The organism is Sphingomonas sp. IC-11 (assembly GCF_021043365.1).
In the GTDB taxonomy this organism is placed as follows: domain Bacteria; phylum Pseudomonadota; class Alphaproteobacteria; order Sphingomonadales; family Sphingomonadaceae; genus Sphingomonas.
Genome location: NZ_JAJNDU010000001.1, coordinates 115,344 through 171,198, shown reverse-complemented (window position 1 = coordinate 171,198; position 55,855 = coordinate 115,344). Strand labels below are relative to the sequence as shown.

At 64.9% G+C, this 55,855-nt stretch carries 57 protein-coding genes and 2 tRNA genes (2 of these 59 only partly in view); 35 read left to right on the top strand and 24 right to left on the bottom strand.

What is annotated here, in order from left to right:
• A protein-coding gene (gene dapD, locus LQ954_RS00730; RefSeq protein ID WP_227771236.1) for a 2,3,4,5-tetrahydropyridine-2,6-dicarboxylate N-succinyltransferase crosses the window boundary here: on the bottom strand, positions 1–815 show its 5' portion. 4 nt of this gene lie to the left of the window's left edge; the window shows 815 of its 819 coding nt (coding positions 1–815); its start codon is at positions 813–815; its stop codon lies off the left edge, out of view.
• The gene (locus LQ954_RS00725; RefSeq protein WP_227771235.1) at positions 812–1,477 is read right to left on the bottom strand and encodes a pyrimidine 5'-nucleotidase; all 666 of its coding nucleotides are present in this window, start codon (positions 1,475–1,477) and stop codon (positions 812–814) included. Before LQ954_RS00725 ends, dapD begins: the two co-directional genes overlap by 4 nt.
• 169 nt (positions 1,478–1,646) lie before the next feature.
• Here LQ954_RS00725 and LQ954_RS00720 point away from each other — a divergent pair, with 169 nt between their 5' ends.
• Complete coding sequence (locus tag LQ954_RS00720; protein ID WP_231021434.1) at positions 1,647–2,642, top strand: LLM class flavin-dependent oxidoreductase; 996 nt, start codon at positions 1,647–1,649, stop codon at positions 2,640–2,642.
• Positions 2,643–2,764: 122 nt separating this feature from the next.
• On the opposite strand, the gene metF is transcribed toward LQ954_RS00720, so the two are convergent.
• Together metF and LQ954_RS00710 are read right to left on the bottom strand one after the other, a co-directional pair.
• Positions 2,765–3,706 (bottom strand): methylenetetrahydrofolate reductase [NAD(P)H], encoded by a 942-nt coding sequence (gene metF, locus LQ954_RS00715; RefSeq protein ID WP_227771233.1) that lies wholly within the window; start codon positions 3,704–3,706, stop codon positions 2,765–2,767.
• Complete coding sequence (locus tag LQ954_RS00710) at positions 3,703–4,686, bottom strand: ArsR/SmtB family transcription factor (protein ID WP_227771232.1); 984 nt, start codon at positions 4,684–4,686, stop codon at positions 3,703–3,705. Before LQ954_RS00710 ends, metF begins: the two co-directional genes overlap by 4 nt.
• A 158-nt stretch (positions 4,687–4,844) precedes the next feature.
• On the opposite strand from LQ954_RS00710, the gene LQ954_RS00705 reads away from it, so the two are divergent.
• From LQ954_RS00705 to LQ954_RS00690, 4 genes are all read left to right on the top strand, one after another.
• Complete coding sequence (locus LQ954_RS00705) at positions 4,845–5,165, top strand: hypothetical protein (RefSeq protein WP_227771231.1); 321 nt, start codon at positions 4,845–4,847, stop codon at positions 5,163–5,165.
• Complete coding sequence (locus LQ954_RS00700) at positions 5,165–5,350, top strand: hypothetical protein (protein WP_231021433.1); 186 nt, start codon at positions 5,165–5,167, stop codon at positions 5,348–5,350. Before LQ954_RS00705 ends, LQ954_RS00700 begins: the two co-directional genes overlap by 1 nt.
• Positions 5,347–6,291: an aldo/keto reductase gene (locus LQ954_RS00695; RefSeq protein ID WP_231021431.1), complete on the top strand. Its 945-nt coding sequence runs from the start codon at positions 5,347–5,349 to the stop codon at positions 6,289–6,291. Before LQ954_RS00700 ends, LQ954_RS00695 begins: the two co-directional genes overlap by 4 nt.
• Before the next feature lie 131 nt (positions 6,292–6,422).
• A complete protein-coding gene (locus LQ954_RS00690) occupies positions 6,423–7,073 on the top strand; it encodes a L,D-transpeptidase family protein (protein WP_231021429.1) in 651 nt (216 codons plus the stop codon).
• A 21-nt stretch (positions 7,074–7,094) separates the two neighbouring features.
• Here the strand turns inward: LQ954_RS00690 and LQ954_RS00685 are convergent, their stop codons facing one another.
• The gene (locus LQ954_RS00685) at positions 7,095–8,480 is read right to left on the bottom strand and encodes a helix-turn-helix domain-containing protein (protein ID WP_231021427.1); all 1,386 of its coding nucleotides are present in this window, start codon (positions 8,478–8,480) and stop codon (positions 7,095–7,097) included.
• A 172-nt stretch (positions 8,481–8,652) separates the two neighbouring features.
• Between LQ954_RS00685 and LQ954_RS00680 the strand changes: the two genes are divergently transcribed.
• The 3 genes from LQ954_RS00680 (at position 8,653) to LQ954_RS00670 (ending at position 11,282) form a co-directional block, all read left to right on the top strand.
• Complete coding sequence (locus tag LQ954_RS00680) at positions 8,653–8,808, top strand: hypothetical protein (RefSeq protein ID WP_164518819.1); 156 nt, start codon at positions 8,653–8,655, stop codon at positions 8,806–8,808.
• A 55-nt stretch (positions 8,809–8,863) separates the two neighbouring features.
• Positions 8,864–10,459 (top strand): isocitrate lyase, encoded by a 1,596-nt coding sequence (locus LQ954_RS00675; protein WP_231021425.1) that lies wholly within the window; start codon positions 8,864–8,866, stop codon positions 10,457–10,459.
• Positions 10,460–10,655: 196 nt separating this feature from the next.
• Positions 10,656–11,282 (top strand): hypothetical protein, encoded by a 627-nt coding sequence (locus LQ954_RS00670; RefSeq protein WP_231021423.1) that lies wholly within the window; start codon positions 10,656–10,658, stop codon positions 11,280–11,282.
• Between the two features lie 4 nt (positions 11,283–11,286).
• Here LQ954_RS00670 and LQ954_RS00665 read toward each other — a convergent pair whose 3' ends face one another.
• A complete protein-coding gene (locus LQ954_RS00665) occupies positions 11,287–11,952 on the bottom strand; it encodes a DUF4893 domain-containing protein (RefSeq protein ID WP_231021422.1) in 666 nt (221 codons plus the stop codon).
• Between the two features lie 41 nt (positions 11,953–11,993).
• On the bottom strand, positions 11,994–12,779 hold the full coding sequence (locus tag LQ954_RS00660; RefSeq protein ID WP_231021420.1) for a 3-hydroxybutyrate dehydrogenase: 786 nt from the start codon (positions 12,777–12,779) through the stop codon (positions 11,994–11,996).
• A gap of 166 nt (positions 12,780–12,945) precedes the next feature.
• Here LQ954_RS00660 and ypfJ point away from each other — a divergent pair, with 166 nt between their 5' ends.
• On the top strand, positions 12,946–13,860 hold the full coding sequence (gene ypfJ / locus LQ954_RS00655; RefSeq protein WP_231021418.1) for a KPN_02809 family neutral zinc metallopeptidase: 915 nt from the start codon (positions 12,946–12,948) through the stop codon (positions 13,858–13,860).
• Positions 13,861–13,952: 92 nt separating this feature from the next.
• On the opposite strand, the gene LQ954_RS00650 is transcribed toward ypfJ, so the two are convergent.
• Both LQ954_RS00650 and LQ954_RS00645 read right to left on the bottom strand, forming a co-directional pair.
• Positions 13,953–14,939, bottom strand: coding sequence for an NADP-dependent oxidoreductase (locus LQ954_RS00650; RefSeq protein ID WP_231022684.1), 987 nt, complete (start codon positions 14,937–14,939; stop codon positions 13,953–13,955).
• A gap of 135 nt (positions 14,940–15,074) precedes the next feature.
• On the bottom strand, positions 15,075–16,322 hold the full coding sequence (locus tag LQ954_RS00645; protein ID WP_231021416.1) for a DUF2171 domain-containing protein: 1,248 nt from the start codon (positions 16,320–16,322) through the stop codon (positions 15,075–15,077).
• A gap of 67 nt (positions 16,323–16,389) precedes the next feature.
• On the opposite strand from LQ954_RS00645, the gene LQ954_RS00640 reads away from it, so the two are divergent.
• The 4 genes from LQ954_RS00640 to LQ954_RS00625 all read left to right on the top strand — a co-directional run bounded on the left by LQ954_RS00640 (position 16,390) and on the right by LQ954_RS00625 (position 18,235).
• On the top strand, positions 16,390–16,563 hold the full coding sequence (locus LQ954_RS00640) for a hypothetical protein (RefSeq protein ID WP_227771219.1): 174 nt from the start codon (positions 16,390–16,392) through the stop codon (positions 16,561–16,563).
• Positions 16,554–16,629: transfer RNA gene (locus tag LQ954_RS00635), tRNA-Ala, on the top strand. The genes LQ954_RS00640 and LQ954_RS00635 overlap by 10 nt, the downstream gene beginning before the upstream one ends.
• Positions 16,630–16,724: 95 nt before the next feature.
• Positions 16,725–17,483, top strand: a complete 759-nt coding sequence (locus tag LQ954_RS00630; protein WP_231021414.1) for an NUDIX hydrolase — start codon at positions 16,725–16,727, stop codon at positions 17,481–17,483.
• On the top strand, positions 17,483–18,235 hold the full coding sequence (locus LQ954_RS00625; protein ID WP_231021412.1) for an extensin-like domain-containing protein: 753 nt from the start codon (positions 17,483–17,485) through the stop codon (positions 18,233–18,235). Before LQ954_RS00630 ends, LQ954_RS00625 begins: the two co-directional genes overlap by 1 nt.
• 43 nt (positions 18,236–18,278) lie before the next feature.
• Here LQ954_RS00625 and LQ954_RS00620 read toward each other — a convergent pair whose 3' ends face one another.
• The 4 genes from LQ954_RS00620 to LQ954_RS00605 form a co-directional block, all read right to left on the bottom strand.
• The gene (locus LQ954_RS00620) at positions 18,279–18,830 is read right to left on the bottom strand and encodes a hypothetical protein (RefSeq protein ID WP_227771560.1); all 552 of its coding nucleotides are present in this window, start codon (positions 18,828–18,830) and stop codon (positions 18,279–18,281) included.
• A gap of 179 nt (positions 18,831–19,009) precedes the next feature.
• Entirely contained in the window at positions 19,010–19,228 is a 219-nt protein-coding gene (locus LQ954_RS00615) for a hypothetical protein (protein ID WP_321576544.1), read from the bottom strand.
• A 57-nt stretch (positions 19,229–19,285) separates the two neighbouring features.
• Complete coding sequence (locus LQ954_RS00610) at positions 19,286–20,074, bottom strand: transglutaminase-like domain-containing protein (RefSeq protein WP_227771216.1); 789 nt, start codon at positions 20,072–20,074, stop codon at positions 19,286–19,288.
• 185 nt (positions 20,075–20,259) lie between these two features.
• Positions 20,260–21,006 (bottom strand): Bax inhibitor-1/YccA family protein, encoded by a 747-nt coding sequence (locus LQ954_RS00605; protein ID WP_227771215.1) that lies wholly within the window; start codon positions 21,004–21,006, stop codon positions 20,260–20,262.
• A 120-nt stretch (positions 21,007–21,126) separates the two neighbouring features.
• Here LQ954_RS00605 and thpR point away from each other — a divergent pair, with 120 nt between their 5' ends.
• From thpR to LQ954_RS00565, 8 genes are all read left to right on the top strand, one after another.
• Positions 21,127–21,669 (top strand): RNA 2',3'-cyclic phosphodiesterase, encoded by a 543-nt coding sequence (gene thpR / locus LQ954_RS00600; protein WP_231021410.1) that lies wholly within the window; start codon positions 21,127–21,129, stop codon positions 21,667–21,669.
• A gap of 45 nt (positions 21,670–21,714) precedes the next feature.
• Positions 21,715–23,274, top strand: coding sequence for a spinster family MFS transporter (locus LQ954_RS00595; protein ID WP_231021408.1), 1,560 nt, complete (start codon positions 21,715–21,717; stop codon positions 23,272–23,274).
• Entirely contained in the window at positions 23,271–24,005 is a 735-nt protein-coding gene (locus tag LQ954_RS00590) for a lysophospholipid acyltransferase family protein (RefSeq protein WP_231021406.1), read from the top strand. The genes LQ954_RS00595 and LQ954_RS00590 overlap by 4 nt, the downstream gene beginning before the upstream one ends.
• A 10-nt stretch (positions 24,006–24,015) precedes the next feature.
• Complete coding sequence (gene miaB, locus LQ954_RS00585) at positions 24,016–25,419, top strand: tRNA (N6-isopentenyl adenosine(37)-C2)-methylthiotransferase MiaB (RefSeq protein ID WP_231021405.1); 1,404 nt, start codon at positions 24,016–24,018, stop codon at positions 25,417–25,419.
• Between the two features lie 118 nt (positions 25,420–25,537).
• Positions 25,538–27,652: a M10 family metallopeptidase C-terminal domain-containing protein gene (locus LQ954_RS00580; protein WP_231021403.1), complete on the top strand. Its 2,115-nt coding sequence runs from the start codon at positions 25,538–25,540 to the stop codon at positions 27,650–27,652.
• 141 nt (positions 27,653–27,793) lie between these two features.
• Positions 27,794–28,795, top strand: coding sequence for a PhoH family protein (locus tag LQ954_RS00575; protein ID WP_227771209.1), 1,002 nt, complete (start codon positions 27,794–27,796; stop codon positions 28,793–28,795).
• Positions 28,796–28,928: 133 nt separating this feature from the next.
• Complete coding sequence (ybeY, locus tag LQ954_RS00570) at positions 28,929–29,438, top strand: rRNA maturation RNase YbeY (protein WP_227771208.1); 510 nt, start codon at positions 28,929–28,931, stop codon at positions 29,436–29,438.
• Positions 29,439–30,344 (top strand): hemolysin family protein, encoded by a 906-nt coding sequence (locus tag LQ954_RS00565; protein ID WP_227771207.1) that lies wholly within the window; start codon positions 29,439–29,441, stop codon positions 30,342–30,344.
• Positions 30,345–30,460: 116 nt separating this feature from the next.
• On the opposite strand, the gene LQ954_RS00560 is transcribed toward LQ954_RS00565, so the two are convergent.
• Genes LQ954_RS00560 through LQ954_RS00545 form a run of 4 tightly spaced genes read right to left on the bottom strand, consistent with a single transcriptional unit; the run spans position 30,461 to position 34,952 of the window.
• Entirely contained in the window at positions 30,461–30,742 is a 282-nt protein-coding gene (locus LQ954_RS00560; protein ID WP_231021401.1) for an ETC complex I subunit, read from the bottom strand.
• Between the two features lie 10 nt (positions 30,743–30,752).
• Entirely contained in the window at positions 30,753–33,218 is a 2,466-nt protein-coding gene (hrpB, locus tag LQ954_RS00555) for an ATP-dependent helicase HrpB (protein ID WP_231022683.1), read from the bottom strand.
• Positions 33,219–33,275: 57 nt separating this feature from the next.
• Positions 33,276–34,445: an MBL fold metallo-hydrolase gene (locus tag LQ954_RS00550; RefSeq protein WP_231021400.1), complete on the bottom strand. Its 1,170-nt coding sequence runs from the start codon at positions 34,443–34,445 to the stop codon at positions 33,276–33,278.
• A gap of 57 nt (positions 34,446–34,502) precedes the next feature.
• Positions 34,503–34,952, bottom strand: coding sequence for a DUF2721 domain-containing protein (locus tag LQ954_RS00545; protein ID WP_227771203.1), 450 nt, complete (start codon positions 34,950–34,952; stop codon positions 34,503–34,505).
• 78 nt (positions 34,953–35,030) lie between these two features.
• On the opposite strand from LQ954_RS00545, the gene LQ954_RS00540 reads away from it, so the two are divergent.
• A complete protein-coding gene (locus LQ954_RS00540) occupies positions 35,031–36,110 on the top strand; it encodes a GNAT family N-acetyltransferase (protein WP_231021398.1) in 1,080 nt (359 codons plus the stop codon).
• Here the strand turns inward: LQ954_RS00540 and LQ954_RS00535 are convergent.
• A complete protein-coding gene (locus LQ954_RS00535) occupies positions 36,085–36,747 on the bottom strand; it encodes a TetR/AcrR family transcriptional regulator (RefSeq protein ID WP_227771201.1) in 663 nt (220 codons plus the stop codon). The genes LQ954_RS00540 and LQ954_RS00535 overlap by 26 nt on opposite strands.
• 114 nt (positions 36,748–36,861) lie before the next feature.
• On the opposite strand from LQ954_RS00535, the gene LQ954_RS00530 reads away from it, so the two are divergent.
• Complete coding sequence (locus LQ954_RS00530) at positions 36,862–37,929, top strand: phosphotransferase family protein (RefSeq protein WP_231021397.1); 1,068 nt, start codon at positions 36,862–36,864, stop codon at positions 37,927–37,929.
• Positions 37,930–37,965: 36 nt separating this feature from the next.
• On the opposite strand, the gene LQ954_RS00525 is transcribed toward LQ954_RS00530, so the two are convergent.
• Positions 37,966–39,129 (bottom strand): serine hydrolase domain-containing protein, encoded by a 1,164-nt coding sequence (locus LQ954_RS00525; protein WP_231021396.1) that lies wholly within the window; start codon positions 39,127–39,129, stop codon positions 37,966–37,968.
• A gap of 145 nt (positions 39,130–39,274) precedes the next feature.
• Here LQ954_RS00525 and LQ954_RS00520 point away from each other — a divergent pair, with 145 nt between their 5' ends.
• From LQ954_RS00520 to nusG, 6 genes are all read left to right on the top strand, one after another.
• Positions 39,275–40,186 (top strand): glutathione S-transferase family protein, encoded by a 912-nt coding sequence (locus tag LQ954_RS00520; protein ID WP_227771198.1) that lies wholly within the window; start codon positions 39,275–39,277, stop codon positions 40,184–40,186.
• A gap of 123 nt (positions 40,187–40,309) precedes the next feature.
• A complete protein-coding gene (locus LQ954_RS00515) occupies positions 40,310–42,631 on the top strand; it encodes a putative bifunctional diguanylate cyclase/phosphodiesterase (protein WP_231021395.1) in 2,322 nt (773 codons plus the stop codon).
• A gap of 37 nt (positions 42,632–42,668) precedes the next feature.
• A tRNA-Trp gene (locus LQ954_RS00510) sits at positions 42,669–42,745 on the top strand.
• 76 nt (positions 42,746–42,821) lie between these two features.
• Positions 42,822–43,304, top strand: a complete 483-nt coding sequence (locus tag LQ954_RS00505; RefSeq protein ID WP_231021394.1) for a hypothetical protein — start codon at positions 42,822–42,824, stop codon at positions 43,302–43,304.
• Between the two features lie 168 nt (positions 43,305–43,472).
• Positions 43,473–43,670, top strand: a complete 198-nt coding sequence (gene secE / locus LQ954_RS00500; protein ID WP_088333318.1) for a preprotein translocase subunit SecE — start codon at positions 43,473–43,475, stop codon at positions 43,668–43,670.
• 20 nt (positions 43,671–43,690) lie between these two features.
• Positions 43,691–44,227, top strand: a complete 537-nt coding sequence (gene nusG / locus LQ954_RS00495; RefSeq protein WP_227771195.1) for a transcription termination/antitermination protein NusG — start codon at positions 43,691–43,693, stop codon at positions 44,225–44,227.
• Positions 44,228–44,287: 60 nt separating this feature from the next.
• Here the strand turns inward: nusG and LQ954_RS00490 are convergent, their stop codons facing one another.
• Positions 44,288–45,031 carry a CPBP family intramembrane glutamic endopeptidase gene (locus LQ954_RS00490; RefSeq protein ID WP_231021393.1) on the bottom strand — a complete coding sequence of 248 codons (744 nt, stop codon included), beginning with the start codon at positions 45,029–45,031 and terminating at the stop codon, positions 44,288–44,290.
• Between the two features lie 13 nt (positions 45,032–45,044).
• Entirely contained in the window at positions 45,045–46,016 is a 972-nt protein-coding gene (gene glpX, locus LQ954_RS00485; protein WP_227771193.1) for a class II fructose-bisphosphatase, read from the bottom strand.
• 105 nt (positions 46,017–46,121) lie between these two features.
• On the opposite strand from glpX, the gene LQ954_RS00480 reads away from it, so the two are divergent.
• The 3 genes from LQ954_RS00480 (at position 46,122) to LQ954_RS00470 (ending at position 49,584) form a co-directional block, all read left to right on the top strand.
• Complete coding sequence (locus LQ954_RS00480) at positions 46,122–46,643, top strand: hypothetical protein (protein ID WP_231021392.1); 522 nt, start codon at positions 46,122–46,124, stop codon at positions 46,641–46,643.
• A gap of 199 nt (positions 46,644–46,842) precedes the next feature.
• Positions 46,843–48,885, top strand: coding sequence for a TonB-dependent receptor domain-containing protein (locus LQ954_RS00475; RefSeq protein WP_231021391.1), 2,043 nt, complete (start codon positions 46,843–46,845; stop codon positions 48,883–48,885).
• 72 nt (positions 48,886–48,957) lie between these two features.
• A complete protein-coding gene (locus tag LQ954_RS00470) occupies positions 48,958–49,584 on the top strand; it encodes a trimeric intracellular cation channel family protein (protein ID WP_227771190.1) in 627 nt (208 codons plus the stop codon).
• Between the two features lie 63 nt (positions 49,585–49,647).
• On the opposite strand, the gene LQ954_RS00465 is transcribed toward LQ954_RS00470, so the two are convergent.
• The 3 genes from LQ954_RS00465 to sppA all read right to left on the bottom strand — a co-directional run bounded on the left by LQ954_RS00465 (position 49,648) and on the right by sppA (position 52,611).
• Positions 49,648–50,211, bottom strand: coding sequence for a GNAT family N-acetyltransferase (locus LQ954_RS00465; RefSeq protein WP_227771189.1), 564 nt, complete (start codon positions 50,209–50,211; stop codon positions 49,648–49,650).
• A gap of 118 nt (positions 50,212–50,329) precedes the next feature.
• Positions 50,330–50,740: a hypothetical protein gene (locus LQ954_RS00460; protein ID WP_231021390.1), complete on the bottom strand. Its 411-nt coding sequence runs from the start codon at positions 50,738–50,740 to the stop codon at positions 50,330–50,332.
• Positions 50,737–52,611, bottom strand: coding sequence for a signal peptide peptidase SppA (gene sppA, locus LQ954_RS00455; RefSeq protein WP_231022682.1), 1,875 nt, complete (start codon positions 52,609–52,611; stop codon positions 50,737–50,739). Before sppA ends, LQ954_RS00460 begins: the two co-directional genes overlap by 4 nt.
• Before the next feature lie 153 nt (positions 52,612–52,764).
• On the opposite strand from sppA, the gene LQ954_RS00450 reads away from it, so the two are divergent.
• From LQ954_RS00450 to groL, 3 genes are all read left to right on the top strand, one after another.
• Positions 52,765–54,171, top strand: coding sequence for an MATE family efflux transporter (locus LQ954_RS00450; RefSeq protein ID WP_227771186.1), 1,407 nt, complete (start codon positions 52,765–52,767; stop codon positions 54,169–54,171).
• Between the two features lie 129 nt (positions 54,172–54,300).
• Entirely contained in the window at positions 54,301–54,588 is a 288-nt protein-coding gene (gene groES / locus LQ954_RS00445) for a co-chaperone GroES (protein WP_066777169.1), read from the top strand.
• A gap of 57 nt (positions 54,589–54,645) precedes the next feature.
• A protein-coding gene (gene groL, locus LQ954_RS00440; protein WP_231021389.1) for a chaperonin GroEL crosses the window boundary here: on the top strand, positions 54,646–55,855 show its 5' portion. Its footprint extends 428 nt past the window's final position; 1,210 of the gene's 1,638 nt are visible here — the first part of the coding sequence; the start codon lies at positions 54,646–54,648; its stop codon lies beyond the right edge, outside the window.

Below are 55,855 nucleotides of genomic sequence, written 5' to 3'. Positions count from 1 at the left end.
TCGCGAAGCAGCTCGTTGATGCTGGTCTTTGAGCGGGTGCGCTCGTCCACCCGCTTCACGATCACCGCGCAGTACAGGCCAAGATTGCCGCCGCCAGTGGAGCCGGGCACGACCACGGCATAGGGTGGCACCTCGCCCATGAACGTCTCACCGGTGGCGCGGTCGATGATCTTTGTCGATGCGCCCAGATACACGCCCATCGAAAGCACGGCGCCCTCGCCGACCCGCACGCCTTCGGCAACTTCCGAGCGGGCACCGATAAAGGCGCCATCACCGATGATGACAGGATCGGCCTGGAGCGGCTCCAGCACGCCGCCGATGCCGACGCCGCCGGACAGATGCACATTCTTGCCGATCTGCGCGCAGCTTCCGACCGTCGCCCAGGTGTCGACCATCGTCCCCTCACCGACATAGGCGCCGATGTTGACGAAGCTGGGCATCAGGATTGCGCCCTTGCCGATGAACGCTCCGCGGCGTGCGACACTGCCGGGAACGGCACGGAAACCGGCAGCGCGGAACTCCGCCTCGCTCCAACCGGAGAATTTGGACGGCACCTTGTCGAACCAGTGGCCCGCGCCCGGGCCATTGTCGATCAGCGCATTGTCGTTGAGCCGGAACGACAGGAGCACCGCCTTTTTCAGCCACTGATTGACGCGCCAGCCGCCGTTGCCGTCCGGCTCCGCCACCCGTGCCGCGCCGGAATCGAGCAGGGCCAGCGCACGGTCAACGGCGATCCGCACCTCGCCAGCCGTGCCGAGCCCGATCTCCGCACGATCTTCCCAGGCCGTGTCGATGATTGCTTCCAGATCGCTCATGCCGATTCCAATATCCCCTGAAGCCACGTGGTCAGATCGTGCGTCGTATAGTCGATGAAGCTGCGATCGGGATCGCTGGCCTGTTCGGAGCCGTTATCGACCCAGACGGTGGTCATTCCGATCGCCTTCGCCGGCGCGAGATTGCGCGCCATATCGTCGGCGAACAGCGCGGTGGTCGGATCAATGGACAGAGTAGCGCACAGACCCTCATAGGCCGACGGTGCGGGCTTCGGCGCCAGATCCATGGCGTGAATATCGTGGATCGCCTCGAACGATTCGCCCAGGCCAAGTCGTTCAAGCACGCGCGTTGCGTAAGGCGCGTCGCCGTTGGTGAAGACCACCTTTCGCCCCGGCAGCTTGGCAACGGCCGCGGCCAGCGGGACATTCTCCTCCAGCACGTCCATTTCGATATCGTGGACGAAGGCAAGGAAATCGGCGGGATCGACGTGATGCTCCGCCATCAGCCCGGCCAGCGTCGTGCCGTGGCCGAGGAAATAGGCCTTCTGGATGCGGCGCGCCTCCACGCGATCAACGCCGAGCAAGCGAGCAATGTAGTCCGTCATCTTCACGTCGATGCGCGCAAAGAGATCCGCACTCGACGGATAGAGCGTATTATCGAGATCGAAGATCCAGGCGCGGACATGGGCTAGACCTGGCAGCATGGCGCATCCGTTACGAAGGGGAGCGCGGTTCGGCAAGCATATCCTCCTTTGCCCATCCCAAGGCGAAAATGGGCGCTCCGCGGCCCTGCGGTAGCGGGGATAGCCGAGCTTGGGGGCGGCGAAGCGTAGGACGGTTGCGAAGCACAACCCTTCCGCCCACATCCCTTCCATGACCAAATATTCGCTGCTCGATCTCGTCCCCGTCGTCGAAGGCGGCACCGTCGCCGGCGCGCTCGCCAATGCGGCAGACCTCGCCGCCCATGCCGAGGCGCACGGTTTCAACCGTTATTGGGTCGCCGAACATCATGGCATGGAAGGCATCGCCTCTGCCGCCACCGCAGTCGTGATCGCCCATGTCGCCGCCGCAACGCGGACGATCCGGGTGGGCGCCGGCGGGATCATGCTTCCCAACCATGCGCCGATTCAGATCGCCGAACAGTTCGGCACGCTCGACGCGTTGTTCCCAGGCCGTATCGACCTTGGCCTCGGCCGCGCGCCGGGCAGCGACCAGCGAGTGGCGCGCGCGATCCGCCGGACGCTCGACAGCGACCCCAACGCGTTCCCGAACGATGTGGTGGAGCTGCAAAGCTATCTTGCCAACGATGGGCGTACCGGCATTGTCGCCACGCCGGGCGCGGGCGCCAAGCCAGAGATGTGGATCCTCGGCTCTTCGCTTTACGGGGCGCAGCTCGCCGCGATGCTTGGCCTGCCCTATGCCTTCGCCTCGCATTTCGCGCCCGATGCTCTCGATCAGGCGATGGAAATTTACCGCCGCGACTTCCGCCCCTCGGCGCAGCTGGATCGGCCTTATGCCATGGCGGGCTTCAACGTCTTTGCCGCCGACAGCCGTGAGGAAGCGGAGCTGCTTGCAAGCTCCCAGCAGCAGCAGTTTGTTGCCCTTCGCACTGGCAACCCCGGCAAGATGAAGCCGCCGGTCGCCGGCTACCGCGACACCTTGCCGCGCGCCCATGCTGCCATCCTGGACCAGGTGCTGTCCTGCAGCGCGATCGGGGACCGGGATGACGTGGCCGCTGGCATCGCTGCTTTCGTGAAGCGCACGGGCGTGGACGAGGTGATGCTGACCAGCAGCATCTACGACCACGACGCCCGCAAGCGCAGCATCGCGATCGCGGCCGAAGCGATGCGCGTGCCCGAGGCGGCGTAAGCCCTCCCGACACACGAACGGGACCGCGCCCATTGGGGTGCGATCCCGTTTCGTCAGGTAGCACGAGTTCGGCGCATCCCGCGCGGGCGCGGCGTTGCGCCGCCCCCGCCCCTTCCAATGGCTCAGGCGGCGACGCGCACCGCATCCGACTTGGCGCGCACACCGAGCAAGTGACAGATCGCGAAGCTCAGCTCCGCACGGTTCAGCGTGTAGAAGTGGAATTGCTTCACGCCGCCGGCGTAAAGCTTTCGGCACAGCTCAGCCGCGAGGGTTGCCGACACCAGCTGCCGCGCGCCGGGCAGATCATCGAGGCCAGCGAACAGGCGCCCCATCCATGCCGGAACCTCCGTGCCGCACATGGCCGACATGCGCTGCACAGCCGCAAAATTGCTGACCGGCATGATGCCGGGCACGATCTCCGCGTTCACGCCGGCGGCAGCCACGGCATCACGGTAGCGGAAGAACACGTCGGGCGAAAAGAAGAACTGACTGATCGCGCGGGTCGCCCCCGCGTCAATCTTGCGCTTCAGATTGTCCAGATCGATCGTCGCATCGGCGGAGTCGGGATGACATTCCGGATAGCAGGCGACCGAAATCTCGAACGGATGGAGCCGCCGCAATCCCTCGACCAGTGCGGCAGCATTCTCATAGCCACCTGGGTGTGCCGCATAGCGTTCCCCCGCGCGCGGGGGGTCGCCGCGAAGGGCCACGATGTGGCGAACGCCGGCAGCCCAATATTCGCTGGCCACCGCGTCGATCTCTTGGCGCGTCGCCTCCACGCAGGTGAGGTGAGCCGCGGCAGGCACATCGGTCTCCCGCGCGATCCGCGCCACGGTCGCATGCGTGCGCTCCCGGGTGGAGCCACCGGCGCCATACGTAACCGACACGAACCGCGGCCCGAGCGGCGCGAGCGTGCCAATCGAATCCCACAGGGTCGCTTCCATCGCCGCCGACTTGGGCGGGAAGAATTCGAAGCTCACGTCGATGTCGCCCGCCACGTCGGCGAACAGCGGCGCTTCAAGCGCGTGGCGCGCTTCCTCGAGCTGATTGATCGATAGGGTCATGCCGCCTTTACCTCGTGAATTGTGGCACCCTGCTGCTTTATGCCGCCAGGGGCCGGCTTGCGCCCAAGCCAGATCTTCACCGTCAGTTCGCCGCCTTCCAGCGTCTCCGTCTGCTCCACCGCCAGCCCGGCAGTGTCGAACCAGCCGCGGATCTGGGCGTCGGAGAAACCCAGACGGGTGTGCGCATCCTTGGCGCGCAGTTCCTCGCGATCATGCGGCGCGAAATCGGCGATGAGCAACCGTCCGCCGGGTGCCAGTGCGCGCGCAGCCTCGACGATCGCGGCACCCGGCTGCTGCGCATAATGAAGCACATGGTGGACGATGGCGACGTCTGCACCGCCATCCGACACGGGAAGCGAATAAAGGTCCGCCTGGCGCAATTCCGCGTTCGCCAGGCCGCGCTCGCCGATCTTGGCACGCGCAATGCGCAGCATTTCCGAACTGCGGTCGATGCCCAAGGCCGTGCTGGCGCGCGGTGCAAACAGCTCGATCATCCGCCCGGTGCCGGTGCCGATGTCGACGAGGCGGCCAAGCGGTTCATCGCCGAGCAGTCGCCGCATGGCACCTTCGACCTCGCTCTCCGCGATGTGAAGCGAGCGGATCGCATCCCATTCGGTCGCGTGCGCCTCGAACCATTGCGATGCCGACGCGGCCCGATCCGCCCTGACCGCGGCGAGGCGGGCCGCATCGGTCGCCCCTTCCGCATCCGCGGCTTTCCCGTCCAAGGCATCGATCGCAGCCATCACTGGCTCGACCAGACCTGGCGCCCCGAGCGCGACGAAGACCCAGCTGCCCTCCTTGCGGCGCTCCGTCAGCCCGGCATCGCAAAGGATCTTCACATGCCGGCTTACGCGAGGCTGGCTTTGGCCCAGCACGAGTGCGAGCTCACCAACGGACAGCTCCATCGACCGCAACAGGCGAAGAATGCGGAGCCGCGAGGAGTCCGCCAATGCTCGAAAGGTTTCCAACGCCTGGGTCACCCCAGCACATATAAAGATATCTTTATATGTCGTCAAACCAAGACGGATTCCGCTGCGATGATGGGTGGCAAACAATCGTTGCGGAGCCAAAACGCCTGCGCCACGTTTGTCGCGCTGTCACCGCTTGCGGTTTCGGGTAAACAAGAGGGAGAGAGTTGATGAAGTTTTTCGCCATTGCCGCCGGCCTCGCCACTGCTGCCGCGCTCGGCGCATGCAGCCCCAAGGCCCAGAACGAGACCGCTGAAGCAGCCAATGCGGTCGGCTCCGATGTGAGCGCCACGACCGAAAACGCGGTTGATGACGTGGATGCGGCAACGGACGAGGCGCTGGGTTCGGCCGAAGCAACCCTGGACAATGCCGGCGCCAAGGCCGAGCGCGGCGCAGATCGGGCCGGCAACGCCATCTCGAACTCCGCCGATCGCGCAGCCGACGCCACCGGCGAGGCGCTGACCGATGCTGGCAATTCGCTGAAGGATTGATGATCCGCACGATCAGGGGGGCGCAGCTCGCGCTCCCCTTCTTGCTGCTCGCCGCCTGTTCCGGCGACCCCGCGGCGCCCGGCGCGCCAACGGCAGATGAAGAACGGCAGCTCAATGATGCAGCGGCCATGCTGGATGCCAACAGCATCGCCCTCGACAATCTTGGTGACGGAGCCTTGAAGTGAAGCAGCGCCTGGGTTCCTCCGACCTTGAAATCGCGCCACTGGTGCTTGGCGGCAACGTCTTTGGCTGGACCGCCGATCGTGCGGCGAGCTTTGCGGTGCTGGACGCGTTTGTGGCTGGCGGCGGCACGATGATCGACACCGCGGACGTCTACTCCGCCTGGGTGCCGGGCCATCGTGGCGGCGAGTCCGAAGCGATGATCGGCGAGTGGCTGAAGGCATCAGGAAAGCGGGACGACGTACTGATCGCCACCAAGGTCGGCATGCTGCCCGGCGAGGGCGGCGAGAAACTCGCGCCTGCACGCATCGCGGCGGCCTGCGAAGCATCGCTCAAGCGGCTCGGCACCGATCGCATCGATCTTTATTTCGCGCACCAGGACGATGAGGATACGCCGCAGCAGGCCGTGCTGGAGGCTTTCGGCCGCCTGGTTGATGCCGGCAAGATCCGTGTCGTCGGCGCATCGAACTTTCACGCCGCGCGCCTGAAATCCGCCAACGAAGCGGCCCGCGCCGCTGGCCTGCCGCGCTATGACGTGCTCCAGCCAGAATATAATCTTGTCAGCCGGCACAGGTTCGAAGGCGAGCTTCAGGATTATTGCGTTGAGCAGAACGTAGGCGTGGTGCCCTATTACGGCCTCGCCTCAGGCTTCCTCACCGGCAAATACCGGTCGCGCGACGATTTGTCGAAAAGCGTACGTGGAGGCCGGATGGGCGAGTTGCTCGAAGGCAAGGGCGGCGAGGTGCTGAAGGCGCTCGACGCAGTGGCAGCCGAAACCGGCGCAACGCTCGCGCAGATCTCGCTTGCCTGGCTGATCGCGCAGGACGGCGTCACGGCGCCGATCGCCAGCGCGACAAGCGTGTCGCAGGTCGAGGAATTGCTGCCCGCCATGACGCTGTCGCTGTCCACCGAGCAACTCGATCGCCTCACCACGGCGGGTGCCTGATTGATCGGCGGATAGCGACGCAAGCGCGTCGGTTCCGGCTATGAACAATGCTGCTGGCGACGTTCGAGGCTGTGCCGCCATTAACCCTGTCACGTCAGCCCACCGCAACCATCCCGCATTAGGACAGGATCATGCTTCCCCGGGGCCGCCTCCTTCTCTTGCCGCTTGCCATTGCGACCGGGGCCATCGCCTTCGCCGTAACGCGAACCGCTCCACCCGAGCCGGAGCCGGCACCCGTCGCCAAGACCGTGCCGGCGGCAGCTCCATCATCGCCCCTCGTTTCCGAGCCTAGTCCTGCGCCAGAGCCTGATCCGGGCGCCTATACGATCAAGTCGATCCTGCCGATCGAGGGCCCGATGAAAATGGGCGAGCATCATTGGGATGAAAGCGCCGCGCCAGCGACGGGCACGATCGTCATCACGGTTGATCTCGCCGCCCAGGTGCTCAGCGTGTTCCGCGACGGTCATGAGATCGGCGCAGCGGCGATCCTGTTCGGTGCCGATGCGAAGCCGACACCGCTGGGCGTTTACCCGATCACGCAGAAGAGCAAGGACCACGTCTCCAACATCTACAACGCGCCGATGCCCTACATGCTTCGCCTGACCAACGATGGCATCGCGGTGCACGCCAGCGAAGTGGCCGACGGCTATATGACGCACGGTTGCATCGGCGTGCCCCTGGCCTTTGCCAAGAAGCTGTTCGAGACGGTGACGCTGGGTGACAAGGTCATCATCACTCGAGGGGAAACCCTGGCAGTGGGCGAGCCTGTCAAGGCAATCTGACGCGGCGGACGACCCCGGTGCTCAATCCCCCGCGAAGGTCAGGGCGCTGACCCGCCGCTCCCGCTCGTTGATCGTCAGCGCGCGGCCGGCCGGCGCCGCAGCGCGTTGCGGGCAATCCTGACGGAAGCACTGGCGACACCCAAGTCCGATCGGCATCGCGGGGCCGGCAAGATTGAAGCCGCGCGCGACCGTCAACGTGCCGGCATGTTCCACCGCAACGCCGATCCCCACCGCGAACTCGGCCGACACCAGGCCATAGCGCTGCCCCTGCGGCGTCACCGTGCGCGCCATCGTCAGCCACCGCTCTCCATCTTCCAGCTCGACCAGCTGAACCGCGAGATGCCCCGGCCGATCGAAGGCGTGATGGAGGTGCCAGAGCGGACAGCGCCCCTCCGCCTCGACCAGCGCAGCGCCACTCGCCCCGGCATAGCGCTTAGATGACTGCCCGGCGCGATCGACGCGGATCATGAAGAATGGCAGGCCGCGCGCGCCGACGCGTTGCAGCGTCGTCAATCGGTGCGCGACATGCTCGAACCCGGCGCCGAAGCGTCGCTGCAACAGCTCGATGTCATAGCCGGTCGCCTCACACGCGCGCAGGAAGCGGGCGTAGGGCATCATCACCGCGGCGGCGAAATAGCTGGCGAGATGGCGGCGGAACAGGCGATCGGCGGCGATTTGACCGAAGCCCGCGCCCGCCACTAGTGCATCGATCTCGCCGCGCGCTTCGATCAGCGCCAGCTGGAACGCAGCGGCAAAGGTACGGCTGGCGGGATCGAGCAATTCCGATAGCTGAAGCTGGCGGGCGTGAAGGTCCAGCCGGCGCAGCACGTCGGGCATCACGTCGACCGGCAGGATTCGGATCGCGAGGCTGTGCTTGACCCGCAGCCGCTCGGAAATCGCGCCGTACAAATCACCGGTGCCAAGCCGCAGTTCATCGGCCAGGGCCTCCGCCGCCGCGTCGAGATCGGGAAAATGGTTGCGCCAGCGCCCGATCTCCCGCCGCACCAGCGCCACGGGATCATCGCCGGGTGCCGCCGCCGCCGTCCCCTGCCCCATGCGGTCGAAGGCGCGCGCAAAGGCCTCCGCCCCGCCGGGCGCGGCGGCCAGCCATTCCTCCAGTTCGTTGCGGTCGATCTCCAGGTCAGCGAACATCGGGTCCGCCAGCCGTCGCCGCATCGCGTCGCGCCCGCCGCCTGGCTCAGCCGCCATCAGCGAGCGCGGATCGAAATCGAACGTCTCGGCCAGTTTCACCAGCAGGGTCGCCGATACGGGGCGCTGGTTGCGTTCGACGAGGTTGAGGTAACTGGGACTGATCGCCAGCATCTCGGCCATCGCCGCCTGGCTCAGCGCCTGCTGCCGCCGCAGCCGCCGTACCACATGCCCCGCCATCAGCTTGCGCTCTGCCATGCCATGATGCTGGCCGACCGCCGGACACCTGTCAATTCTTTACACCATCACAGACGTCGCGGTCGCCTCGTGCGACCCGATGACACCGAATCACCTCGGCATCGCGTTGTGAATTCCGGCTCCATGCTGTTTCTATGATCGCAGTTGTAAGCATTCACACAGGAGAACGACCATGGACGCTACCCCGCAGCGCAGCCGCGCCGTTTTCTCGACCGAGGACTTCGGCCTCATGAAGGAAGCGATCGGCGAGTATATCAAGAAGATCGCCGACGAGCCCCGCTCGGCCAAATTCTCCAACCTTTATCACCGCCTCGGCCGCCTCGGCTGACCGATCCAGACTGCGGGACCGGTCCCGCGTGCCACCATCCGCGACAGGAACAATCATGACCTACCAGGAACAGACCAGTCAGATCGGCCAGCTCGTTGCCAGCTACAATGGCACGTGGGACGGGATCGACGCTGAATCCGTGGCGCGAATGCGGCTGCAGAACCGGTTCCGCACCGGCCTCGACATTGCGCGCTACACCGCCGGCATCATGCGCCGCGACATGGCCGCTTATGACGCCGATCCGGCCAATTACACCCAGTCGCTGGGGTGCTGGCACGGCTTCATCGGGCAGCAGAAGCTCATCTCGATCAAGAAGCATTTCGGCACCACCAAGGGGCGGTATCTGTACCTTTCCGGCTGGATGGTCGCGGCGCTGCGCAGCGAGTTCGGTCCGCTGCCCGACCAGTCAATGCACGAGAAGACCAGCGTTCCCGCGCTGATCGAGGAACTCTACACCTTCCTCAAGCAGGCCGACGCCCGCGAACTGGGCATGATGTTCCGCGATCTCGACAAGGCGCGCGAGAGCGGCAACGAGATCGAGGCGCAGCGGCTGATGCAGGCAATCGACAATTACGAGACGCACGTCGTGCCGATCATCGCCGATATCGACGCCGGCTTCGGCAATGCCGAGGCGACGTACCTCCTCGCCAAGAAGATGATCGAGGCGGGCGCCTGCGCGCTCCAGATCGAGAACCAGGTGTCGGACGAAAAGCAGTGCGGCCACCAGGACGGCAAGGTCACCGTGCCGCATGAGGACTTCCTCGCGAAGGTCCGCGCCTGCCGCTACGCCTTCCTCGAACTGGGCGTCGACGACGGCATCATCGTGACGCGCACCGACTCGCTCGGCGCTGGCCTCACCAAGCAGATCGCTTTCTCCAAGGAGAAGGGTGACATTGGTGACCAGTACAACAGCTTCCTCGATTGCGAGGAAGTGACCGACCTGTCGACCCTGCGCGGCGATGTCGTGATCGAGCGTGACGGCAAGCTGATGCGGCCGAAGCGGCTGCCGTCGAACCTGTTCCAGTTCCGCGAAGGAACCGGCGCCGATCGCTGCGTGCTCGATTGCATCACCTCGCTGCAGAATGGCGCCGACCTGCTGTGGATCGAGACGGAGAAGCCACATATCGAGCAGATCGCCTCGATGGTCGACCGCATCCGCGAAGTCGTGCCGAATGCGAAGCTGGTGTACAACAACAGCCCGAGCTTCAACTGGACGCTGAACTTCCGCCAGCAGGTGTTCGACGCCTGGGTGGAGGCCGGCAAGGACGTGTCCGCCTATGACCGCGCCAAGCTGATGAGCGTCGATTACGACGACACCGATCTGGCGGCAGAGGCCGACGAGCGGATCCGCACCTTCCAGAAGGATGCGGCGGCGCGGGCCGGCATCTTCCACCACCTCATCACGCTGCCGACCTATCACACCGCGGCACTGTCGACCGACAATCTCGCCAAGGAATATTTCGGCGACGCGGGCATGCTCGGCTACGTGAAGGGCGTGCAGCGCAAGGAAATCCGCGAAGGCATCGCCTGCGTGAAACACCAGAATATGTCGGGCAGCGACATCGGCGACGATCACAAGGAGTATTTTGCTGGGGAGGCCGCGCTGAAGGCGGGCGGCGTCCACAACACGATGAACCAGTTCGCGGCGTGAGGCGGTCGCCGTAGCAATCGCTACGGCACGCCGACCTGACGCCCGGTCAACAGCGCGGCTCTGCGGCGAGGATGACCGAAAGTTTCCTGGGGAGGAAAGGTGCCCGTCGGTGGTTCGCCACTGGCGGGCATTTCCGTGTTTCGCCGCATCGCGCAAGCACTTGAGCGGCAGACCGGACAATGACAGAACCGGCGACATGACGCGATTTGTCGCCACGATCGCCGCGCTTCTGCTGTCCCTGGCTGCGCTGCCCGCCCATGCGGCGGTGGTCATCACCTTTTGGAGCCACGAGTTCGGCAACCACTTCCCGCACGCCTTTTTTACGCTGAGAGGCACGCCGGATGCCGGCGGCGAGGCGGTCGACCTCAACTATGGCTTTACCCCCAAGGCGATTTCGCCGGCCATTCTGTTCGGCCCTGTTGGCGGGCGCATCGACATTGCCAAGCGCAGCTACATGGAAGGGAGCGATGCGCAATTTTCGCTGGTTCTCACCGATGCGCAATATGCCGCGATCCTGCGGCTCGTCGATGAATGGGACGAGAAGAAAGGCGACGGCACCTACCGGATGAACACGCGCAATTGCGTGCATTTCGCACAGGAAGCTGCTCGCCGAGCCGGGCTGACTCAGGTGGAGTTCCCCGGTCTGATGAAGAAGCCGCGTTCATTCCTGAAGGCAGTGGCACAGGCGAATGCAACACAGGTGACGGTGATCGACCGTCACGGCAAAGAATATCTGGCAGCGCTGGATGCCGAAAAGCAGGCGAGCCCCACACCGATGGTCGCGAGCAATGCGCCCGCTGCAGTGAACGAAGTAGCCCGCTGAACGCTCAGGAGGAAGCGGGCACCAGTTCGATCACGTCCAGCAGGGACTCAAATGCCGGCAGCGGCAGAACGAGTCTCCATCGCCGATCCCCCACGCGATCAACGAAGCCGGCCATGTCACGGCTATTGTCCCGGCCGTAGGCGATGGGCCGGGTCTCGTCGGCCAGCATCAACGTACCCAGGAACACGGGGCGCCCAGCGGGATCGGGGAAGATGCGTCCGACCGGCCGCTGTGAACCATTGATCTTTTCGAAGCGGAGCAGCGAACCCTCGCGCTCGATCCGACAGGTGAACGGCGGATAGCCGGTGAAATCGCGCATACCCACGGCCTTGCCACCGAGCTTGAACATGCGGCACCGATAGCTTCCCGGCGGCGGCATCGGATCTGCGAGGCGCACATCGGGCAAAAGCAAAGCGCCTTGCGCGGAGATCGCGGCGCCCGCCCCGCTGACGCGAGCGCGGCTGAGGGCATCAAGCCAGGTCGACCGCCATTTACGCAGCCGATCGCGATCTGCCAGCGTTGCCATCCGTCGCCAATCGGCAGGCGCTGTGGTCGCACCGGTGGTGACCGGCGAAGCAGCTGGTGCCGGAACGCTTGCAGGCGCCGGGCGTCGGCCACCGCAGCCAGCGAGTGTCGCCGCCGCCATCGATGCAATCAGCACCCGCTTCACGCTGCCGGCCCCTCCCCAGTTACAGAAGGGCTAGCCCGCGATCACGCGGCGGTCCAGCCGCCGTCCATGGAAAGGTTGGCCCCAGTGATAGACGCTGCCTCGTCCCGGCACAGGAACAACGCAAAGGCCGCCACCTGATCCGGAGTCACGAACGTCTTCGTGGGTTGAGCGGACAGCAGCACGTCGTTGATCACCTGTTCACGGGTGAGGCCGCGCGCCTTCATGGTGTCGGGGATCTGATTCTCGACCAGCGAGGTCCAGACATAGCCAGGAGAGATGCAGTTGACGGTTATACCATCAGTTGCCGTTTCCAGCGCCACCGTCTTGGTAAGCCCCACCAGACCGTGCTTGGCAGCGACATAGGCCGACTTATTGGGACTGGCGACGAGGCTGTGGGCAGATGCGGTGGAAATGATGCGTCCCCAGCCGGATGCGCGCATGTGCGGAATGGCAGCGCGCATCACATGAAAGGCGCTGGTGAGATTGATTGCGATAATGGCGTCCCACTTTTCCGGCGGAAAGTCGGCAACCGGTGCGACATGCTGAATGCCTGCGTTGTTGACGACGATGTCGGGCCCGCCGAGCTCCGCATGGCAGCGCGCAACCATCGCCTCGATAGCCTCCGGCTTCGTCATGTCCGCTGGATCGTGAACCGCCCGGGCGCCGCTCGCGTCCGCCAATGCGGCGCATTGCCGTTCAATGGCCTGCGCATCGCCAAAGCCATTGATCATGACGGCCGCTCCGGCCTGCGCCAGCGCGCTTGCATAAGCCGATCCGATCCCCGAGGTCGAACCAGTCACCAGCGCTGTCTTGCCCTTCAGAAACATGGTGCGTCTCCCACCGCGCGGCCGGGCATGTTCGGCCTTTGCCCTGGCTCCGTTCAATCGCGATCGGATGATGCGCCGATCGAACCCGGATGATCAACCCGCACCAGTTGCAACCGCCCCTCCTCCTCGCGCATTCATGCCGCACCGGTAACGAAGGAACACCGCAATGCGGCTCGACGATTTCGACAACGACATCAACGTCGAGGATCAACGCGGGCAAAGCTTCGGCGGTGGCGGTGGTGGTGGCCTGCTGCTGGGCCTGCTGCCGCTGATCGGGAGTCGCTTCGGTTGCGGGGGCATCGTGGTGGTGCTTCTGATCTTCGCCGTGTTCGGTGGTCTCGGGAACATCGGCGGCCTGCTTACTGGTGGCGGCAGCGCGCCGCCGACGCAGGTCAGCCGCAGCGGCGCGGGAAGCGCGGGCGGATCCGGCGCAGCGGCCGCCTGCTCCGTGGACGCAGCCACCCGATCGACCTGCAACGCCTTTTCTTCGGCGGAAAACACCTGGGAGCGGCTGTTCGCCCAGTCAGGACAGCGTTTCCAGGCGCCCAAACTTGTCTTTTACGGTGGCCAGGGCATGTCAGGCTGCGGCGCGGCATCCTCGGCAATGGGGCCGTTCTACTGCCCATCGGACCAGGGCGTCTACATCGACACCAGTTTCTTCCAGGAACTGGAGCAACGCTTCCGCGCAGCTGGCGACTTCGCCCAATATTATGTCGTGGCACATGAATTTGGCCACCACATCCAGACTTTGACCGGCGCGTCGGAACAGGTCCGGCGTGCGCAGGCAAGCGCCAGCAGGGCGGAAGGCAACGCATTGTCGGTCAGGCTGGAGCTTCAGGCCGATTGCTATGCGGGCGTCTGGGCGGCGCAGAACCGCAACCGATTGGAGCCGGGCGACATCGAAGAGGGCATGACTGCGGCAGCCGCGATCGGTGACGATACGCTGCAGCGCGAGGCGCAGGGCCGTGTCGTGCCGGAGAGCTTCACGCATGGCACGTCGGCTCAGCGACAGGCATGGCTGCGGCGCGGACTGGAAAGCGGCGATCCGGCCGTGTGCGATACGTTCAGCGGCGCGATCTGACCGCCATCACGCAGCGCTGATGTCGGGCGAGATCGATATCAGCGGAGCGGCAAACGGGCGCCGCGGCCGAAACCGCAGCGCCGTCGCCAGCATCAAATGCGAACGAGCATCTTGCCCTTGTTCGCGCCGGTGAAAAGACCGAGGAATGCGTCGGGTGTCGACTCCAGACCCTCGAACACCGTCTCTTCGCGGGTGATGCTCCCGTCATTGAGCCAGCGGCCCATATCCGTGTAGAAGTCAGCGGCACGGGCCAGATGGTCTCCGACCAGAAAGCCCTTGATCGTCACACGAGCGCCGATGACCTTCGCCAGATATTTAAGCGATTGGGGCTGGCCCTCATTGTAGATGTCGATCATGCCGCAGATCGCAAAGCGCGCGTTCATGCGCGATGCGAGCAGCGCCGCGTCGAGATGATCGCCGCCGACGTTGTCGAAATAGACGTCGATTCCCTCCGGTGCCGCCCTGGCAAGTGCCTGCACCACATCATCCGACTTGTAATCGATGACTTCGTCGGCGCCGAGCGACTTCACCCAGTCGCACTTCGCCGCCCCGCCGGCCGACCCGATCACCGTCATGCCCTTCGCTTTGGCGATCTGAACGACGGTAGAGCCGACCGCCCCGGCCGCGGCGGAGACGAACACGATATCGCCTGCCTTCGCCTGCGCCACATCAAGCAGCCCGAAATAGGCGGTCATTCCCGGCATGCCGAACTGACCAAGGAACGCTTCTTCTGGCACGTCGATCGGCGGCAGCGGCTGCACATGCTGGGCGGGCAGCACCGCCTCCTCGCGCCAGCCAAGCATATGCTGCACCTTGGTGCCTACCTTGATGCCTTCGGCGCGGCTTTCCACCACTTCGCCAATCGCTCCACCCTGCATCGGCTCACCAAGGGCAAACGGCGGAACGTAGCTCTTCACGTCGTTCATCCGCCCGCGCATGTACGGATCGACAGAGAGCCAGCGATTGGCGACACGGACTTCATTGTCGCCCAACGGCGCGGAAGGCTGGTCAATCAGCGCGAAATCGCTGGATGTGGGCATCCCCTTGGGGCGCGAGTGCAGAGTCCAGGCACGCGGCATCATTCTCTCCCATATTGTCCGGTTGGCGCATTCATGCCCGAGCGCCGGGCACAAAGCAAAGAGCCCGGGCATCATACCCGGGCTCCCCGCTCGCCTGGCCGCAGAGGGAAACGGCTGGCGGTTGGCTAGTCTCGATCAATAAGTGCCGGAGAAGCTGCGATCGAGGTTCGTGCGGCGTTGATTGTCATCCTGACCGCCCGACTGATTACCGCTCTGAATCCCGCCCTGTTGACCACCACGGCTCCGCGTCTGATCCCCGTAGCCGAACAATGCGGAGTTATTCTCCTCATCGCGCCAGTGCTTCTTCGCTTCGTCGGCCGTCTTCGACAGCGTCACGTTCGTATCGACACTGGCGATCCAGCTCGACGGGATCGAATGATGATGGCCCTCAGCCTCCGGATCATTCTTCGTCAGCAGGATCCGGTCACCGCGAACCTTGTCGACGGTGCCGACATGCGTGCCGTCGGAGCCGACCACATCCATATGCTCCGTCACCTTGTTGAGCGATTCCCGCTGCGTCTGGCGAGTGGTGCGCCAGCTTGAAAACTCGTTCTCGAACTTGCTGCGGTTCTCACGCCGATACTCGTCATAGTCGCGGTCGAGCGCTGCGATCTGCGTCCGGCGCCAGGAGCCATAATCGGAGTCGCGATCATAGGAGTCCTGATCGCTGTAGCCGCGCTCGTCATAGCGCATGTCCGCCTCACGACGGCGCTCCGCCTCCTCGTCGCCGAACCAGGAACGGACTTCATCCCCAGCGCGCGCAAAGAAGCCGCGATCGTCATAATCATAGCCCTGCGGCACGCCGCGATAGCCACCGCCACGCTGGCGATTGCCACCACCCATGCGATCACCGCCCATGCGATCACCACTCATGCGCTGACGCTGGCCGCCATATTCCTGGCCGCGGAAGCGATCGCCGTTGTCGAACCGGCGCCCCGCGCCATAGCCGCCACCACCATAGCCGCCGCCGCTGCTGCTGCCGTAGCCACTGCGATGGTCATCCGAGTCATAGCGCGCCCGGCCGTAGCGATCGCCCGACGACTGGCCATAACCGAAGCCGCTGCCGCTGCGCTCGCCCCAGTCACGCGTATCGTTGTCGCGATCGCTCCAGCCGCGACCACCGCCGCGCCGGCCATAGCCCTCACCTGATCCGTAGTTCCGGTCGTTGTCGCCACGCTCGCCATAAGGAACGAAATTGCGCGTGTAATCGCGATCATCATCGTCGTCATGGCCGCGATTGCGGCCGCGATCGAAGGCGCCGGCGGCGCTATATTCGCGTGCACTGGAATAGCTGTAGTCGCGCCCCGAGCCGAAGTCGCGGCCGAAGTCCTGCGGGTCGCGGCGCCCGTTGTAATCGCCACGGGAGTAACGATCGTAGCCCATGTCCAAACTCCTTACGTCTGCGGACAGCGCCGGACTGTGACGCCCGGTCACGGTGCTGATTCAAGTTATGACGAAGGCGAATGTTCCGCTGCTGGCGGGCGGTTTCGGCCAGCTGCATCGGGCGAGCGGCCAAGCCATTCCGATGATCGTGCCGGCGATGAAACAGAAGGCGTTGCATGAGCGCGCGGGCCAAGCTAAGGGCGACGCTCCCGGCTTCGCCGGGTTCCGGGCGGGGCCGTAGCTCAGATGGGAGAGCGCTGCAATCGCACTGCAGAGGTCAGGGGTTCGATTCCCCTCGGCTCCACCACCCGCCGGTCTGTTGATCGCATTCACCCTCTTTCCTGACGAACTTTGCTGCGCCGCGGCGTGACTTTCCTGCGCGCGGGTCGTTAAGTCGGTCGTATGAGTGACGATCTGCCCGAAGCGATTCCCGCTGCCACCCTGATCATCTTCCGCGAAGCTGCGAACGGCCCACCCGAATTGTTGATGGTGGAGCGGGCGAAGGCGATGGTTTTCGCGGGCGGCGCAATGGTGTTCCCGGGTGGCCGGATCGATCCGGGCGACCATGTGCTGGCAGAGCTGAACGGTGGCGGTGACGAAATGGCCGCCCGGATCGCGGCGGTGCGTGAAACGATCGAGGAGGCCGGTCTGCCAATCGGCCTTTCCTCGCTGCCCGCGGCCGAGCGATTGGCGCAGATGCGGGTTGCCCTGCACGGGGGAGCGACCCTGGCCGAAGCGCTGGCGGAGGCGGAGGCGACGCTTGATCTGGAGCAGCTTGTGCCCTGGGCGCGCTGGCGCCCGGCGCATCGCAACATGCGAATCTTCGACACCCGGTTCTATCTTGCCGAACTGCCCCGCAACGCGCCGCACGCCACGGTCGACCGCACGGAAAATGTCCGCCTTGTCTGGGCAACGGCACAACAGGTTCTGGCAGACGCCGATGCCGGGAAGCTTGAAGTGATTTTCCCCACCCGGCGCAATCTGGAACGTCTCGCGCAGTTCAACAGCTTTGCCGAGGCGGCGGCCCATGCGCACGAGACGCCAATCCGCACCGTTACGCCATGGTCGGAAACCCGGAATGGTGAAGAGCATCTCTGCATCCCCGACGATTGCGGCTACCCGGTCACGTCGGAAGTGATCGCGAGCGCCATGCGGGGCTGATGCCGCGCCGGAAACGCGCGCGCGGACGCGTGCGCCGCATCCTGCGCTGGCTGGTGATACTAGCAGTGAGCGGGTTGCTTGGGCTGCTCGCTTATGGCTGGCTCAGGCAACATCCCGAGGATACGCCATGGGCGCCGCTCGACCTCGCGCAGCCAATCGGCATGTTCACAGGTCGTAAGCTGGTTCCGCTGGGCAATGATTTTCCACGCTGCCGAGCGCTGCTGGACCGGGCAGGCATCGAATACACCGCGCTCGCTGAAGTCAGGGAGGGCGCGCGATGCGGCTATGCGGATGGTGTGCGCTTCGCGGCGGACGATCCGCGCATTACTCCCTTCACTCCAGGGCGGCTTGGCCTCGCCTGCCCTGTCGCCGCAGCATTGGCGCTGTGGCAATGGGAGGTGGTACAGCCAGCCGCGGAGCGCCACTTCCGCATGCGGGTCACCGCGATCGAGCATCTCGGCAGTTACAATTGCCGACGCCTTTATGGTCGAAGCAGCGGCGATTTCAGCCAACATGCCACCGCCGATGCCGTCGACATATCGGGGTTCAGGCTCGCGGATGGACGACGGATCACGCTGGTTGGCGATTGGCCGAAAAAGGGACCAGAAGCAGCGTTTCTTCGTGATGTGCGCGATGGAGCATGCCGCGTGTTCGCAACCGTCCTTTCACCCGATTACAACGCCGCCCATCGCGACCATCTGCATTTCGATCAAGCGGACCGGGGCACCATGGGATGGCGCTCGTGCCGATGATACCACGGTCGCGGTCCCGACCGGCCGACGCAGCACAACCCGTTCAGTGCGGCAGCGCGCCCGCCTCCACCTTCTCGACCCAATAAGGGTAGAATGCTGGCTGGCGCGATGACCAGCCGGAGGCCGTAGCCGCCGCCTCGCTGATCGACTGCAGCAGCTTGCGCCGCAACTCGGGATGAAGGTGCGGCAGCGCTGCTGCGGCGCAGAACGCTCCCGGAAGCCAGGGGCGAACAGCGGCCCCGATCAGCCGTTCGTAGAGGAAGCGATAAGCCGAGAAGCTGGAAATCCGCTCCTGCCCCAGATCGAACGCGCTGACGGTGGTGAGCGGCCCCAGGAACCGCTCGACGGCATCAAGCCCGCTATCATCCGGTATTAGCGCCCGGATTTCCGGCAGGCGCATATAGTGACGGGCCTGAGCGCGAATGCTGGCTGCCTCGACGACATCTCGTGACCAGCGTGCCATCGCGTCGTCGCGGTCCAGGCCTATATCGAGGCTGCGCCTGATGTAGCGCTGCGTCGACGCGGTGAAACTCGCGAATTCCTTCATCTCTGCCAGCGTCATCACGCCTTCTGCTGGCTTCATCCTGGCACTCATTGCGACCACCCCGCCCGCATTGTCGAAGTCGATCTTGATGCCAGGATGATCATCAAACATCCGGCGCCGCAAACCGACGCTAGATACGATCATGCCCCATGCCGCGCCGCAACATCATATGCGACGAACGGCAGCGGAATATTACGGAATGACGTCGGATGCGTCTTTCGCGCAACATATCATGCGTCGCGTTGCCGCTCCTGCTCTTCATTGTAGCCGGAAGACGGCGCGGGATCGGCACGGCCGGGCTGAGTGCTCGACGGGGGATCAGACGCATCCATGGATTCGTCGAGCCCGGCGTCTAGCTGCGCGTCCTTGCTCTCGGGGTTTTTGTCGAGCCGCTTGGCGATTGATTCATCGCGACCGGCGTCCTGCGACGGAGGTTGTTGGGTCGGCATGGCGCTTCTCCTTTGAAACGGATCCTCAACGATCCACGCACGAACCCTGTTCCTTGATCAGGGCTGGTCTTCGAGCCTGCGCACGTTGACCGTTTGGGCGAACAGATATGCCGTGCCGAAGATGGTCATGAATGCGATGTCGGTTGCGTCTCTCCCAACCGCCACGCGCGCAATGTCTGCGCAATTCGCCATGCCAGTAGCGTCAACAAGCCGCCACGCGCCGCCCAGCCACAATTCCGCGACTGCATGGAAGTCGGGAGGATCAACCCCGGGGGCATAGACGGCGACGCAGCGCGCGGGGATCTCCGCCGATCGCGCCAGGGCGACGAGTAGGTGCGCGTAGTCACGACACACGCCGCGCCGCTCGGCAAAGGTGGTGAGCGCGCTGCCGCGAGACTCGGTGGCGGCTGAGCTATATTCCAGCGCTCCCTGCACCCAGTCTACGAGCGCCGCAGCCAGCATACCGCCGGAAAGACCGGCAAACTGCCGTCGCACGAAATGTTCGAACCGGTCAGATTCGCAGTATCGGCTGGGCAGAAGGTAGCGGATCGTTTCCGGCGGCAGGAAGCGCACCGGCGTGGCGGGAAGCGATCCGAGATCAACGGCCGGCCGTTCGACGCTCACTATCGCCCGATAATCAGCAACCAGCCGCTGCTCCGCACGTGCCCAGCAGCGCTGGCCGATGCCTTCCTCGCCGGCCACCGCACGAATGGGATTGTCGGAATGGATGACCAGCGATTCGGCCTCGATCCGCTGATCCGGCATCGCCGCCGTCTCGATCTGCAGCAGAACGTCCGCAGGCTCCGGGAATGCATAGTCGAGATGGACATCGATCGAGAGGCGCATCGCTTGCTCCTGCGCCGGCATCGTACGGCGAGATCATTAAGGTGTTTCCGGCGGAGCCGAGATTCTTTCTTGCCCGTGGATGATTTCACTCAGCGCCGATGCTCCTGCGCTCATCGGCGTTGGAGCCAAATAAAAAGGCCCGGCGGGTTTCCCCGCCGAGCCCCGTGTCTCAGCCTCGCTGCCGCTTATTCGCGGTTGCCGAGGAACGAGAGCAGGAACTGGAACATGTTGATGAAGTCCAGGTAGAGCGACAGCGCGCCCATGATCACTGCCTTGCCCATCATGTCCGTGCCGGCGACGTAGGCGTACATTTCCTTGATGCGCTGCGTGTCATAGGCAGTCAGGCCAGCGAACAGCAGCACGCCGATCGCGCTGATGCCCATCTGCAGGGCCGGGCTCTGCAGCCACAGGTTCAGCAGCGACGCCACGATCAGGCCCACGACGCCCATGATCAGGAACGTGCCGAAACCCGAGAGGTTACGCTTCGTCGTATAGCCATACAGGCTCAGCGACAGGAACGCGACCGAGGTGGCGAAAAACGTCGTGGCGATCGAAGTGCCGGTGTAGACGAGGAAGATCGTCGACATCGACACGCCCATGATGCCAGCAAAGGCCCAGAAGATCGCCTGAGCCGCACCGGTCGAAAGGCGGTTGATGCCGAAGCTCAGCACCATCACGAACGCCAGCGGCGAGAACATCACGATGTATTTCAGAATACCGGGCGCAAGGAAGATCTGCGCCGCGAGGCTTTCACGCCCGCCACTGGCGAACAGCAGCGCGACGATGCCGGTGAGCAGCACGCCGGATGCCATGTAATTGTACACCGACAACATGTATTTGCGGAGACCCGCATCATATGTCGTGCCGCGCGTGCCCGGTACGCTCGCGCCGAAGGCATTCGCCGTCGGACGGGGGTCGGACCAGTTAGCCATTGTCAGTTTGCTCCTTCGTCCGGCAAATGGCCGGATACGCCTTCGAATATCGCGTGGACGTTCCCAAAGTTCAAGTTCGCGCCGTGTTGGCAACAGTTCGTCACAAAGAGGTGATCGCCGATGCACCGCTTGTTCGTCGCCCTTCGCCCGCCCCCTGCCATCCGCGACGCGCTTGCCGATGTGATGGACGGCGTACCGGGTGCCCGCTGGCAGGACGACGATCAGCTGCATCTGACTCTTCGGTTCATCGGCCCGGTCGATCGACCGGTGGCCGAGGACATCGCCGCCGCGCTGGGCGGTATCCATGCCGCGGCCGTGGAAGCGACCGTTTCCGGTGTCGGGCGGTTCGGTCAGCGGGGCCGCAACGAAGCGCTATGGGCGGGCATTGCGCCGCAGGAGCCGCTCGCCGCCCTCCATCGCAAAGTCGATCAGGCGATGGTGCGCGTGGGGCTGGAGCCGGAACGACGCGCTTATCTCCCGCACATCACGCTTGCCCGCCTGCCGCGCGGCGTGAACGCCGGCCTTGAAGTGGAAGCGTGGCTGTCGCGTCACGCGGCCCTGACGAGCGGTCCCTTCGCGCTCCATCATCTGGTCCTGTTTGAAAGCCATCTGGGGCGAAGCGGCGCGAGTTACGAGCCAATCGCCCGCTGGCCCCTGGATTGATCGTCTGTTACGCCCGGACACAAAGAACCGCACGAGGGGAGCAGGATGACCACGACCACGGACGGCGAATACCGCGCGACAGGCTATGCCTGGTACGTGCTCTCGATCCTGTTCGTGGTGTACATCCTCAACTTCATCGACAGGCAGGTGATCTCGATCCTGGCCGAGGACATCAAGCGCGACCTGAACCTTCGCGACGAGGATCTCGGCTTTCTTTACGGCACCGCGTTCGGCGTCTTCTACGCGCTGTTCGGCATTCCGCTCGGGCGGCTCGCCGATAGCTGGCACCGCGTCCGCCTGATCAGCGTGGGCCTGGCGCTATGGTCGACCATGACCGCCTTGTCGGGCCTGTCGAAAACCGGCGGGCAGCTCGCCGCCGCGCGCATCGGGGTTGGCGTTGGCGAAGCGACCGCTAGTCCCTCCGCATATTCGCTGATCTCGGACTATTTTCCCAAGAAGCTGCGCGGCACCGCGCTTTCGATCTATTCGGCAGGCATTTACGTCGGCGCGGGCATTTCGCTCTTCATCGGCGGCCTGATCGTGCAGAGCTGGAATGCCGCCTATCCAAACGGGGGCCCGTTCGGCCTGGCCGGCTGGCAGGCGGCTTTCCTCGCGGTGGGCTTGCCCGGCATCGTCATCTCGCTGTGGATAGCCACGCTGCGTGAGCCTGTTCGCGGCCTTTCTGAAGGGCTGGCACAACCGCCACATCCCGCGCCGTTCAAGGCGTTCTTCGAAGAATTGCTGACGATCGTTCCGCCGTTCACCGTGATCGGTGCGGCTCGGCTGGGTACGCGAACCTTGCTTTGGAACCTGGTCGCCGCGGCCATCACCGCAGCAGCGATTGCGGTTCTTGTCACGCTGGGCGAGCCACTGCCGCAATGGTTGGCGGTAGGGATCGGCTGCTACGCCGTCTTCTCCTGGGCGAGTGCGCTGCGCCATCGCGATCCGCCGACCTTCGCGCTGATCGTCGGAACGCCGGCATTTCTGTGCACGGTGGTAGCGTACGGCCTCAACGCCTTTCTCAGCTACGCCGCCGGCTTCTGGGCGGCGCCCTACGCCATGCGCGAACTGGGCGTATCGCCAGCCGAAGCCGGGTTGATCCTGGGGGGAATGGGCGCCGTTTCGGGCTTCCTCGGGGTTACGGTTGGCGGCATCCTGGGCGACAAGCTACGTCAACGAAACGCCGGCGGACGGCTGATCATGGTGGCACTGGGTGCCGTCGTGCCCGTTCCCTTTCTGGCGATCGGCTTCACCACTGACACGCCCCTCATACTCTATGCCTGCCTTTTCCTTGCCCAGTTCACGGCGAGCTGGGGCCTCGGCAATTCGGCCGCGACAACGCAGGATCTGGTGCTGCCACGCATGCGCGGCGCCGCCACCGCCACTTACTTCATCGGCACCACCTTGCTGGGCCTTGCGCTTGGCCCGTACCTCGCGGGTCGAGTGTCGTCGCTAACCGGCAGCCTCTCCACCGGCATGCTCTCCTTGCTGGTGACCGTGCCGATCACGCTTGGCGCTGCCATCGCTGCCTTCCGGCTCGTTCCCGCCGCCGAAGCAAGCCGCGAGGATCGCGCCCGTGCAGCCGGCGAGACCGACTCCACTTGATCCGCGTCGCATTGCGGATAGCGGCGCTGGTGCTGGCGCTGCTGTTTGCCGTTCCGTTCCACCTTCTTTGGCGGCTTCTGCGCCTGAGCTCGCCGTGGCCGAAATGGTTTCTGGGCGGCGTTGCGCGGATCATCGGCGCGCGTCGGCGAACGGTCGGCGCCCCGCTGCGGCGAGACGTGGTGTTTGTTTCCAATCACCTCAGCTGGATGGACATCCCCATCCTGGCGGGGCGCAACGGCAGTGCCTTTGTCGCGAAGGCGGAACTGAGGTCAGTTCCGCTGGTGGGTTGGCTTTGCACCCTGAACGGCACGATCTTCGTCCGCCGCGACGACCGCATGGCAGTCGCGGATCAGATCAACGCCCTGCGCGAGGCGCTGACGGAAGCCTGGGCGATCACGATCTTTCCCGAAGGCACGACGGGCGACGGGAAATCGCTGTTGCCGTTCAAGGCGGCGCTACTGGCTGTGCTCGATCCCCCGCCCCCGGGCGTGATGGTTCAGCCCGTGCACATCGATTATGGTGCCGCCACGGCGGAACTCGCCTGGGTCGGGGATGAGCCCGGCACGTCCCATGCGCTGCGCGTCCTGCGCCGACGCGGCACGTTCGTTGCAACCATCCACTTCTGCGACCCCTTCGATCCCCGCGACTTCCCCGGGCGTAAGGCGATCGCGGCGGAGGCGCGGGCGCGGATTGCGGCTGCCGGTGGCGAAAGGAGCCTGTCTCCGCTATAGGCGCCGCCCCATGAAGCCAGCGCCAAAAACCTTTGCCGTCAAATCCTTCGGCTGCCAGATGAACGTCTATGATGGCGAGCGCATGGCGGAATTGATGACCGCCGAGGGCATGACTCAAGCCGCCGATGCCAATGACGCGGATCTGGTGGTGCTCAACACCTGCCACATTCGTGAAAAAGCTACCGAGAAAGTGTTTTCCGATATCGGGCGCCTGCGGAAGCACGGGCGCGCGCCGATGATCGCCGTGGCAGGCTGCGTCGCCCAGGCCGAGGGGGAGGAAATCGTTCGCCGGGCCAAGGTTGACGTGGTGGTTGGTCCACAAGCCTATCACAACCTGCCGAAGCTGGTGGCCGAGGCAGCCGCCGGAAAGGCCGCGCTCGACACCGACATGCCCGTGATGTCGAAGTTCGGCGCCCTTCCCGCCCGCCGAAAGGTAGGGCCCAGCGCATTTCTGACGGTTCAGGAGGGCTGCGACAAGTTCTGCACCTATTGCGTCGTGCCATATACGCGGGGCGCCGAAGTGAGCCGGCCCTTTGCCGCGATCGTGGACGAGGCAAAGGCGCTCGTCGATGCGGGGACGCGCGAGATCACCCTGCTGGGCCAGAACGTCAACGCCTGGACGGACGGCGACAACCGTGGCCTCCACGACCTGATCCGAGCGCTGGATCGCATTCCGGGCCTCGCGCGGATCCGGTACACCACCAGCCATCCCAACGACATGGCACAGGGCCTGATCGACGCCCATCGCGATGTCGAGAGCCTGATGCCGTTCCTCCACCTACCGGTACAGGCAGGCAGTGATCGGGTGCTGAAGGCAATGAACCGCAGCCATAGTCGGGATTCCTATTTGCGTTTGCTCGGCCGGGTCCGGGCCGCCCGTCCCGACATTGCCTTGTCTGGCGATTTCATCGTCGGCTTCCCGGGGGAGACCGACGCCGAGTTCAACGAGACCATGCGGCTGGTGGACGAGGTTGGCTATGCCCAGGCATTCAGCTTCAAGTACAGCCCGCGTCCCGGCACACCGGCGGCCGAGCTCGCTGATCAGATCCCGGAAGAGGTGATGGACGCGCGGCTGCAGCAACTGCAAGCCGCGCTGAACCGCGACCAACTGGCGTTCAACGAAGGCTCGGTGGGGCGGACATGCGACGTTCTGGTCGAGCGGCAAGGCAAGTACGCAGGCCAAATGCTTGGGAAATCGCCGTGGCTGCAATCAGTTCTTCTGTCCGGGGAACACAGGATCGGCGACCTGGTAACCGTTCAGCTTACCCATGCCGGCCCCAACTCTTTGAGGGGGCTATCCGATTTCGCTTCGGCGAATGAGGACAAGTTGTTGACAGTTCTTGCAAGAAGCGAGAGGCTGCGCGCACAAGAACAGGCAGGGGCCGCGATCAACGCCAGCAGCATTGTATCCTGAAGATCGTCATTGCCGCGCGTCAGTGACGCTTTGGATATTTGATCCCTGCTCTTCCGGCGGAAGAGCAGTCGTTGGTTCGGCTAAGTCCCCTGCCTGAAGGAGTAGGGAGGACGATCAGATGTCGATTGTGGACGCACCCACTGGCGCGATGTGCCAGTGCCCCGCGTGTTCTGGCGGCGGCACACATCCTGAAGGCAAGATCTGGGATGACGGTCGGTACGTAGACTATAGCTCGCTTGATCCCGATGCTGGCGGCACTTACGCCGGCAAGCCGATCTGGGATGTCGGCACCATTTCCGCCAATCTCAATCGCACCGGCGACGATTGGTACACGAATAACTACGGCGAACTGGACGACGGGGTCCTGAATTTCGGCTTCTGGAAGAACTTCGCCGAAATCTCTAACAGCTACTACGTCAATGCCACTGGCACTGATTATTTCAGCGAAGCAGATCGCGAGACCTTCTCCGCCTTCAACGCAGATCAACGCGGCATCGCCCGCACCTCGATCGGCCTTTGGGACGATTTGATCGACATCTCCTTCCGGGAAACCAAGTCGTTCGACGCTGACATCACCTTCGGCAATACCGACACCGGCGGCGCGCAGGCCTACGCCTATCTGCCATTCGGCGACACGCTGGACGATCTCTACGAGACGCAATATGACTTTTCAGAAGTTGGCCGGCTCAGCGGTGACGTCTGGATTGACGGCTTCGTAGCTTCCAATTTCTTCCCGGTGGCGAACAGCTATTATGCCGTCACCACCATGATCCATGAAATCGGCCATGCGATCGGCCTTAGCCATCCCGGCGACTACGATGCGCTCGACGACGATGATGGTGATGGTGAGCCTGACCCGATCACCTATGCGAACGACGCCGCATTCGCGCAGGACTCGCGCCAATATTCGATCATGAGCTATTTCGACGCTTATGAGACTGGTGCGCAGCACATCGACTTCACGCTCACGAACTTCGCTTACGCAGCCACCCCGCTGGTGCACGACATTGCCGCCATCCAGGCCATTTATGGCGCGGACACCTCTACGCGCACCGGGAACACGACCTATGGCTTCGATTCGAACGCTGGCCGGGCTGCGTACGATTTCACCCTTAACACCCGACCGATCGTGACCATCTGGGATGCCGGCGGCCGCGACACCATCAACTTCTCCGGCTGGGACACGCCTTCGATCATCGATCTGAACGAAGGCGCCTTCTCGTCCGGCGGCGGCGTGATCGAGTTCCCGTCGCTTGAGGAAGTGAATGCCAATCGTGAGGCGCTCGGTTTCGCACCGCGCACCCAGGAGCAGTACGACTTCTATGTCGCCCTGCGTGAGGAACTCGGGCTCGAAAACGGCCTGTTCACCGACAACATCTCGATTGCTTATGGCACGGTAATCGAGAACGCCGTGGGCGGCGGCGGTGATGACCTTATTGTCGTCAACAGCGCGGCAAACCGGGTTGACGGCGGCGCGGGTGTGGACACCGTGAGCTACGAAACCGCAACGGCTGCCGTGACAGTGTCGCTCGCCAACGGCATGGGATCGGCGGGTGCGGGTGGTGATCGCCTCACCAGCATCGAGGGCCTGATCGGCTCTGCCTTTGCAGATCGGCTCATGGGCAATAGCGGCGCGAACATCCTTGAGGGTGGAGCCGGAGACGATCGCCTGACGGGCGGCGGCGGCCGCGATACCTACGTCTTCAAGCTTGCCGCGGGCGGCACTGGTATCGATCGTATCACGGACTTCAACCGCGACGACATCATCGTCACTGACAAGGCCCTCTCCGATCCCAACAACGACGACATCATCAAGATCGGCAGCAACGGCAAACTGGTACTGGACGCCGCAACGGACTCCCGCGTCATCCTGCAGAACTTCGAGGTCGGCAGCGGCATCAACTTCCTGGGCGAACGGGATGGGCTGTTCTACTACGGCTATGCCAGCGACACGCCCCGGATCGACAAGCCGGTAACCAGCGCGTTCGCCGCCGGACGCGTCTATGAGGCGCCTGTTCCGTTCTCCGAGGCGATCGGTGGCGACCTGTTCGCGCCCAGCACGACGAGCACGCCAACGGTCAACGCCAATGCATTCTCGCTCGACGACATGCGGCTCGCCAGTGGTTCGGCCTCGGCGGGCGCCGGAGGTGTGGCGAGCTTCGAGCCGGCACTCCTCTATACGCAGGCGTCGCCGGTCCATTCGCTGGATACGATCAACTGCGTTATTGCCTGACGTGATCAGGGGCGGCGCCGGGTCGATTGCGGTATATTCGCAACGATCCGGCGCCGTTTCCGTTTGTGGGCGTGATGGGACTTACACTTGCCCGTTGCCGCTGCCACATTGGTGGCGCATGACGCACCTTCAGGGAGCCAGATGAGCCGAAAGCCCGTAGCCGCCCAAGCGGGCGATCGCAGCAGGGTCGAACTAACCTTCGATCGTCCCCAACTGCTCAGTGCCTTGTTCGGCCAATATGATCGTAACTTGGTAGCGTTGGAGAACCGCCTGGGGGTTTACATTACCGCGCGCGGCAATCGCGTCGGGCTGGAGGGAACCGCTGAACAGGTCGCGCTTGCGCGCGACGTTCTAAACGATCTCTACGTTCGCATTCAGCGCGGCGAAGAAGTTGACTCGGGGCTGGTCGATGCGTCGATCGCCATGGCGGCCGAACCGACGTTGGATGGTATCATTTCCGCCGAAAAGACGGGCGGCGCACCGCCCATCATGATCCGCACACGCAAGAAGACCATCGTCCCGCGGACACCCGCGCAGGCGCATTATATGCGCGAGCTTGTTCACAACGACATGATCTTCGCGCTCGGCCCGGCCGGTACCGGCAAGACGTATTTGGCAGTAGCGCAGGCGGTGGCGCAGTTGATCACCGGCAGTGTGCAGCGCCTGATCCTGTCGCGTCCTGCGGTGGAGGCGGGCGAACGGCTCGGCTTTCTTCCCGGAGACATGAAGGAAAAGGTCGATCCCTACCTTCGGCCGCTTTACGATGCGCTGTACGATTGCCTTCCTGCCGAACAGGTGGAGCGACGAATCGCCAGTGGCGAGATCGAAATCGCCCCAATCGCGTTCATGCGCGGCCGCACGCTATCTGACGCTTTCGTGATCCTGGACGAGGCGCAGAATACGACGCCTGCGCAGATGAAGATGTTTCTGACCCGTTTTGGCCAGAATAGCCGGATGGTGATCTGCGGCGATCCCAACCAGACCGACCTTCCTGGCGGCGTGGCGGCGAGCGGCCTCGCCGACGCCACTATGCGCCTCGAAGGTGTGGAGGGCATCGCAATGGTTCGCTTCACCGCCGCGGACGTGGTGCGCCATCCAATCGTCGGCCGGATCGTCGAGGCATATGAAGGGCGCGACGCTTGACGGCCTTGGCACTCCGGCTGTGCTGTGACGCACCCGCATGCGCTAGCGGCAGTGCATCAGGGCGCAGGTCACGCCCTCTCGCTCCAGCGATGCCGCTCCACAAGTGCGGCAAATTGGTGCAGACGGATCTCACATGATTGACGTTGCCCTCCTCCAGGAAGAGCCCTGGCCCGACGGCCCTTGGGAAACGCTTGCTGGTGCCGCTGTGCGCGCTGCGATCGGCGCCACCCCGTTTGGCACATTGCTCGACACCCGAGCCGCCGTTGAGGTGAGTATCCGCCTGACCTCCAATCAGGAGGTGCAGACTCTCAATTCCCAGTATCGCGGCAAGGACAAGCCCACCAACGTGCTGTCCTTTCCGATGGTACAGCCCGACCTGATCGATACGGTCAGCCACAATTCGGACGATGGCGAGGTTTTGCTGGGCGATATCGTGCTCGCGCACGGCGTCTGCGTGGCTGAGGCGGCGGATCGCGGGATCAGTGTCGAGGATCACCTTTCCCACCTGATCGTGCATGGCAGCTTGCATCTGCTAGGCTATGATCACATGAGCGACGACGAAGGGGATGCGATGGAGGCGATCGAGCGGGACGCGCTCGCCACGCTCGGCATCGCGGATCCCTATGCCATACGAGAGGACTAAGTGTCCGAGGACCGAAGTAGCGCCGGAAACGGCGAGCCGAATGAAGGCAGTATCTGGCGTGGCCTGCGCACTCTGATCTTCGGGGATTCCGAAGAAGCAACGCTGCGTGATGTCCTCGAGGCGGCAATCGACCGTCATGAGGAAGACCCGGGGCCCGACAGCAAGGGTGATCTAACCCCGCTCGAACGGCAGATGGTGCGCAACCTGCTCCATTTCAGCGAGCGGGATGCAGGCGACGTGGGCGTACCACGTGCCGACATCATCGCGGTAGAAGAACAGACCACCTTCGATGAGGTCGTGCACGTCTTTGCCGACGCCGGCGTCAGCCGACTACCGGTCTATCGCGAGCGCCTCGATACGATCATCGGCATGGTTCACATCAAGGACGTGTTCTCTATTCTTGCGGGCGACGGCCCGCGGCCGGCCGACATCACCGGCCTGATCCGGCAGCCGTTGTTCGTGCCCATGAGTCGTGGTGCGCTCGATCTGCTCGCCGACATGCGCCAGACGCGTGTTCACCTGGCGGTGGTGCTGGACGAATATTCCGGCACCGAGGGGCTGGTGACGATCGAGGACCTGATCGAAGAAATCGTCGGTGAGATTGAGGATGAACACGACGAGGCGCCAGAAACCATGCTCGTCCCCCTGGACGGCGGCGCGTGGGAGGCGACGGCCCGGGTAGAGCTGGAGGACGTCGGCAAAGTCGTGGATCCTCGCCTTGCGGAGGCGGAGAGCGACGTCGATACGATCGGCGGACTGACCGCGGTTCTGGCGGGCCGGGTGCCGGAGCCAGGCGACTGTATCGATCACCCCAGCGGCTGGCGAATTGAAGTCATCGACGCGGACGAACGGCGGATCAACCGTGTCCGCCTTCATCCGCCGGTGCCCGAGCCGGGAGAGGACTGACACCGCTCATCCGGCTGGTGGGCCGCCTGCGCCATCAAGCCAGCCGGGCTCGTCAGGCAGGCAAGTGACCTGCCCCAAGAAGCGAGGCAGGCTTTGCCCCAAACTTCAGTCCAGCGTCAGCGGAAGTTGTCGGCGTAGCTCTGCAGCTTCAGCTTCTTCTCGGGCGCCGGGACCACGACATAGGCAATGCCTTCGCGATCGGCATATTCCTTTGCCGCCTCAAGCGTCGCAAAGCCAAGACGGACTTGCCCCTGCGTGTCTCCGCTTCCGGCCCATCCGGTCAGCGGATCAGGGCGCTGCGCCTCGCGCGGTTCAAATTCGAGCTGCCAGAGATCGGTGCGGTGCTTGCCCGATTGCATGGCGTTCTTCGGGCGCTGATAGATACGGGCGGTCGGCATGAGCACGTCCTTATCGCGATCCGCGCGCTCTTGCATCGGCATTTTTCGTTCGCAGCGTCGCCGAGGCAGCGGCTGGATCGTCCGGCCAGGGGTGCCGAGGATATCGGCCGCGCATCTCCTTGGCGACCGCTCTCCAGCTGCCGGCCCAAAAGCCAGGAAGATCCCGGGTAGTCTGGATCGGTCGCCCCGCGGGTGACGTCAGCGACAGGACGAGGGGCACCCGATCAGCGCCGATGGTGGGATGCTCACCAAGCCCGAATAGCGCCTGCACACGCAACTCGACCCTGGGGCCGCCCTCCGCCGCGTAATCGATGGCGTGGGTGCTGCCAGCGGGACTGGTGAAATTGGCCGGCGCCATGCGCTCGATCCGCTGCGTCTCCTCCCATGACAGCAGATTGCGGAGCGCATCGGTCAGCGCCCCCGATGACACCGCATCGAGCCGCCGCTTGCCGGCCAACAATGGGGGGAGCCACTCGTCCAGCCGCTCCTCCAGGGATTGGTCGTCGAAAGGCAATCCTGCATAGATGGCGCGCTGTCGAAAGGCGCGTGCGCCCTCGCTCCAGGGCAGCAATGAAAGTCCATGCCGCCGCACGCCATCCACCAGTGCCGCCTCGATGGTTGCTGCTGATGCATCGGGATCGGGGGCGCTGGCGAGGCGGATTGCGCCAAGGCGGCGCTCCCGCATCGGACGCACGCCGCCCGTCGCAGCATCGAATTCGGCGAGATGACGCGTTTCGATCCGGTCGCCAAAAAGCGCAACGACCGTTTCTTCATCGATCGGCACGGCAGAAAGGATGCGAGCGCCGGCGGCCATCCCCTGAGTCTCCGCGACGGCGAGCCATTCCTCACGCGCAAGTGAGGAAGCGGAGTCGAGCTTGAAGCCGCGACCGCCGACCGAGGCCCAGCGCTCGCCCGATGCATCTCGCCGACGCGCAATCCGGTCGGGAAAGGCAAGCGCAACTGCCACCTCAAGGCCCCGAGCTGCCAACGGGAGAGCGTCCGACGCATCCGCGGCAGGCCGGGGAGCGACACGGCTCCATCGCTCGGCCAGTTGCTTCGCGGCTCTCGCCTTCGGTGTGGCGTCGCTTCGCCAACGACGCCTGCGAAGTTCGAGGTCTGGATCGTTGCCCCCCAGCCCGCGCTCTCCCAACAGCACCGCCACGTCGGCGGCCTCACGGGCGAAGCCCAATTCCGCCGCGCGGAGCAGCATGTGCGCGAGACGAGGCGGCATCGGCAAGGCAGCGATGGATCGGCCGTGCTGCGTCGGCCGTCCATCAAGGTCGATCGCTTCGAGCGTCAGTAATCGAGCGCGCGCTTCCGCCAGTGCCGCATCCGGAGGCGGGTCGATCCAGGACAGATCCCGCGGATCGGCAACGCCCCAGATCGCGCTGGCGAGCACCAACGAGGAAAGGTCGGCTTCGAGGATCTCGGGCGGGTCGAACCGCGGCAATCCAGCCGTGGCTGCCTCTTCCCACAAGCGATAGGCCACGCCAGGGCCTTGGCGTGCCGCGCGGCCGGCGCGCTGCGTGACAGAAGCCTGGCTCGCGCGCTCGGTCACCAGCCGCGTCATGCCGGCGGCGCGATCATAGCGGGGACGGCGTGCCAAGCCGGAGTCGACAACGATCCGGATGCCGTCGAGGGTGAGGCTGGTTTCCGCTATCGAAGTGGCAAGCACCAGCTTGCGTCGCCCCTCTGAGTCCGGGCGAATGGCGGCGCGCTGAGCCGTGGGATCAAGGCTGCCGTGCAAACGGTGAAGCGTGATCCCCGGCATGCCCTCCAGGCGCTCAGCAGTTCGTTCAATCTCGGCCACCCCGGGGAGAAAGGCGAGGATCCCACCTTCCGCTTCGCGCAGTGCCCGGCGGACCGCCGAAGCCACTGCGTCCTCGATTCGATCCTCGTTGCGCCCGAGATGAACGAGCGACAGCGGCCAGCTACGTCCCGCGCTTTCGATGACCGGTGCGTCCCCCAGCAGCGCGGCAAAACGCGCCCCGTCGAGGGTGGCCGACATGGCGATCAGCCGCAAATTCTCGCGCAAGCCCGCCTGGGCGTCGATCGCCAGCGCCAAGCCGAAGTCGCCGTCCAGGCTGCGCTCGTGGACCTCGTCGAACAGAACCGCGGACACGCCGGCAAGCTCCGGATCGCGCTGAATTCGGGCCGTAAAGATGCCTTCGGTGACAACGATGACGCGGGTCTCGGCCGATCGCTTCGTGTCGAGCCGGGTGGCATAGCCGTAGGTCTTCCCCACTGGCTCGCCCGCGAGGGCGGCCATCCTTTCGGCGGCAGCGCGTGCTGCGAGCCGTCGGGGCGACAGAAGCAAAATCTCACCCGTGCACCAGGGCTGATCCAGCAACGCTGGCGCGACGGCCGTCGTCTTGCCGGCGCCCGGTGGGGCTACAAGCACCGCGGACGATCGATCGCGCAACGCGGCGAGCAGGTCCGGCAGAACGGCGTGGATCGGCAAGTCGCTGGCACCCATCATTCGCGTCCTGTGGCAGGCACGTGCCGCGATTTGAAGCCGTTCCGGATGCCGGTGTCAGCGAAGCGCCGTCACCTCCGGCGTGCGCAGGCAGCCTGCAATCCTGCCTTCATCGCCCCGGGGAGCTTCCGACGTTGCGAGCGGCACCTCCACCGGCGCCCCTGGGCCTGCCGGCGCGAACTGCGCGGGATCATAGCCTGCACAGCGCATGATCGATGACAGCATTCGGGGCGGGGTGTCTCGTCCCTCATAGCTGAGGCGGAAGGTGCCCCAATGGATCGGGATCGCCCGCGACGGTGCCATGCGGTGAAAGACGCGAACCGCGTCAGGGGGGCCGATATGGCTTCCCGTTCCCATCTGCCCCGGCGTGAAGCGAAACGCGCCAACGGGGATCAGCGCCAGACGGACCGGCCCATGCGACGCCGCTTCGCGCGGCCACTTGCCGTCGCCTAATCCCGTATCGCCAGCGAAGAAAAGGTTGCCGCCTGGCAAACGGATCGTGAAGGCAGACCAAAGCGCGCGATTGCGATCAGTGAACCACCGGCTTCCCCAATGATGATTGCGGGAAACGATTACGTCCACATCTGATCGGACAGCAATCCGCTGTCCCCAGTCCAGCGCGGTTGCGGGCACGCCAGCTTGGCCGATCACGCTGTCGTTCCCCAGACTGGTGACGATCAACGGGCGGTCACGCGCCCACAGCCTCTTCAGGCTCGCCTTGTCGAGGTGATCATAGTGATTGTGGCTGACGAGGACGAGATCGATCTTGGGCAAGTCTTCGAAGCGCACGCCCGGTGCCATCGCCCGCTTTGGACCAAAGCCAAGCGGACCCGCACGATCGGACCAGACGGGATCCGTCAGGATGTTCAATCCCCGCGTTTGAACCAGCACCGTGGCGTGCCCGATCCAGGTCGCAACCATGCGGTCCCCGTCGACCCGGCGGGCCGGCACCGTTGACCTCACCGCCACCTTTTCAGGCCAGGGCGGACGACCGTCGCCTCCGCTCAGATAGCGCCAGAAGAAGCCCGATCGACTGCCGCCGGTGGGCACGCGAAGGGTGTCTTCCTCCCCGTCGGGATTGAAGAAGCGTTCGCCATCGAAGTGCGCGCTCGTCGGCCCCCGATAATAAATGCGGTCCAGAAAGCGGGGGACGATCGCGATCGCGAGACCCGCCGCAACCAACAGAAACAACACCGCCGACGTGGCAACCCTCAGAAACCGCGCCAACCCATCTCCCCCGCCATCTCTCTCGCCATATCGGCAGCAAACGCACGGCCGCGATTTTCAGCCCAGCAGTTCGTCCCGGACGTGATTGGCCTCCATGGATTTGCTCACCTCGATCATGAAACAGGCAAGGCTGGCGATCAGCAGCAGCATCGCCAGGATGAATGCGATGGCCACGAGCTGCCCGATATGCAGACTGGCCAGCACGGCGACGAACAAGGTTGCGACGACGGCGCAGGTCATAACGGCAGAACTCACGGCCAGGAACAGCGCCCGATTGATGATCGTCATGCGACGATCGAGGAGTCGCAGCTCCCACAGGTGCCGATCGTGGTCACTGCTTGAAGCGCGGGGCAGCATAGCTTCCAGGGTGCGCGCGCGATCGATGACGCGGGACAACCTTCCGGCAAGCACGTTCAGCAGCGCGCCAATGCCGGCAAGCATGAAAACGGGGCTGAGCGATAGCTGGATCGTCTGCGCGATCGTCAGCACCTCTGGCGAATAAGGCATTTCAAGGGTTGTGGCGCGCCGGCGACGAGCCAGCAAGTTGCAACATGCTGGTAACGGGATTTGGATTAAGGGCCGCTCATGTCGAAGCACTTGTCACCACGCGCGCTACATAGCCTCGGCAACGGCGCCCGTGCGCAGGTGGTGGACGGGATTCCAGCCGTTATCGATGAGATTGCGGAGGCAGCTGCGGCGAGCCACGCTTTTCTGCGTCGCGCCTGGTTTGAGGCCGCGTTGCAGTTTTACGGCGGGCGGGCACGAACGCTGATCGTGACCGAGTGCGACCGCCCTGTGCTCGCCTTGCCGATGCGCTCCATCGGCCTCGCAAGGGGGGGGCTAGCGACGGTTCCTGGATGTTTTTGGCCGTTCCGCAGCTTTCCAACGGCCATTTCTGCGGGGGAGCCGGCCATCAACGCCGCGATTGCCGCGCTGGCCCAGAATGTCCGCGCGCTGCGCATTGGCCCGGTCTACGACGGCGATGTCTCGGCCGCACCGTTGATCGACGCGGCGCGCGCACGCGGCTGGGCCGTGCTGAGCCGAACGGTCGCGACCAGCTTCCTGCTGGACATGGCGGCAGCGCGTGCGGCCGGCACCTGGCCGCGCAACTCGACGCTGCGCAAGAACCGCTTCCACGAAAAACATCTGGCGGAGCACGGCGCCCTCGGATGGTCGTTCCTGTCCGGCGCGGACTGGCCCGCCGCCTTCGACGATCTTGCAACGGTGGAATGGGCGAGTTGGATCGCGAGCCGCACGGACGGGCGGGATGCGAAGTTCACCCGCGCAGGCCACGGCGCCTTCTGGAGAGCAGCCGCCGTCGATCCGGTCTTGGCGCGCATGTTCCGCGCAGCGATGCTGACGGTGGACGGAAGACCGGCGGCCTTTTCCTTCGACATCGATGCGGGCGACCTGAAATATGCGATCGCCAACAGCTACGACCCCGCCTTCGCGAAGCATTCGCCGGGCAAGTTGCTTTATTACCGCAACCTGACCGCTGCGATCGAGCGAGGCATCACTCGGGTCGACTGGGGCGCCGGCGACAGCGGCTACAAGCGTACCATCGGGGCGGAGGCCGGTCCGGCGATCCGGGACTGGCTGTTGCTGCGACCCGGCTTGCCGGCGACGCTGGCGTCAGTGATCAGTCTGGCGTGGCGGGACCGGTAAGGATCGCCTCCACCGCATCGATCATGCCGTCCAGCGCGACCGGCTCACCCCAATAAGGGTGATCCGCGCCGGCGCCTGCGTCCCGAGCCGCCTCTCGTCCGGCAAGAAGCGTGCGCAGGGACAGGCCGGCGAACAGCAGCCGTTGGTTGACCAATGCGTGCGGGAGATGATCGAGCAACCGGTGGAAGTGCGTGAGGCAGCGCACGTAACCTTCGGAATGCTCGCCGCCCGCCCATTCGTCGAACATCTGGCGCCGTTCGGTCTGCATGCTGGTCATGAAGCGGAAATAGGTTTCGCCCTCCCCAGTCTCGCCCTTCAGTTCGGCATTGGGCACCACCAGCGCACGAACGACATCGCGAAGGCTGAGGTCCCCCCGCGCTTCCGCCTCGTCCAACATGCGCATACGCGAATCGTCGATAAGGTCCGCGCCCTCGACCACCAGCTCGCGCAGCAGGTCGTCCTTGCTGCCGAAATAATAGTGGACGGCGGCGGCGTTGCGCTGCCCGGCAGCTTCCACGATCTCGCGCATGCCGACGGCAGCAATGCCCCGCTCGGCAAAAAGCCGGCGCGCAGCGCGCTTTAGCTCGTTTCGGGTGGTGCCACCACGGCCGGCGGATTGGGGACGCACAAGGTTCATGCGGCCGGAGCATCGGCGAAGCCGCCGTGCGGTTCAAGTCACCCGGCTTACATTGACGCTTGTCGCGGGCACCCTATGGTAAAGCGAACGACTTACAAAAGCGGGAGAGGGATCGTGGCGACGCTGGCGCACGACCGCGAGGCTTGGGCGGAACTGATCGACCTTGAAGCGCTCGCGCGCTGGATGGACGGCAAGGGCCTGGGCGATGGGCCGATCGACCGTGCCGAGACATTGGGCGGCGGCACGCAGAACATCCTGCTGCGATTCGACCGCGCCGGTCGCACCTATGTGCTGCGGCGGCCACCTCGCCGGCCCCGCCCCGAGAGCGACGAGGTGATGCGTCGCGAGATGAAGGTGCTGTCAGCAATTGCGGGATCGGACGTGCCCCACCCCGGCTTCATCGCTGGCGAGGGCGATCCAGCCATACTCGGCACGGCATTCTACCTGATGGAGCCGATCGACGGCTTCAATGCCACCGTCGGCCTGCCGCCGCTCCATGCCGGCAGCGCGGACGTCCGTCGGCAGATGGGCGAGGCAATCGTCGATGGCGCGGTGGCGTTGTCGCGTATCGACCCGCATGAGGCAGGCCTCGACGACCTCGGCAAGCTCGACGGTTGGCTCGAACGGCAAGTGCCGCGCTGGCGCGCGCAGCTGGACAGCTATGCCAAGTTCGAGGGCTGGACGGGATATGACGCGCTGCCGGACGTGGATGCGATCTGCAGTTGGCTGGAGGCAAATCGCCCAACCACGATGAAACCCGGCCTGATCCACGGCGACTACCACCTGTCCAACGTCATGTACCGGCCGGACTCGCCGGCGCTGGCGGCCATTGTGGACTGGGAACTGGCGAGCCGCGGCGATCCGTTGCTCGACCTAGGTTGGCTCACCGCGACGTGGCGCGATCCGGACGAAGCGCATCAGCGGGTTTCGGTGACACCATGGGACGGCTTTCCCACGCTGTCGGACATTGTCGATCGATACCTCGCCGCGACGGGGCGCACCGCCGCGGAAGCGCGGTGGTACACGGTGCTCGCCCCGTTCAAACTTGGCGCGATCCTCGAGGGGAGCCATGCGCGGGCGTGCGCCGGGTTGACCCCCAAGCCGATCGGCGACCAGTTGCATGCGCATACAATTTCGCTGTTCGAACGTGCACTGCGGCGGATCGACAAGCCATTGATGTGAAGTGACGTGGGGCGGATGCCGGCCGCGTGCGCCGCCTTATCGCGCCAATGCTTCCTCCGTCCGGCTCAGCGCGGAATGCGCGCCCGGTTCGTCCGTCACATCGGTGGCGAAATAGGCGACACCGGTGCCACCGGCCCGATCGACCCACAGGCCGGACCGCAGGCCATAGGCCGAGCCGGCGTGGCCGAGCCGGGACACCTTGTCACCCACGGGATCATCCTGGCACCCGGGCCGTGGGGTCGCCGTGAAGCTGACGGCAAGGCCATAGCGGCAGTTGAAGCCACCGGCCTGAACGCCGCTTTCCGCTTCCTCGTTCTGAACACCGTTGTTGCCGTTGAAGGTCCACTCCGGCTGGGACAATGCAGCCATGGAAGCGGGCGACAGCAGGCGCACACCGTCGACGGCGCCATCGCCGAGCAGAAGGCGGCCAATCTTTGCCAGCCCACGCATCGAGATCCGCAGCCCGCCCTGGGGCGAAAACTGGCCGCCATTGGTGCCTGCGCGCCAGAGCGAAAGGTCGCATGATCCGGCGCGTGCGGGCGTCACAGGACAGCCGGCAATGAAGGCCGGTTCGTCGCGCACAGGCTTGCCGCCCTCGTAGAGGACAACCGCGCGCAACTTTGCTGCCGGGCTGCAGGTCGCCCAATTGAAACACGCATCCAGCCCGAGCGGCCGCAGAACCAGTCGCTGCATCAGCCGATCGAACCGCTCGCCCGTCGCGCTCTCCATGACGGCGGCAACCACCGGGAAGTTCAGATTGGTGTAACGAAAGAAGCTGCTCGGCGAATGCTGCTGATCCCACACGTTCGGATCAGCCATCTTGTCCTGCAATCGATCATCAAGCGTGAGCAAATAGCCGCTGGCGTCGGTCAAGCTCGACTGGTGCGACAGCAGCAGCCGGAGCGTGATCGGCGTTTCGGGATAGGCGGGGTTGCGCAAGCGCCATCCGAGTTGCGCGGATACATCGGCATCCAAATCGAGCACCCCCTGCTCCACCAGCCGAAGCACGCCGATCGCGGTCACTAGCTTCGAAATGGAGGCGATGCGGACCGGGTCATCGGCCGTTACCGCACGGCCCGTGTTCGTGTCAGCAAGCCCGGTCGTTGCGACGGCGGTTTCGCCCTTTCGATCAAAGGCGACGCGAACAGTGGCAACGGGCGTGGCGGCGGCGGCGGCGGCGGCAATGGCAAGCAGGATCAAGCGGCGTTCCCCCCGGGCGAACACTTGCAAGCCAAGCAAGCAAAGGCAATCGCCAGGCCTCAAAGAAAACGGTCGACTTAAATTCCCGTCGCGTTACGCCATGCCGATGCTGCCGCGCGAGCAGCGACCGGGAGGGGAACGGCACATGACTATCCTTCTGCACCAATATGACAGCTCACCGTTTTCGGAGAAGGTGCGCATCTGCCTGGGGATCAAGCAGCTTTCCTGGGCCGCGGTGGATCAGCCGGTGATCATGCCCAAGCCCGATCTGCTCGCGCTCACCGGCGCCTATCGCCGTATTCCGGTGATGCAGATCGGCGCCGACATTTACTGCGACAGCGTCCTGATCGTTCGCGAACTGGAGCGCCGGTTTCCAGAGCGAACACTCTTTCCGGCGCGAACGCCAGGTATCGACCAGGCGCTAGCGCAATGGACGGATCGATCCTTTTTCCAGGCCGCAGTGGCGGTGATTTTCGGCGGGCTGGGCGATGCGGTGGATCCGGCGTTCAAGCAGGATCGTGAACAATTGAGCGGACAGCCGTTCGATCCCGCCGCGATGCGGGCAGCAGTGCCGCACATGGCGGGACAGCTGCGGGCTCATGCCGCGCTGATCAGCGAACAATTAACGGATGGCCGCCCGTTCCTGTCAGGGGATCAGCCCGGCCTGATCGACGCCACCTGCTATTACAACCTCTGGTTCGTCCGCTCCTTCCACGCGCCGGGCGCGGCCGCGTTCGAGGATCTGCCGGGGCTGGGCGCCTGGTATGATCGGGTGCGGGCCATCGGGCACGGCAGCCGCAGTTCGGCCAGCCGGGAGGACGCCATTGCCGCCGCCCGCGACGCGACACCCGACGCTGCGTCGGTAATGCCGGAGGATTCGGCACTCGCGGGCCAGGACGTCGCCGTTGCGGCCACCGATTACGGGCGCGACCCCATCCGGGGTAGGCTTGTCGGATCGTCGCTGCACCATTGGTCCGTTGCACGCGAGGACCCGCGCGCCGGATCGGTCGTGGTCCATGTCCCACGATTGACCTTCTCGATCTCCGCGGCACACTGAACTAACCTGCATTCGGACGGCGACGACAGTAAATGGCTCCATTTTGGCTGGCGAGCGCAACGATCGGTAAACACTAGATCCCTAACACGTGCGATTGTGAGCTCACGGCCAACCCAACGCCCCGTGCCAGTTTCGCTTCGGCAACTGCTTGGCATCAGCGAGGGCGACGATCCGGTTTTCTGGAGTCGCCTTCGGGCGACCCAGTTGTTCGCCGGCCGACGGTTGGCGCTTCTGCTGCTCGCGGCGAACCTGATCGGCGGCGCGGCGGTGGTAAGGCTGTTCGACGATGCCTTGCCGATGTGGTGGCTGGCGGCGTGGTTCGCCGCGCTGGTGGCGGTTGCTGGCGCAGTGACGATCCGGCGATTGCGCACGCGCCATCTCGACGAAGGCTATGCCACGATTCAGGAGTTGCGGGACACAGCCCTGGAAGGGCTGGCGCTTGCGGCCATGTGGAGCTTTCCGCCCCTGGTGTTCGCTGCCAAGGCACCCGCCGCCACCTTCAACCTGTGGATGATCCTTTGCGTGCTGATGGCGGCCGCGGCCTTTGCGCTCGCGCCGTTGATCCTTGCGGCGCTGGCATTCATCGGCGGCGTGGCGGCGACCGCCGCGCTGTTGCTCCTTCTCCAGCATCAATTCTTTTCCGCCGCCGCGACCATCCTGCTGGGTGCATTGCTCACCGCCACGTGCCTTGGGCGCGCGCGCTTTTTGCTGATGCTTCGCGGCTTCGAGATGACCCTGTCGGACAGCGACGAAACGGTCAGCCTGTTGCTGGGAGAGTTCGAGGACAGCGGCGCCGACTGGCTGTGGGAAACCGATTCGCAGCGGCGCTTGTGCAAGGTTACGCCGCGTCTTGCCCATGCGCTGGGCAGCACGCCCGAACAACTCGAGGGCATGCCGGTGCTGCAGGCGCTGGCGGGGGCGAGCTGGGAAACCGGCGACTTTGCGCCCGCGCTTCGCCTGCTTGCCGACAAGCTGAAGCGGCGGGAGGCATTTCGCGATCTTTCCCTGCCAGTGACGGTGAACGGCGAGCAGCGCTGGTGGGAAATCACCGCCAACCCGCGCCTCGACGAACGTGGCCAGTATGTCGGTTTTCGCGGCGTCGGTTCGGACGTGACCGAACAGCGCGCCTCGGCGGACAAGATCAACCGGATGGCACGCTTCGACGCGCTGACCGGATTGCCCAATCGCCTGTTCGTGAACGAAGCACTTGCCCGCGCGCTGACGGAGGCAGAGCGCTGGGGCAGCCGCGCCGCTTTCATGATGATCGACCTCGATCGCTTCAAGGCCGTCAACGATACGCTCGGCCACCCGATCGGCGATCGCCTGCTCGGCCGGGTGTCGGAACGCCTGGCGGAGTTGATCACCGAGAATGAATTGATCGGGCGCCTTGGCGGTGACGAATTCGCCGTGGTCATGAACGACGCGACGGACGCGAGCCGAGTCGAGAAACTGGCGCAGCGGATCATCGAAACGCTCTCGCGCCCGTATGAAGTGGACCAGCACACGCTCTACATCGGCGCGTCGGTCGGCGTGGCCACCTCGCCACGCGACGGGCGCACCGCCGAAACGCTGATCCGGTCGGCCGACCTTGCGCTCTATCGTTCCAAGGACGCTGGCGGGGGCGTCTTCCACGCTTATGAGCCGCAGCTTCACGTCGATGCCGAGGAACGGCGCGTGCTCGAGATGGCGCTTCGGAAGGCGCTGGATAAGGGCGAGCTTCACCTCGATTATCAGCCAGTGGTGGATGCCGCGAGCGAGCGGCTGGTTGGCTTCGAGGCGTTGCTCCGCTGGTCCAGCCCGGAATTCGGGCCGATCTCCCCGTCGAAGTTCATTCCCATCGCAGAGGACACGCGGCTGATCGGTCCGATCGGCGAGTGGGTGGTGCGCGCCGCTTGCGAGGAGGCCGCCAACTGGCCGGATGACGTGAGAGTCGCCGTCAACGTATCGCCGGAGCAGCTGCACAATCCCAATTTCGTCGCGGTGGTCGCCCAATCGCTGACGGCGAGCCGTCTTTCCCCGCACCGGCTGGAGCTGGAAGTCACTGAAAGCGTCTTCATGCGCGAGGCAACCGCCGCCGTGCAGGCGCTGGAGCGGCTGCTGGAACTGGGCGTACGGCTCAGCCTCGACGATTTCGGCACCGGCTATTCGTCGCTCGGCTATCTCTCCCGAACCCGTTTCTCTACCATCAAGATCGACCGCAGCTTCGTGACCGGCGCGTCGCGCGGGGTGCCGGAAGCGCTGGCGATCATTCGCGCCGTGGTCGCGCTGGCGAACAGCCTCGGCATGGCCACCACCGCCGAAGGGGTGGAGACGGTCGATGAGCTGACGCTGATTCGCGCGCTCGGCTGTTCAAAGATCCAGGGCTATCATTTCGGACGCCCCCTGCCCGTCGCGGAGGCACGCGCCATCGCGCTTCGCAACAGATCTGCCACTCGCGCCGCTTGAACAGCGCGCCATGCGCCGCTAAGGGCGGTGCTGCTGCAGGGGTGTAGCTCAGCTGGTTAGAGCGTCGGTCTCCAAAACCGAAGGCCCTCGGTTCGAATCCGAGCTCCCCTGCCAGCCTTTTTGCGGTTCGGCCGTCCGGCCCGGAATGACCGCAGGTCAGTGTTCACCTTCTCGCCTGGCCGGAAGATCGATGAAGATACTCAATCTGATTGTCGGATCCGCCCTTGTCCTGACGGCGTGCGATTCGGCGCAGAACGCCGTTCCGGTCGCCGCCACCGAAGATCAGGCCAGCCCCGATGCCGGGCTTTGCGCCGGGCTCACCTCCGCCAGCGAAAGCGGAAACAGTTCGCTGCGTGCAGCCTTTGTCTCCACCCCGGAAGGGCGCGATTACGGCGGCGGAGTGATCCGCGAGTTGGTAGATGCCGGCGGCTACCGCTTCACCGGCGCCGAAATGGTGGAAAACACCTGCTACGCCTATGCCGAGGCGCGTGGCGAACAATGGGGCAAGCCGTTCAACCTCGCGTGGCGATGCCCCGTGAAGATGCTGAGCGACAATCCCACGGAAGCCGGCAAGACCGTGCTGCAGGTGGTTGAGGATCGCGAGTGCGACTTCAATGTCCAGCGTGGCGCCCCCAAGGTGCGGGACGTCGTTGTCGAAATGATCCACCAATAAGCGAGAGTGCAGGCGCGAAAGCCGCTCCTCCCCTTGCTCTTGCACCTGTGCAGCGCTATCTCGCCCGTCGCATCCGACAGCGCGGACGGCCACTCATCGTTTCCTCACGAGGGAAGCGGTAGAGAGGTTATGCCCCGCTTCGGCTTGAACGAATAAAAGGCAAGGCACGTGGCGAAGACGTCCCCGATCGAATTCATCAACCAGGTTCGCGCCGAGACCAAGAAGGTCGTGTGGCCGAGCCGGCGCGAAACGATCATGACCGGCGTCATGGTGATGATCATGACGACGATCCTGGCGCTCTTCTTCCTCGGCGTGGATACGGCGTTCAATGCGATCGTCAACGCGCTGCTGAGCCTGGCCAAGTAACAGGAAGGACGCGTCCCCACATGGCACGCTGGTACATCATCCACGCTTATTCCGGCTTCGAGGGCAAGGTTCGCGACGCGATCATGGCCGAAGCCAGCCGCATGGGCCTGGAACAGCTCGTGGAGCGCATCGAGGTGCCCACCGAGACGGTGCAGGAAGCCCGCCGAGGCAAGAAGGTGCAGGTCGAGCGGAAGTTCATGCCCGGTTATGTGCTGGCCAAGCTGGACATGACCGACCAAGTCTATCACCTCGTCAAGAACACGCCCAAGGTGACTGGCTTCCTCGGCTCCTCCGGAAAGCCGCAGGCGATCAGCGAGGCGGAAGCGTCGCGCATGCTGAACAGCAAGGAAGAAGCCGCAGCCGCGCCCAAGGCGAAGGTCAAGGTCGATTTCGAGATCGGCGATGCCGTCAAGGTTCTGGAAGGCCCGTTCGCAAGCTTCAACGGCACCGTCGAGGAACTGGATTTCGACAAGTCGAAGGTGAAGGTTTCGGTGTCCATCTTCGGTCGTGCGACGCCGGTCGAGCTCGACTTCGAACAGGTCGAGCGCAGCAAGTAAGACTGAAACGGGGAGCGCAAGTCGCTCCCCTTTCTTTTTCGCCCTATCCTGTCCGCAGGCTCATTGTGCCGGGCGCGGACGAGCCAGCTTTTCCAGCCATGGGCGCAAGACCAGCGCATTGGCGTCCACCAGCGTGTGCAGCAGGATAACCAGCCACAGCAGGCCGGTAGCCAAATACAACCAAGCCAGCACCGCCCCGACGATCGCCACCGCCGCCATGCCGAGCGCGCCCTGGTAGCGATGCGCCAGCGCGAACGTCGCCCAGCCGACCGCGCAGCCGGCAACCCCGCTGCCCGAGACGATCGCGACGAGCAGCGGGATCAGCAGCCGGAAGAACAATTCCTCCCCGACGCCCGCCGCCGTGGCGAGCAGAACTGCCGCCCCGGCCTCGCGCCGGTTCGTAGCGACGGCGGGGGAGCGATACATCAATCCGAGGCGCAGCCAGCCGCGCCGTGCCATGACGATGACGGCAATGGCGCCCAGCACGAAGCCGCCACCGATCGACCATGCGATCTCGGCCACTGCATCGATGCGAAGTGGCGCAACGCCAAGATGCGTCGCCGCGGCGCGAAGCTCGACGGGAAGCACCGTCAGCGCATCAAACCGGCCCAACAGTGCCAGCGCCGCCAGTGTCGTGGCACCGTACATGAGGGCGATACCCAGCGCCCAACCCAGGGTCGCGCGCGGCCGCGAGGCAGAACTGCCGCGGAACGCCCAGGCAATGCGCGCGGCAGCGCTCCGCTTCGTCGACCAGCCGTGGGCAAGCAGGCCGAGCGCGGCAAGGAGCAGCGCTGCGGCCAGCATCAATTACCCCGGATCAGCGGTCGAGCCGGTGCTCGCCCTTCACCCAGCGAACGGTGCCCGACGAGGCGCGCATGACGACGCTTTCGGTCGTCATGGTCTTGCCGCGGCGCTTCACGCCTTCCAGCAACGATCCGTCGGTGACGCCGGTGGCGGCAAAGATGCAATCGCCCTTCGCCAGATCTTTCAGATCATATTGCTTGTCCAGATCGGTGATGCCCCACTTGCGGGCGCGGGCGCGCTCGTCCTCGTTGCGGAACAACAGCCGGCCCTTGAACTGACCACCGACGCAGCGCAGCGCGGCACAGGCCAGCACGCCTTCCGGCGCGCCGCCCGATCCCATGTACACGTCGATGGTGGTGTCCGGATCGGTCGTGGCGATCACGCCGGCCACGTCGCCGTCGCCGATCAGCACCACGCCGCAGCCGATCGAACGCAGCTCCGCGATCAGCTTCTCGTGCCGCGGACGATCGAGCACGCAAGCGATGATCTCGTTCGGGCGAACGCCCTTAGCGGCGGCAATCGCCTCGATATTCTGGGTCGGTGTGCGATCGAGATCGATCACTCCTTCCGGAAGACCCGGACCGACCGCCAGCTTGTCCATGTACACGTCGGGCGCGTTGAGAAGGCAGCCTTCCTCTCCGATTGCCAGCACGGCGAGGCTGTTCGGACCGGCCTTTGCGCAGATCGTGGTGCCTTCCAGCGGATCGAGCGCGATGTCGATCTTCGGCCCGGTGCCCTGAGCCGCGCCGACCTTTTCGCCGATGAACAGCATCGGCGCCTCGTCGCGCTCGCCTTCGCCGATCACGACGGTGCCATCGATGTCGAGCGTGTTCAGCGCCTCGCGCATGGCCTCAACAGCCGCCGCATCCGCCGCCTTCTCGTCGCCGCGCCCGATCAGGGTGGAAGCACCGATCGCTGCCGCCTCCGTCACGCGCACCATCTCGAGCACCAGGACGCGATCGAGCACCTTGCTGGCTGTCGGCATTAAATCCCCCAAAAATCCTTTGTTTCACCGGAGCGATAGGCGGCTCGCGTGGCGGTGTCGAGACGGCGCTTGCCGGGGTGCGGCAAGCGCGCGACAAGTAGGTGCATGCCGAAGCTGAAGGTTTATCGAACGCCTGCCGGGTTCCACGACGCCTATGTCGCAGCGCCCAGCCAGAAGGCAGCGCTGGCAGCGTGGGGCAGCGATGCGAACCTGTTTGCACGCGGCATGGCGGAGGTGGTCACCGATCCCGATTTGACGCGCGAGCCCCTGGCTCATCCTGGCGAGGTAATCCGTGTGGCACGCACCATGGCCGATGCTCCGGATCCACCCGCGCCCAAGCCAGCGCCCCGTGGCGCGAGACCAGACGCGGCGGCTCGCAAGCCCCCACCCAAGCCAAAGGCGAAACCTAGCCGGGCGGCCCTCGACAAGGCAGAGGCCGCCATCGAAGCGGCAGAAGCGCGCTATGCCGAGGAGCGCGCGCAATTGAAACTCGAGGAGGAAGCGCTCGCCGCGCGGCGCCGCGCGCTGGACAAAGCGCAAGCGGCGGAACGCACGAAGCTGGATCGGGCGCGCATCCAAGCGCGTGATGCCTATGACGCGGCACTCGACGATTGGCGGCGCGACTGAACTGTTCGGAAACGAACATTGACCGTGCGGAACCGGACAGCGGCGTGAGCGGCCACGCTCGACGCCACGGCGGGTGATGCGCTGGGCGGTTCTCACCTCTCGCCACCACCGCGGCAATAACTCCTCCGGGCGGCTTCTTCCTCTTGGCCTGATGCTTGCGTAGTGGCGGCTGTCAGAGAGGATCGGGGGAGTATCAAACATGCGTGTCGCACTGGCTGCCCATGCGGCAGTCGCCCTGGTTGCGGCACCTGCCTCGGCACAGACGGCCGATGCAACCGGGCGCACTGTGTACGAAGCGACGTTCTTTCAGCGGTTTCAGCCGGCCAATGCGCTTGAGATCGTTCGCCGTGTGCCCGGCTTCACCCTGGAACAGGTGGAGGAGGACGTTCGCGGCTTTGGGCAGGCGGCGGGCAATGTCGTCATCAACGGTCAGCGGCCGTCGTCGAAGAGTGACACCATTGATGTCGTGCTCGCGCGTATTCCCGCCAGTCGCGTCGCGCGCGTGGAGGTTGGGCCAGGCACGCTCTTCGGCGCGGAATATAGCGGCAAGGCGCAGGTCGTGAACCTGTTCCTCACCGGCGAAGGCGGCCTCGCGGGAACGGCCACGGGCACGTTGCGCCGTCAATATGACGGCAAGCTGTTTCCCGAAGGCAGCGTTTCCACGCTCCTGCGCCGCGGCGATTCCACGTTCAACGCGTCCATTGGTGTGAACAATAACCAGACCAGCGAAGAAGGGTATGACACGCTGCGCGCCTCACCCTCCGGTGAACTTCTTGAATATCGGCGCAAGATCAACTCGATCGCGGATCCCAATGCGTTCGTATCGGGCTCATGGGATTACAAGGCGTCGCAATTCGAGACCGCCCGGTTCAATGCCCGCTATGCGTTCGACCGCTTTCGCCTGAGCCAGACTAACGACGTTCTGCCGGTGGGCGGGGTCGCGCGCGACGACCGCTTGAACCAGCGGTTCAACTTCGACGAATGGGAAGTTGGCGGTGATATCCAGCGGCCGCTGCTGGGTGGCGGCGTGAAGCTCATTGGCCTGGCCACCCGACGCGACCGCCAGGACCGCGAACGGGCGCTTCTGCGGGTGCGCGGGAATGTGATCGACGGCGATGAACAGCAGGTGCGAAGCCAGCGCGACGAAGCCGTGTTGCGCGCGCTGTGGACGCGGCCTGATCTGAACGGCTGGTCCGTGGAAACCGGTATCGAAGGCGCATTGAACCGGCTGCGCAGCAAGGTCGACCTGTTCTCCCTGGCCGAAGACGGCACGCGCACCCGCATCGATTTGCCGGTGGATGATGCAACCGTCACCGAATATCGCGCAGAAGCGTTCGCCAGCGCCAGCCGATCGCTGTCGCCCAAGCTGCGCATGGATCTGGCGCTCAACTACGAAATGTCCCGCCTGACCGTGGAAGGCGATGCCGAAGCGAAACGCTCGCTCCGGTTCCTGAAGCCGAAGGTGAACCTCGACTGGCGACCAGGAAACGGTTGGCGGGCGCAGGCGTCGATTGCGCGCACGGTGGCGCAGCTGCGTTTCGAGGACTTCATCAGCGCGGCCGAATTGACCAATGAACGGGTGAACGGGGGCAACGCCGAGCTGGTGCCGCAGCGTTCGTGGGAGGCGCTGGCGACGATCGAGAAACAGGTGCTTGGCGACGGGCTGGTGAAGGTCGAGCTCGGCTACACGCGAACGTCGCTGGTGCAGGATCGGGTGCCCACCCCCGAAGGGTTCGATGCGCCGGGAAATCTGGGCGATGGCAGCAGCAAGATCGCCCGGGCGACCTTTGACGTGCCCGTATCAAGGCTGGGCATCAAGGGCGGGCGTATCTCCGGTCGCCTGAGCTATGTCGGCACGTCCGTCCGAGATCCCTATACCGGCCGCCAGCGTCCTTTCTCGGGCGCTTCCCCCTTTGTTTATGAGGTGAACTGGCGCCAGGACATGGGTGACTTTGCGTGGGGTGTTGGCTTCTCCGGCGACGACCCGTCCACCTATTACCGACGCAATGAACTGGACACGTTTTACCCCGGCAATCCGTACATCACCGCCTTTGCCGAATATCGCCCGACGCGCAGCACCACCGTGACGCTGAGCGTCGACAATCTGGGTGACTTCCCCGCGCGGCGCAGCCGGCTGTTCTTTGATCCGGACCGGCGCACGCCTTCCCCTTTCCGAGTGGAAGATCGGGTGCGCAGTCAGCACATCCTGCCGTATCTGACGATCAAGCATAACTTCGGCTGAGGACGAACCCGCAGCGGGGTGGCACGCGACACCCACTCCCCTGCTGAACAATGATCTGATAACCGCTCGCCCATGCCGCCCGTCGCCGCCCTCCCGGCTCTCGCGCCCTGGTTCGACCTTGCCGGCCTCGCGGTGTTCGCTGCCTCCGGTGCGCTTGCCGCCGCCCGGCGGGGGCAGACAATGGTCACGCTCGCGTTCTTCGCGATCATCACGGGCGTGGGCGGGGGCACAGTTCGCGATCTGCTGATCGGCGCGCCGGTATTCTGGATCGTCGACAGCCGCGCCGCCGCCGTCTGCCTGTCGGTGGCGTTGGTGATCTGGGTCACGCCCGAACGCTGGTGGCGCGGAGAAGCGCTTGACTGGTTCGACGCGGTGGGCCTCGCCGCTTACGCGGTTTATGGCGCGGCCAAGGCGCTTGGCTATGGCGTGCCGCCGGTGCCTGCTTTCCTGATGGGCGTGGTGACGGCGTGCGTCGGGGGCATCATCCGTGACGTTCTCGCCGGAGAGCCATCGATCCTGATGCGCCCGGAGCTTTATGTCACCGCGGCGGCGCTGGCGTCGGCACTGTTCGTGGGCCTCACCTTGCTGGGAATGGCCGGCGCCGTGGCTGCGATCCTCGCTGCGAGCGCCGGCTTCGCGCTGCGTGCAGCGGCGATCCGGTGGCAATTGCATCTGCCGGCGTATCGCCAGCGCCGCTGAGCGGTCCCGCTGTCACAGCGATCTTCGCTGATCGGGCAGGCAAGGCGCGGCGTCGCCCCGGGATCAGGCGCGGACCACGCCAACGTCCGCAAAACGCCGCGGCTCGATCGGCGGCACCACGCTTTCGTTCAGCGCACATTGCCAGAAGCCGACGTCCACCCAGCGCCCCTGCTTGTAGCCGACCTCGCGATAGATGCCGGCCCGGCGGAAGCCGACTGCCTCGTGCAACGAAATCGAACTATCGTTGGGAAGTGCGATCACGCCGATCGCCTGGGTGAAGCCTTGCGCGCGCAGCGTATCGACGAGTGCCTCGTAAAGCAGCCGTCCCACCCCCTGCCGCTGAACCGATCCGGACAGATAGATCGACGTTTCCACCACGTAGCGATAGGCGGCCCGCTCGCGAAAGCGGGTAGCATAGGCATATCCGACCACAGCGGCGTCGTCGCCTGCGCCCGACGTCGCCACCATCCAGGGATAAAAGCCGTCGGAGGCAGCCATGCGTTGCCGCATCTGTCGCGTGTCCGGCGCCTCGCTTTCAAATGAAACCGTGCCGGACAGTACATAGGGCGCATAGATTGCCGCAATTGTCGCCGCGTCGGCGGGCGTGGCGGCGCGAATGGCGATCATGGTCAGGCGCCTCCTTCTGGCAGTGCCGGCCCTTGAGCCGGGCAGGCGCCCCTAATCGGCAGCAAAGCCGGATGATCGTCAATCGATTCCAGCGCCACCCATATTGGGGCGTACCCCATCAGCGCTGCTCGACGGCGACGGTCAGGTCGGAGACGGCGCCGCCGTTCATGGTGCCGCGCAGGCGCGCGCGCCGCGGCGGCGCGCCCGGTGCGGCTTGCGCCCCGTAAATGCTCAGTTCGCCGCCGCCCGCAGCGCGGCACCGCACATCGATCGACTGGACGTCCGCCAATCGTGCCACCATTCGCCGCGCCTCAGCCAGCGAACCGCTGTCAACCGGCTTGCCGCCGATCATCAGCCGATCGAGCAGCACGCCCGCCCCCGACTGAGGCGTTGCGGTCACCTGCACCTCATAGACGATCGCGTCGCAGGCGAAGCGCCCGTTCAGCGTGCGCGGCGACGCCGGCTGGACCGCAGGCGGCACGGCGGCGGCCGCCGCGGCCTGCAGCGCCAGCAGGATGGCAGCGATCACAACCCGAACCGCGCCAGCAGGAGATCGAGCAGGCGCTGGTCGCCAGCCATCACCTGCGCCGGGCCGACCGCGCCACATTCCAGGCAGCGCGCCTGGATTCCGCCGGCCATTGCCAGGCGACGGACGTCACCGGCGGCGCGGGCCAGCACCTGCCGCTGCTCCCACGCGATCCGGCCGAGCGCATCGGTCGGCGCGCTGCCGTTCTCGTCCTCGCTGTCGCCAATCTGCTGCGCAATCTGCGCCGCCCAGCTCGGCTTCTTCTCGAGGTACACCGGCTTGGCCTTTGCCGGATCGAGCTTTGCGCGCCGTGCCGCTTCCTTCAGGGCATCGTCGAGCGTGCCGAAGCGATCAACCAGACCGAGCTGGCGTGCCGTGCCGCCTTCCCAGACGCGCCCCTGCGCGATCTCGTCGACCCGCGCGACCGGAATCTTGCGGGACTGGGACACACGGGCAAGGAACTGACCATAGACTTGCTCCATGCTTGACTGGATCAGCGCCCCCGCCTCGTCATTGATGCCAGCGACGATGTCGGGCTGACCCGCCAGCGGGGTCAGCTTCACCCCGTCGCTGGTGATGCCGATCTTCGCGAGGCTCTTCTCGAAGCTCGGGAGAACGCCGAAAACGCCGATCGAGCCAGTGATGGTACCGGGATCGGCGAAGATCACCTCGCCCGGCATCGACACCCAATAACCACCCGATGCAGCGACGCCGCCCATCGATACGACGATCGGCAGCCCGCGACGCTTTGCCTCCAGCACGGCGAGGCGGATACGCTCCGACGCCATGACCGACCCGCCCGGCGAGTCGACGCGCACGACCAGCGCCTTCAACTTCTTCTCGGCCAAGCCATCAAGGATGTACTTGGAAATGGTATCGCCGCCCGCAGTGCCAGGACCGGCCTTGCCGTCCACGATTTCACCGGCGACCGTCACCACGCCGATTTCGCCGTCGTTGGGCGCCGGGTTTGCCTGAACATAGCTGGCGTAGCGGATCTGCTTGAACGAGCCGGCCGGCTTGTCCTTGTCAGCGCCGACGATCTCGGCGACGCGACGCCCGAACGTCAGGCGGTCGCCCAGCTTGTCGACGATGCCGGACTCAAGGCTCGCCTTGCCGAGATCGCCGCCGGCCGCCTGTACGATACGGCTCGGCTGCGTCAGCCAGCCGTCGACCCGCGCCTTCGGCCGGGCCTGCGCAATCGCATTCTTCCACTGTTCGAACAGCGATCCATAGAGCGCTTGCGAAGCGGCACGCGATTCCGGGCTCTCGTCCGCGCGGGTATAAGGCTCCACCGCGGACTTGAACTTGCCGACGCGGAAGACGTGGGTAGTGACGCCCAGCTTGTCGATCAGCCCCTTGTAATAAAGCCGGCTGCCTCCGGGCCCGCTGAAGATCGTGCCGCCCAGCGGATCCACCCAGATCTCGCTCGCCGCCGCAGCGAGCCGGTAGCTGCCATCCGTATATCCGGTCGCATAGGCCAGCACCGGCTTTCCGCTCTGACGAACACGGACCAGCGCCTCGGCTACTTCCGCCAGGATCGCAGGATAGGCGCCGCCGAAACGGTCGAGGTCGAGCACAATAGCCTTCACGCGTGTGTCGGTGCGTGCCGCATCGATGGCGTGCACGACATCGCGAAGTCGATACTGGCGGCCGATCTGCTGACCGGACACAAAGGCGAGCGCCGGCACTTCTTCCGGTTGTTCGACGATGGGCCCGTCGAGATCGAGCACAAGCGCACCGTCCTTGATTGCAGGCGTGCTTGGCCGCGAGTTCAGCGCGGCGAACAGCAATGCGAAGAACAGCAGCATCGCCACCAGCACCAGCGCGTCCTTGATGCCGACCAGCAGTTTCCACGCGCCGCGTACAAGCTTCATCATGATTTCCCGGAAAGTCCGCCAGTGGTTTAGCCGAAGGTGTATGGGTGGAGCAATACGGCGAAACTGCTGCCCAAGGGCGCACGGTTCAGCGCGCTTTACTGGCGCCGCGGCCTTTCCACCGTAAGATTTTCGGCCTAACCCGGCGCCGTCATGGAGCTTGCTGCCGCCCCGCCGCTGACCGAAACGCGTCCGGCGAGCGACCGGGCCGAGCTGTCCGCCCTGACTCGCCTTGCCGCGCCCCTGGTTGGCGCGAACCTGTTGCAGATGGCGGTAAGCGCGGTCGACGTGATCTTCGTCGCGCGACTCGGTACGGTCGATCTGGCGGCCGCAACGCTCGGCGTGTTCCTCTTCAACCTCAGCATGTATGCGCTGATCGGCCTCACCAGCGCCGCTTCCCCGCTGATTGCGGCAGAGCTCGGGCGCCGGCGCCATGCCGTACGCGAAGTGCGACGCAGCGTGCGCATGGCCTTCTGGGTCGGCGCTGCCGCCGCGCTGCCGGTGCTGCTCCTGCTGGCGCATGGCGAGACGCTTCTGCTGCTGGCCGGGCAGGATCCGGATGTGGCGCGCCGCGCAGGGCACTTTCTCGACATCATCCTGATCGGTCTTTTGCCCGGTGTCGCGGCGGGAATCATGCGATCGTCGGCGGCCGCGCTTGGCCGTCCGGGGTGGGCCTTTGCCGTCACTGGCCTCGCGCTGCTGGTGAGCATTGTCGCCAACTGGGCGCTGGTCTTCGGCAATCTTGGCGCGCCGGCTCTCGGGCTGGAAGGATCTGCGATCGCCAGCGTCATCAGCCTGACGGCGATGGCAATCGCTTATGCCGCCATCATCCGCTTCGACCGGCGGTTGCGACGGTATCACCTGTTCGGCCGATGGTGGGCAACCGAATGGCCACGCTTCCGCGACATCATCCGGCTCGGCGTTCCGATCATGCTGACCTGGACCTTCGAGGGCGCGCTGTTCGGTGGGGCCGCGATCCTAATGGGTTTGATCGGCGTCAACGAAGTCGCGGCCCATGCCGTGGCGCTCAATATCGCCGCCATCGCTTTCCAGGTGCCGTTCGGCATTGCACAGGCGGCCACCATACGCGTCGGCATGGCCTATGGCGCACGGGACCGGGATTGGATCGCGCGTGCGGGCCGCGTCGCTCTGGCGGTGGGGATCGGCTTCATGGGCATCACGGCCGCCGCCATGTGGGCAGCGCCGCGCCTGTTCGTGAGCGCTTATGTCGATGTGGACGCGCCCGCCAATGCCATCGTCGTCAAGCTCGCGGTACAGTATCTGGCGCTTGCGGCCATGTTCCAGCTGGTGGACGGCGCCCAGGCGGTGGCGGCGGGCGTATTGCGCGGCTTGCAGGATACGCGCGTGCCGATGTTCATCGCGCTGTTCGGCTATTGGGTGGTCGGCTTTGGCACGTCCATCTTCCTCGGCTTCGAGGCTGGCTGGGCCGGCGTCGGCATCTGGACCGGCCTCGCCGTCGGCCTGCTTGCCGTTTCCGTCCTGCTAATGTGGCGCTGGTATGCCCGCGAACGGCTGGGCCTGGTTCCACGCACGATCTGACCGGTGGTTCCAATTTTTTGTGTCCCGTGCCGTTGACGCGGTGATTGACCAGACACATATGGCCCGCGTTGGCACTCGATTCAGGCGAGTGCCAAAAAACAGTCACACCGCTCAAAAGAGGGTACAGCCATGAACTTCCGTCCGCTGCACGACCGCGTGCTCGTGCGCCGCGTCGAGGCCGAGGAAAAGACTGCCGGCGGGATCATCATTCCCGACACCGCCAAGGAAAAGCCGCAGGAGGGCGAGGTTGTCGCCGCCGGTGCGGGCGCCAAGGCGGAAGACGGCAAGGTCACGCCGCTCGACGTCAAGGCCGGTGATCGTATCCTGTTCGGCAAGTGGTCGGGCACCGAAGTGAAGGTGAACGGCGAAGACCTGCTCATCATGAAGGAATCGGACATTCTCGGCATCATCGCCTGAGATTCCGTTCGACAGCCTCAACTTTCTCAACATTCGTTCATCTGAAAGGGTAGCCACATGGCAGCCAAGGACGTGAAATTCTCGCGTGAAGCACGCGAGCGCATTCTCAAGGGCGTCGACATCCTCGCCGATGCCGTGAAGGTCACGCTGGGGCCGAAGGGCCGCAACGTCGTCATCGACAAGAGCTTCGGCGCGCCCCGCATCACCAAGGACGGTGTGTCGGTCGCCAAGGAAATCGAGCTCAAGGACAAGTTCGAGAACATGGGCGCACAGATGGTGCGCGAAGTGGCCTCGAAGACCAACGACATCGCCGGTGACGGCACCACCACCGCGACCGTTCTCGCCCAGGCGATCGTTCGCGAGGGCATGAAGTCGGTTGCCGCCGGCATGAACCCGATGGACCTGAAGCGCGGTATCGACCTCGCCGTCCACAAGGTCGTCGACGACATCAAGGCGCGCTCGAAGCCCGTCTCGGGTTCGCAGGAAGTTGCCCAGGTCGGCATCATCTCCGCGAATGGCGACCGTGAAGTCGGCGAGAAGATCGCCGAGGCCATGGAGAAGGTCGGCAAGGAAGGCGTGATCACCGTCGAAGAGGCGAAGGGTCTCGAATTCGAGCTCGACGTCGTTGAGGGCATGCAGTTCGACCGCGGCTATCTGTCGCCGTACTTCATCACCAACCCGGAAAAGATGCAGGTCGAACTGAACGACCCGTACATCCTGATCCACGAGAAGAAGCTGTCGAACCTGCAGTCGATGCTTCCGATCCTCGAGGCGGTTGTGCAGTCGGGCCGTCCGCTCCTCATCATCGCCGAGGACATCGAGGGCGAGGCGCTGGCCACGCTCGTCGTCAACAAGCTGCGCGGCGGCCTGAAGGTCGCAGCGGTCAAGGCGCCGGGCTTCGGCGATCGTCGCAAGGCGATGCTCGAGGACATCGCGATCCTCACCAAGGGCGAAGTCGTTTCCGAGGATCTCGGCATCAAGCTCGAGACCGTTACGCTCGGCATGCTCGGCACCGCCAAGCGCGTCACGATCGACAAGGACAACACCACCATCGTCGATGGCGCCGGTGATGCCGAAGCGATCAAGGGCCGCACCGAGGCGATCCGTCAGCAGATCGAAGTCACCACGTCCGACTACGACCGTGAGAAGCTCCAGGAGCGTCTCGCGAAGCTCGCTGGCGGCGTCGCCGTGATCAAGGTCGGCGGTGCGACCGAGGTCGAGGTGAAGGAGCGCAAGGACCGCGTTGACGACGCGCTGCACGCAACCC

Bases quoted from the DNA above. Each gene is read 5' to 3' on its own strand.
- LQ954_RS00610 (WP_227771216.1), bottom strand. From the start codon at position 20,074: ATGCGCCTCTCGATCGATGTCCATCTCGACTATGCATTCCCGGAGCCT.
- LQ954_RS00605 (WP_227771215.1), bottom strand. From the start codon at position 21,006: ATGGCTAACTGGTCCGACCCCCGTCCGACGGCGAATGCCTTCGGCGCG.
- LQ954_RS00465 (WP_227771189.1), bottom strand. From the start codon at position 50,211: ATGATCGCCATTCGCGCCGCCACGCCCGCCGACGCGGCGACAATTGCG.
- LQ954_RS00650 (WP_231022684.1), bottom strand. From the start codon at position 14,939: ATGCCGCGTGCCTGGACTCTGCACTCGCGCCCCAAGGGGATGCCCACA.
- LQ954_RS00630 (WP_231021414.1), top strand. From the start codon at position 16,725: ATGAGTGACGATCTGCCCGAAGCGATTCCCGCTGCCACCCTGATCATC.
- metF (WP_227771233.1), bottom strand. From the start codon at position 3,706: ATGACCCTATCGATCAATCAGCTCGAGGAAGCGCGCCACGCGCTTGAA.
- LQ954_RS00725 (WP_227771235.1), bottom strand. From the start codon at position 1,477: ATGCTGCCAGGTCTAGCCCATGTCCGCGCCTGGATCTTCGATCTCGAT.
- LQ954_RS00685 (WP_231021427.1), bottom strand. From the start codon at position 8,480: ATGGCAGAGCGCAAGCTGATGGCGGGGCATGTGGTACGGCGGCTGCGG.
- thpR (WP_231021410.1), top strand. From the start codon at position 21,127: ATGCACCGCTTGTTCGTCGCCCTTCGCCCGCCCCCTGCCATCCGCGAC.
- groES (WP_066777169.1), top strand. From the start codon at position 54,301: ATGAACTTCCGTCCGCTGCACGACCGCGTGCTCGTGCGCCGCGTCGAG.
- glpX (WP_227771193.1), bottom strand. From the start codon at position 46,016: ATGCCGACAGCCAGCAAGGTGCTCGATCGCGTCCTGGTGCTCGAGATG.
- LQ954_RS00450 (WP_227771186.1), top strand. From the start codon at position 52,765: ATGGAGCTTGCTGCCGCCCCGCCGCTGACCGAAACGCGTCCGGCGAGC.
- LQ954_RS00575 (WP_227771209.1), top strand. From the start codon at position 27,794: ATGAGCCGAAAGCCCGTAGCCGCCCAAGCGGGCGATCGCAGCAGGGTC.
- sppA (WP_231022682.1), bottom strand. From the start codon at position 52,611: ATGAAGCTTGTACGCGGCGCGTGGAAACTGCTGGTCGGCATCAAGGAC.
- LQ954_RS00470 (WP_227771190.1), top strand. From the start codon at position 48,958: ATGCCGCCCGTCGCCGCCCTCCCGGCTCTCGCGCCCTGGTTCGACCTT.
- LQ954_RS00615 (WP_321576544.1), bottom strand. From the start codon at position 19,228: ATGCCGACCCAACAACCTCCGTCGCAGGACGCCGGTCGCGATGAATCA.
- LQ954_RS00690 (WP_231021429.1), top strand. From the start codon at position 6,423: ATGCTTCCCCGGGGCCGCCTCCTTCTCTTGCCGCTTGCCATTGCGACC.
- LQ954_RS00675 (WP_231021425.1), top strand. From the start codon at position 8,864: ATGACCTACCAGGAACAGACCAGTCAGATCGGCCAGCTCGTTGCCAGC.
- LQ954_RS00520 (WP_227771198.1), top strand. From the start codon at position 39,275: ATGACTATCCTTCTGCACCAATATGACAGCTCACCGTTTTCGGAGAAG.
- LQ954_RS00670 (WP_231021423.1), top strand. From the start codon at position 10,656: ATGACGCGATTTGTCGCCACGATCGCCGCGCTTCTGCTGTCCCTGGCT.
- LQ954_RS00545 (WP_227771203.1), bottom strand. From the start codon at position 34,952: ATGCCTTATTCGCCAGAGGTGCTGACGATCGCGCAGACGATCCAGCTA.
- nusG (WP_227771195.1), top strand. From the start codon at position 43,691: ATGGCACGCTGGTACATCATCCACGCTTATTCCGGCTTCGAGGGCAAG.
- LQ954_RS00660 (WP_231021420.1), bottom strand. From the start codon at position 12,779: ATGTTTCTGAAGGGCAAGACAGCGCTGGTGACTGGTTCGACCTCGGGG.
- LQ954_RS00580 (WP_231021403.1), top strand. From the start codon at position 25,538: ATGTCGATTGTGGACGCACCCACTGGCGCGATGTGCCAGTGCCCCGCG.
- miaB (WP_231021405.1), top strand. From the start codon at position 24,016: ATGAAGCCAGCGCCAAAAACCTTTGCCGTCAAATCCTTCGGCTGCCAG.
- ypfJ (WP_231021418.1), top strand. From the start codon at position 12,946: ATGCGGCTCGACGATTTCGACAACGACATCAACGTCGAGGATCAACGC.
- LQ954_RS00560 (WP_231021401.1), bottom strand. From the start codon at position 30,742: ATGCCGACCGCCCGTATCTATCAGCGCCCGAAGAACGCCATGCAATCG.
- ybeY (WP_227771208.1), top strand. From the start codon at position 28,929: ATGATTGACGTTGCCCTCCTCCAGGAAGAGCCCTGGCCCGACGGCCCT.
- LQ954_RS00595 (WP_231021408.1), top strand. From the start codon at position 21,715: ATGACCACGACCACGGACGGCGAATACCGCGCGACAGGCTATGCCTGG.
- LQ954_RS00680 (WP_164518819.1), top strand. From the start codon at position 8,653: ATGGACGCTACCCCGCAGCGCAGCCGCGCCGTTTTCTCGACCGAGGAC.
- LQ954_RS00705 (WP_227771231.1), top strand. From the start codon at position 4,845: ATGAAGTTTTTCGCCATTGCCGCCGGCCTCGCCACTGCTGCCGCGCTC.
- LQ954_RS00505 (WP_231021394.1), top strand. From the start codon at position 42,822: ATGAAGATACTCAATCTGATTGTCGGATCCGCCCTTGTCCTGACGGCG.
- LQ954_RS00475 (WP_231021391.1), top strand. From the start codon at position 46,843: ATGCGTGTCGCACTGGCTGCCCATGCGGCAGTCGCCCTGGTTGCGGCA.
- LQ954_RS00490 (WP_231021393.1), bottom strand. From the start codon at position 45,031: ATGCTGGCCGCAGCGCTGCTCCTTGCCGCGCTCGGCCTGCTTGCCCAC.
- LQ954_RS00720 (WP_231021434.1), top strand. From the start codon at position 1,647: ATGACCAAATATTCGCTGCTCGATCTCGTCCCCGTCGTCGAAGGCGGC.
- LQ954_RS00640 (WP_227771219.1), top strand. From the start codon at position 16,390: ATGACGAAGGCGAATGTTCCGCTGCTGGCGGGCGGTTTCGGCCAGCTG.
- LQ954_RS00535 (WP_227771201.1), bottom strand. From the start codon at position 36,747: ATGAACCTTGTGCGTCCCCAATCCGCCGGCCGTGGTGGCACCACCCGA.
- LQ954_RS00645 (WP_231021416.1), bottom strand. From the start codon at position 16,322: ATGGGCTACGATCGTTACTCCCGTGGCGATTACAACGGGCGCCGCGAC.
- LQ954_RS00480 (WP_231021392.1), top strand. From the start codon at position 46,122: ATGCCGAAGCTGAAGGTTTATCGAACGCCTGCCGGGTTCCACGACGCC.
- LQ954_RS00540 (WP_231021398.1), top strand. From the start codon at position 35,031: ATGTCGAAGCACTTGTCACCACGCGCGCTACATAGCCTCGGCAACGGC.
- hrpB (WP_231022683.1), bottom strand. From the start codon at position 33,218: ATGGGTGCCAGCGACTTGCCGATCCACGCCGTTCTGCCGGACCTGCTC.
- LQ954_RS00700 (WP_231021433.1), top strand. From the start codon at position 5,165: ATGATCCGCACGATCAGGGGGGCGCAGCTCGCGCTCCCCTTCTTGCTG.
- LQ954_RS00620 (WP_227771560.1), bottom strand. From the start codon at position 18,830: ATGAGTGCCAGGATGAAGCCAGCAGAAGGCGTGATGACGCTGGCAGAG.
- LQ954_RS00625 (WP_231021412.1), top strand. From the start codon at position 17,483: ATGCCGCGCCGGAAACGCGCGCGCGGACGCGTGCGCCGCATCCTGCGC.